At 61.8% G+C, this 55,843-nt stretch carries 52 protein-coding genes and 1 tRNA gene (1 of these 53 running past the window's edge); 38 read left to right on the top strand and 15 right to left on the bottom strand.

What is annotated here, in order from left to right:
- Nucleotides 1-131: 131 nt before the first annotated feature.
- From BLX42_RS10465 to BLX42_RS10455, 3 genes are all read right to left on the bottom strand, one after another.
- The gene (locus BLX42_RS10465) at nt 132-1,214 is read right to left on the bottom strand and encodes a site-specific integrase (RefSeq protein ID WP_256671959.1); all 1,083 of its coding nucleotides are present in this window, start codon (nt 1,212-1,214) and stop codon (nt 132-134) included.
- Nucleotides 1,215-1,319: 105 nt separating this feature from the next.
- A tRNA-Arg gene (locus tag BLX42_RS10460) sits at nt 1,320-1,396 on the bottom strand.
- The gene (locus BLX42_RS10455) at nt 1,387-1,749 is read right to left on the bottom strand and encodes a hypothetical protein (protein ID WP_069974020.1); all 363 of its coding nucleotides are present in this window, start codon (nt 1,747-1,749) and stop codon (nt 1,387-1,389) included. The genes BLX42_RS10460 and BLX42_RS10455 overlap by 10 nt, the downstream gene beginning before the upstream one ends.
- A gap of 126 nt (nt 1,750-1,875) precedes the next feature.
- Here BLX42_RS10455 and BLX42_RS10450 point away from each other — a divergent pair, with 126 nt between their 5' ends.
- Entirely contained in the window at nt 1,876-2,346 is a 471-nt protein-coding gene (locus BLX42_RS10450; protein WP_119688092.1) for an Lrp/AsnC family transcriptional regulator, read from the top strand.
- A gap of 95 nt (nt 2,347-2,441) precedes the next feature.
- Here BLX42_RS10450 and BLX42_RS10445 read toward each other — a convergent pair whose 3' ends face one another.
- Entirely contained in the window at nt 2,442-3,818 is a 1,377-nt protein-coding gene (locus BLX42_RS10445; RefSeq protein WP_161871739.1) for an inorganic triphosphatase, read from the bottom strand.
- A 114-nt stretch (nt 3,819-3,932) separates the two neighbouring features.
- Between BLX42_RS10445 and argE the strand changes: the two genes are divergently transcribed.
- Together argE and argA are read left to right on the top strand one after the other, a co-directional pair.
- Nucleotides 3,933-5,075 (top strand): acetylornithine deacetylase, encoded by a 1,143-nt coding sequence (gene argE, locus BLX42_RS10440; RefSeq protein WP_161871738.1) that lies wholly within the window; start codon nt 3,933-3,935, stop codon nt 5,073-5,075.
- A 125-nt stretch (nt 5,076-5,200) separates the two neighbouring features.
- On the top strand, nt 5,201-6,499 hold the full coding sequence (gene argA / locus BLX42_RS10435) for an amino-acid N-acetyltransferase (protein ID WP_012312225.1): 1,299 nt from the start codon (nt 5,201-5,203) through the stop codon (nt 6,497-6,499).
- A gap of 62 nt (nt 6,500-6,561) precedes the next feature.
- On the opposite strand, the gene BLX42_RS10430 is transcribed toward argA, so the two are convergent.
- Entirely contained in the window at nt 6,562-7,938 is a 1,377-nt protein-coding gene (locus BLX42_RS10430; RefSeq protein ID WP_012312226.1) for a glutamine synthetase family protein, read from the bottom strand.
- A 272-nt stretch (nt 7,939-8,210) separates the two neighbouring features.
- On the bottom strand, nt 8,211-8,471 hold the full coding sequence (locus BLX42_RS10425) for a hypothetical protein (protein ID WP_046786976.1): 261 nt from the start codon (nt 8,469-8,471) through the stop codon (nt 8,211-8,213).
- Nucleotides 8,472-8,512: 41 nt separating this feature from the next.
- Here BLX42_RS10425 and BLX42_RS10420 point away from each other — a divergent pair, with 41 nt between their 5' ends.
- The 18 genes from BLX42_RS10420 to BLX42_RS10335 all read left to right on the top strand — a co-directional run bounded on the left by BLX42_RS10420 (nt 8,513) and on the right by BLX42_RS10335 (nt 29,261).
- A complete protein-coding gene (locus tag BLX42_RS10420) occupies nt 8,513-9,871 on the top strand; it encodes a glutamine synthetase family protein (RefSeq protein ID WP_012312227.1) in 1,359 nt (452 codons plus the stop codon).
- A 49-nt stretch (nt 9,872-9,920) separates the two neighbouring features.
- Nucleotides 9,921-11,282 (top strand): aspartate aminotransferase family protein, encoded by a 1,362-nt coding sequence (locus tag BLX42_RS10415; RefSeq protein WP_161871737.1) that lies wholly within the window; start codon nt 9,921-9,923, stop codon nt 11,280-11,282.
- A gap of 170 nt (nt 11,283-11,452) precedes the next feature.
- A complete protein-coding gene (locus BLX42_RS10410; protein WP_046786978.1) occupies nt 11,453-12,550 on the top strand; it encodes a polyamine ABC transporter substrate-binding protein in 1,098 nt (365 codons plus the stop codon).
- Between the two features lie 160 nt (nt 12,551-12,710).
- Nucleotides 12,711-13,805 (top strand): polyamine ABC transporter substrate-binding protein, encoded by a 1,095-nt coding sequence (locus BLX42_RS10405; protein ID WP_119689111.1) that lies wholly within the window; start codon nt 12,711-12,713, stop codon nt 13,803-13,805.
- Between the two features lie 60 nt (nt 13,806-13,865).
- On the top strand, nt 13,866-15,008 hold the full coding sequence (potA, locus tag BLX42_RS10400) for a polyamine ABC transporter ATP-binding protein (protein ID WP_012312231.1): 1,143 nt from the start codon (nt 13,866-13,868) through the stop codon (nt 15,006-15,008).
- Nucleotides 15,009-15,043: 35 nt separating this feature from the next.
- Nucleotides 15,044-15,925: an ABC transporter permease subunit gene (locus BLX42_RS10395; RefSeq protein WP_172655290.1), complete on the top strand. Its 882-nt coding sequence runs from the start codon at nt 15,044-15,046 to the stop codon at nt 15,923-15,925.
- A complete protein-coding gene (locus tag BLX42_RS10390) occupies nt 15,922-16,815 on the top strand; it encodes an ABC transporter permease subunit (RefSeq protein WP_046786979.1) in 894 nt (297 codons plus the stop codon). Before BLX42_RS10395 ends, BLX42_RS10390 begins: the two co-directional genes overlap by 4 nt.
- Nucleotides 16,816-17,022: 207 nt before the next feature.
- Nucleotides 17,023-18,111 (top strand): efflux RND transporter periplasmic adaptor subunit, encoded by a 1,089-nt coding sequence (locus BLX42_RS10385; RefSeq protein ID WP_161871736.1) that lies wholly within the window; start codon nt 17,023-17,025, stop codon nt 18,109-18,111.
- Complete coding sequence (locus BLX42_RS10380; protein ID WP_161871735.1) at nt 18,108-19,175, top strand: efflux RND transporter periplasmic adaptor subunit; 1,068 nt, start codon at nt 18,108-18,110, stop codon at nt 19,173-19,175. The genes BLX42_RS10385 and BLX42_RS10380 overlap by 4 nt, the downstream gene beginning before the upstream one ends.
- The gene (locus BLX42_RS10375; protein ID WP_161871734.1) at nt 19,172-22,228 is read left to right on the top strand and encodes an efflux RND transporter permease subunit; all 3,057 of its coding nucleotides are present in this window, start codon (nt 19,172-19,174) and stop codon (nt 22,226-22,228) included. Before BLX42_RS10380 ends, BLX42_RS10375 begins: the two co-directional genes overlap by 4 nt.
- Before the next feature lie 185 nt (nt 22,229-22,413).
- Nucleotides 22,414-22,596: a sulfur starvation response protein OscA gene (gene oscA / locus BLX42_RS10370; RefSeq protein ID WP_046786983.1), complete on the top strand. Its 183-nt coding sequence runs from the start codon at nt 22,414-22,416 to the stop codon at nt 22,594-22,596.
- A 48-nt stretch (nt 22,597-22,644) separates the two neighbouring features.
- The gene (locus BLX42_RS10365) at nt 22,645-23,652 is read left to right on the top strand and encodes a sulfate ABC transporter substrate-binding protein (RefSeq protein ID WP_161871733.1); all 1,008 of its coding nucleotides are present in this window, start codon (nt 22,645-22,647) and stop codon (nt 23,650-23,652) included.
- A 171-nt stretch (nt 23,653-23,823) separates the two neighbouring features.
- A complete protein-coding gene (gene cysT, locus BLX42_RS10360; RefSeq protein WP_161871732.1) occupies nt 23,824-24,642 on the top strand; it encodes a sulfate ABC transporter permease subunit CysT in 819 nt (272 codons plus the stop codon).
- 11 nt (nt 24,643-24,653) lie between these two features.
- Nucleotides 24,654-25,526, top strand: coding sequence for a sulfate ABC transporter permease subunit CysW (gene cysW / locus BLX42_RS10355; RefSeq protein ID WP_046786986.1), 873 nt, complete (start codon nt 24,654-24,656; stop codon nt 25,524-25,526).
- 3 nt (nt 25,527-25,529) lie between these two features.
- A complete protein-coding gene (locus BLX42_RS10350) occupies nt 25,530-26,519 on the top strand; it encodes a sulfate/molybdate ABC transporter ATP-binding protein (RefSeq protein WP_012312241.1) in 990 nt (329 codons plus the stop codon).
- 304 nt (nt 26,520-26,823) lie between these two features.
- A complete protein-coding gene (locus BLX42_RS10345) occupies nt 26,824-27,405 on the top strand; it encodes an alpha/beta hydrolase (protein ID WP_161871731.1) in 582 nt (193 codons plus the stop codon).
- 63 nt (nt 27,406-27,468) lie between these two features.
- Nucleotides 27,469-28,299, top strand: a complete 831-nt coding sequence (locus tag BLX42_RS10340) for a sigma 54-interacting transcriptional regulator (protein WP_161871730.1) — start codon at nt 27,469-27,471, stop codon at nt 28,297-28,299.
- 176 nt (nt 28,300-28,475) lie between these two features.
- The gene (locus BLX42_RS10335) at nt 28,476-29,261 is read left to right on the top strand and encodes a MetQ/NlpA family ABC transporter substrate-binding protein (protein WP_046786990.1); all 786 of its coding nucleotides are present in this window, start codon (nt 28,476-28,478) and stop codon (nt 29,259-29,261) included.
- A 239-nt stretch (nt 29,262-29,500) separates the two neighbouring features.
- Here BLX42_RS10335 and BLX42_RS10330 read toward each other — a convergent pair whose 3' ends face one another.
- A complete protein-coding gene (locus BLX42_RS10330) occupies nt 29,501-31,864 on the bottom strand; it encodes a penicillin acylase family protein (protein ID WP_161871729.1) in 2,364 nt (787 codons plus the stop codon).
- 86 nt (nt 31,865-31,950) lie between these two features.
- Between BLX42_RS10330 and BLX42_RS10325 the strand changes: the two genes are divergently transcribed.
- The gene (locus BLX42_RS10325) at nt 31,951-32,517 is read left to right on the top strand and encodes a sugar O-acetyltransferase (protein WP_115273336.1); all 567 of its coding nucleotides are present in this window, start codon (nt 31,951-31,953) and stop codon (nt 32,515-32,517) included.
- Here BLX42_RS10325 and BLX42_RS10320 read toward each other — a convergent pair.
- Nucleotides 32,496-33,065: a DUF6436 domain-containing protein gene (locus tag BLX42_RS10320; RefSeq protein WP_161871728.1), complete on the bottom strand. Its 570-nt coding sequence runs from the start codon at nt 33,063-33,065 to the stop codon at nt 32,496-32,498. The two genes, BLX42_RS10325 and BLX42_RS10320, sit on opposite strands and share 22 nt — an antisense overlap.
- A 120-nt stretch (nt 33,066-33,185) precedes the next feature.
- Here BLX42_RS10320 and BLX42_RS10315 point away from each other — a divergent pair, with 120 nt between their 5' ends.
- A complete protein-coding gene (locus BLX42_RS10315) occupies nt 33,186-34,112 on the top strand; it encodes an alpha/beta hydrolase (protein WP_046786994.1) in 927 nt (308 codons plus the stop codon).
- On the opposite strand, the gene BLX42_RS10310 is transcribed toward BLX42_RS10315, so the two are convergent.
- A complete protein-coding gene (locus BLX42_RS10310; protein WP_046786995.1) occupies nt 34,113-34,865 on the bottom strand; it encodes a DUF2059 domain-containing protein in 753 nt (250 codons plus the stop codon).
- A gap of 113 nt (nt 34,866-34,978) precedes the next feature.
- Here BLX42_RS10310 and BLX42_RS10305 point away from each other — a divergent pair, with 113 nt between their 5' ends.
- Together BLX42_RS10305 and BLX42_RS10300 are read left to right on the top strand one after the other, a co-directional pair.
- Nucleotides 34,979-35,611, top strand: a complete 633-nt coding sequence (locus tag BLX42_RS10305) for a 2OG-Fe(II) oxygenase (RefSeq protein ID WP_046787080.1) — start codon at nt 34,979-34,981, stop codon at nt 35,609-35,611.
- Nucleotides 35,598-36,101 carry a DUF523 domain-containing protein gene (locus BLX42_RS10300; RefSeq protein WP_046786996.1) on the top strand — a complete coding sequence of 168 codons (504 nt, stop codon included), beginning with the start codon at nt 35,598-35,600 and terminating at the stop codon, nt 36,099-36,101. Before BLX42_RS10305 ends, BLX42_RS10300 begins: the two co-directional genes overlap by 14 nt.
- A 59-nt stretch (nt 36,102-36,160) precedes the next feature.
- On the opposite strand, the gene BLX42_RS10295 is transcribed toward BLX42_RS10300, so the two are convergent.
- Nucleotides 36,161-36,649, bottom strand: a complete 489-nt coding sequence (locus BLX42_RS10295; protein WP_046786997.1) for an ABC transporter substrate-binding protein — start codon at nt 36,647-36,649, stop codon at nt 36,161-36,163.
- 197 nt (nt 36,650-36,846) lie between these two features.
- On the opposite strand from BLX42_RS10295, the gene BLX42_RS10290 reads away from it, so the two are divergent.
- Nucleotides 36,847-37,323 (top strand): DUF4399 domain-containing protein, encoded by a 477-nt coding sequence (locus BLX42_RS10290; RefSeq protein WP_046786998.1) that lies wholly within the window; start codon nt 36,847-36,849, stop codon nt 37,321-37,323.
- Between the two features lie 127 nt (nt 37,324-37,450).
- Here the strand turns inward: BLX42_RS10290 and serA are convergent, their stop codons facing one another.
- A complete protein-coding gene (gene serA / locus BLX42_RS10285) occupies nt 37,451-38,680 on the bottom strand; it encodes a phosphoglycerate dehydrogenase (protein WP_039602651.1) in 1,230 nt (409 codons plus the stop codon).
- A gap of 171 nt (nt 38,681-38,851) precedes the next feature.
- Between serA and BLX42_RS10280 the strand changes: the two genes are divergently transcribed.
- The 4 genes from BLX42_RS10280 to BLX42_RS10265 all read left to right on the top strand — a co-directional run bounded on the left by BLX42_RS10280 (nt 38,852) and on the right by BLX42_RS10265 (nt 42,967).
- A complete protein-coding gene (locus tag BLX42_RS10280) occupies nt 38,852-40,249 on the top strand; it encodes an FAD-binding oxidoreductase (RefSeq protein WP_161871727.1) in 1,398 nt (465 codons plus the stop codon).
- Nucleotides 40,250-40,273: 24 nt separating this feature from the next.
- Nucleotides 40,274-40,939: a fumarylacetoacetate hydrolase family protein gene (locus BLX42_RS10275; protein ID WP_012312259.1), complete on the top strand. Its 666-nt coding sequence runs from the start codon at nt 40,274-40,276 to the stop codon at nt 40,937-40,939.
- A gap of 106 nt (nt 40,940-41,045) precedes the next feature.
- On the top strand, nt 41,046-41,966 hold the full coding sequence (locus BLX42_RS10270) for an SdiA-regulated domain-containing protein (protein WP_161871726.1): 921 nt from the start codon (nt 41,046-41,048) through the stop codon (nt 41,964-41,966).
- An 89-nt stretch (nt 41,967-42,055) separates the two neighbouring features.
- Nucleotides 42,056-42,967, top strand: a complete 912-nt coding sequence (locus BLX42_RS10265; RefSeq protein WP_161871725.1) for an SdiA-regulated domain-containing protein — start codon at nt 42,056-42,058, stop codon at nt 42,965-42,967.
- Between the two features lie 93 nt (nt 42,968-43,060).
- On the opposite strand, the gene rpiA is transcribed toward BLX42_RS10265, so the two are convergent.
- On the bottom strand, nt 43,061-43,735 hold the full coding sequence (gene rpiA / locus BLX42_RS10260; protein ID WP_012312262.1) for a ribose-5-phosphate isomerase RpiA: 675 nt from the start codon (nt 43,733-43,735) through the stop codon (nt 43,061-43,063).
- Nucleotides 43,736-43,869: 134 nt separating this feature from the next.
- Between rpiA and ilvA the strand changes: the two genes are divergently transcribed.
- Nucleotides 43,870-45,384 carry a threonine ammonia-lyase, biosynthetic gene (ilvA, locus tag BLX42_RS10255; RefSeq protein ID WP_161871724.1) on the top strand — a complete coding sequence of 505 codons (1,515 nt, stop codon included), beginning with the start codon at nt 43,870-43,872 and terminating at the stop codon, nt 45,382-45,384.
- A 38-nt stretch (nt 45,385-45,422) separates the two neighbouring features.
- Nucleotides 45,423-45,848: a DUF2269 family protein gene (locus BLX42_RS10250; RefSeq protein WP_161871723.1), complete on the top strand. Its 426-nt coding sequence runs from the start codon at nt 45,423-45,425 to the stop codon at nt 45,846-45,848.
- Between the two features lie 34 nt (nt 45,849-45,882).
- Here the strand turns inward: BLX42_RS10250 and BLX42_RS10245 are convergent, their stop codons facing one another.
- Nucleotides 45,883-46,539, bottom strand: a complete 657-nt coding sequence (locus BLX42_RS10245; RefSeq protein WP_161871722.1) for an HAD family phosphatase — start codon at nt 46,537-46,539, stop codon at nt 45,883-45,885.
- Between the two features lie 141 nt (nt 46,540-46,680).
- Between BLX42_RS10245 and BLX42_RS10240 the strand changes: the two genes are divergently transcribed.
- Together BLX42_RS10240 and ptsP are read left to right on the top strand one after the other, a co-directional pair.
- Nucleotides 46,681-47,160 (top strand): RNA pyrophosphohydrolase, encoded by a 480-nt coding sequence (locus tag BLX42_RS10240; protein WP_003249017.1) that lies wholly within the window; start codon nt 46,681-46,683, stop codon nt 47,158-47,160.
- Between the two features lie 22 nt (nt 47,161-47,182).
- A complete protein-coding gene (gene ptsP / locus BLX42_RS10235) occupies nt 47,183-49,462 on the top strand; it encodes a phosphoenolpyruvate--protein phosphotransferase (RefSeq protein WP_046787005.1) in 2,280 nt (759 codons plus the stop codon).
- A 110-nt stretch (nt 49,463-49,572) separates the two neighbouring features.
- On the opposite strand, the gene BLX42_RS10230 is transcribed toward ptsP, so the two are convergent.
- Complete coding sequence (locus BLX42_RS10230) at nt 49,573-50,319, bottom strand: NRDE family protein (protein WP_161871721.1); 747 nt, start codon at nt 50,317-50,319, stop codon at nt 49,573-49,575.
- Between the two features lie 129 nt (nt 50,320-50,448).
- Here BLX42_RS10230 and BLX42_RS10225 point away from each other — a divergent pair, with 129 nt between their 5' ends.
- The 3 genes from BLX42_RS10225 to BLX42_RS10215 are packed head-to-tail and all read left to right on the top strand — an operon-like array spanning nt 50,449 to nt 53,078.
- The gene (locus tag BLX42_RS10225; RefSeq protein WP_046787007.1) at nt 50,449-51,231 is read left to right on the top strand and encodes a sulfite exporter TauE/SafE family protein; all 783 of its coding nucleotides are present in this window, start codon (nt 50,449-50,451) and stop codon (nt 51,229-51,231) included.
- A gap of 16 nt (nt 51,232-51,247) precedes the next feature.
- Nucleotides 51,248-52,057: a prolipoprotein diacylglyceryl transferase gene (gene lgt / locus BLX42_RS10220; protein WP_046787008.1), complete on the top strand. Its 810-nt coding sequence runs from the start codon at nt 51,248-51,250 to the stop codon at nt 52,055-52,057.
- Between the two features lie 49 nt (nt 52,058-52,106).
- Nucleotides 52,107-53,078, top strand: coding sequence for a thymidylate synthase (locus BLX42_RS10215; RefSeq protein WP_161871720.1), 972 nt, complete (start codon nt 52,107-52,109; stop codon nt 53,076-53,078).
- A gap of 41 nt (nt 53,079-53,119) precedes the next feature.
- Here BLX42_RS10215 and cadR read toward each other — a convergent pair whose 3' ends face one another.
- The gene (gene cadR / locus BLX42_RS10210) at nt 53,120-53,563 is read right to left on the bottom strand and encodes a cadmium resistance transcriptional regulator CadR (protein WP_046787010.1); all 444 of its coding nucleotides are present in this window, start codon (nt 53,561-53,563) and stop codon (nt 53,120-53,122) included.
- Nucleotides 53,564-53,645: 82 nt separating this feature from the next.
- Between cadR and BLX42_RS10205 the strand changes: the two genes are divergently transcribed.
- A protein-coding gene (locus BLX42_RS10205; RefSeq protein ID WP_161871719.1) for a heavy metal translocating P-type ATPase crosses the window boundary here: on the top strand, nt 53,646-55,843 show its 5' portion. It continues 61 nt past the right edge of the window; 2,198 of the gene's 2,259 nt are visible here — the first part of the coding sequence; the start codon lies at nt 53,646-53,648; its stop codon lies beyond the right edge, outside the window.

Below are 55,843 nucleotides of genomic sequence, written 5' to 3'. Positions count from 1 at the left end.
CAATTTGGACAATGGTACAACCACTTCGGGCTGGCCTGCTTTGGGTGGGCAGTCATCGGTTGCTACGGGCGGCTGATCGAGGCCTCGCAACTACACGCAGAGCGCCCGCTACCTCTTCTGCTCCACCTAAATCATGCCAGCTTGGCAGCCAATTCCTCCGCAGTGATGTTGTAGTACCGCTTCAGCATGTTCACCTCACGGTGCCCAGTCACGCTGGCTAACTCGATGAGGTTTGGCAGTTTGGTGGCAAGCCGACAAGTAGCCTCGTGCCGAAGGTCATGAAAACGCAGGCCCAGCAGGAAATCCTCTTGGGGCACCACGCCAGCTTGATCGCAGTCTGCCAAGTACTTTGCCCGCGCACGCTCCAGACCTCTTACGAACGCCTTTTTGAGAGCATCAGCGGTGGTGGGGAAGACCCGACCGCACAGGGAGCGCGGTAGTCCTCTCAACAGTTGGATGGCGTTGGGTGAGAGCGGGATCGTTCTGGGCAGTCCGTTCTTCGTCGCAGGCAAATGCGCTGTCCGGCGGTCCAGATTCACATGCTTCCAGCGCAGCTCGAAGATCTCGCCACGGCGCATGGCCGTTTCAATCGCCAGTTGGACGATGGGCCGTATCCAAGGATTGTGAGAGGCATCAGCATAGGTACCGTCCGAACGGCGTTCGCACAGCTCCAACGCGCCGAGGATGTATTGCTCTTCAACCGGGTCGAGCCGCCGTGAGCGTTCGTCGTTATAGCTGGGACGGCTGACCATCCGCACTGGGTTCTCCGCAAGATGAATACCCCACTCGCGGCGAGCGACCTCGATCACGCATTGGAACAAAGCTAGCTCGCGCTTCACCGTGTTCCCCTTGCGGATCTTCAAGCGCTCATCTCGATAGCGAGCAAAGTCGGAGGAGGTGAGGGTCGCGACGATGCGCGTCGCCAGCGGGTGACGCTTGAGCGCTTCGAGTCGTTTGATTTCCGAGTACGCACCTTTGTGCTTCGGGGCGACCTCGGAGATATAGCGATCGATGAGTTGATGAAAGGCGGTACGTTCAGCCTCGACCCGAGAGACGAAGATGCCCCGGTCGATTTCGCTTTCGATCATACGTGCCCAGGCTTGGGCGTCGGCTTTGGTTTCGAAGGTTTTGCGCTGGGCTGGATAGCCCTTACGGCGAATTTGCGCTTCCCACTGATACTCGCCGCGATTCCTGATTGTTGCCATTTCGACCATCCCCACCACACTTGAGTGTGGCAAATTTGTGGCAAAAACGACTTTCAGGACTAGGACAGGTTTCTGTCAGAAGCGCTAACCCCTTGTGACACAAGGGAAAGAAGATGGCGCACTCGGCGGGATTCGAACCCACGACCCCTGCCTTCGGAGGGCAGTACTCTATCCAGCTGAGCTACGAGTGCAACGCGCACGCATGATACCCATCTGATTCGATTGCGTCCATCGCCTTGATCTTTGTCCATTTTTCCTGATCCAGGCGCACTTGCGCGACGCACACCAGATTGCGCAATTTTTGCGCAATCACCTCGGCCCGATGCCTGCTCAGCCCGCCGATACCTATTTCGATGTCCAGCAAGTCATCTTGCTGGCTGACTTGCACGCTGTGCGGCGTCAGAAACTGCAGGGCGAACAGGTTGAGTACCCGGCACAGGGTATCCGGCTCGGCTTCGGCTTGCAGGCGATAGCACACGTTGCTGTGGCTACTGCTGGCGGCCCAGGCATCGGTTCGGGGCAGGGGGCGTTCAAATGGGTTCATGCTGGTCTCCGCAAAGGTGGGAGAAATTCTGGCAGGTTGATGCCGGCTTTTTTTCGCTATTATTTGATGAATTAGCCATTCAGGCGAATTGTTTGATTCGAAAAATATAAGCTTGGGGGATTTTTAATGCAAAGCGATCTTGATGCGTATGACCGGCGGATTCTCGAGCTTCTTCAGGAGGATGCGTCACTGTCCAGCGCGCAGATTGCCGAGCGCGTAGGGTTGTCGCAGTCGCCGTGCTGGCGCCGTATTCAGCGGCTCAAGGACGAGGGGGTCATTCGGGGGCAGGTCACCCTGCTTGATCGCAAGAAGGTCGGCCTGAACACGCAGATCTTTGCCGAGGTGAAACTGAACGCCCATGGTCGCTCCAACTTCACCGAGTTCACCGAGGCGATCCGGGGCTTTCCAGAGGTGCTGGAGTGTTATGTGCTGATGGGGTCAGTAGACTTCCTGTTGCGTATCGTCACGCAGGATATCGAGGCTTACGAGCGGTTCTTCTTCGAAAAGCTGTCGAACGTACCGGGAATTCAGGAAGTGAATTCCATTGTGGCGCTGTCGGAGATCAAGTCCACCACCAGCCTTCCGCTGATGCGCTGAGGCTGTCGCCGGCAAGCCGGCCCCTACACGTCAACCACGGCTCTCGGGGGCCGTGGCGATCGTGGGGCTTGCCGGCGATGATGCACAAGGGAATGTCAGGCCTTGAGCAGATGTTTCCAGCCACGGCTCTGATCAATCGCACGGGCCTGTTCCACGCGGGCCTCCAGCAGCTCGCCAGGCTCTTCGGCCAGTGGCAGTTCAGCCAGCTCATGCAGCTTTTTCAGGTCGCCATACAGGCGGTCCATCTGCGGCACCTCGAGTACCTGGCGCGCATGGTGCAGCCAGGCCAGCAACTGTTCGATGCGCGGCAGTTGTTCTGCCAGGTCTTCCGGGCGTTGAGTGTAAAGCGGTAGCTTCAGCGCACGGCCTTCTTCGCCCAGCAGGTGTGCCACCCAGCTGGCCAGTTGCGCCTTGCCCTGGCGTTCGCCACGGCCCTTGCGCTCTGCGGTCCAGGCGCGGGCCAGCAGCCAACGTGATGTTTCCAGGGAGAATTGGCCCCAGCGCACGTCCTCGAGCTCTTCGAGGAACTGCTCTGGCGCGGCGCGACGGATGTCTTCGTCGTCATTGCCGGCCTGTACCAGCGGGCGCCAGTCTTCCAGCAGCGCGTCCAGGCTGGCGCGCAGGTCACGCGTGCTGGCACGCGGCGCGGCCTGGCCAAGGCTTGCGACCAGTGCACGCAGTTCTGCCAGGCACTGCACCCAGTCCTGCAGCAGGCGCCAGTGGCCATTGTGGCGGTATTGCTCGGCCAGGCGCTGGCTGCTGCCCAGCAGTTGCCAGGCGAGGGCAGCGAAGGCATCGTCGACCGGCATTTCGGCGTCCAGTTCGGTGCTTGGCAGGCCCAGCTCATAGCTGTCCGGCTCCAGCAGGCGGTAGCCGCGCTCGGCCTTGCTGATGTCGCACGGCATCAGGGGCAGGCTGGCGGCCAGCTCGGCGGCCAGCTCCAGCAACGCCTCGGGGGCACCTTCGCGCAGTTCCAGCTCCAGCTCGCAGATCTCTTCCTTGCGCTTGCCGGCAATCACGAAGCCCTGGTCCAGCGCTGCCTCGATCACTACTTTGCTCTTGCCGCGGCCCCAGGCGATCTCAGCGAATTCGCGGGTGAAGTCGGTGGTGAACAGCGGTTTGATGGATTTTTTGTCAAGTTCGGCCAGTTGCTCAGGCCAGCAGGTGGCGTCGAGCTTTTTCAGGTCGAGTTTGACTTTGTCCAGGTGCCACTCGTATTCGTTGCGTTCGGACAGGCCGGCGACGCTTTGGCCACGGCACTTCAAGGTCTGGATGATCACCTCGCCGTCGCGGCGCAGGCGCAGCGCCACTCGGGCAGCAGAAAGGTCGCGCTCAGGGGTGTCGAAGTACTGGTTGAGCAGCTCGCGGGTCTGCCAGCCGGACTTGTTGCGCTTTTTCAGCAGAGGGTGCTCGCGCAGTGCGGCCAGGGTGTCGCGGCTGGCGCGAAGCTTGAGTTCGGTTTCTTTGTGCATCGCAGGCTCGAAGAGGGGCGTGATTGCCGTGCAGTCTACAGCAGTGTGCCGGCAACGGTTTATTCCTTACGGCGGATGGCCCTATGATGGGCAATGCTTCCGAGGAGTTCGCGCATGCCGTTGCCCACGCTGAAAGACCAGTTTGCCGCTTTGATCGCCGCGCCCTCGGTCAGCTGCACCCAACCTGCCCTGGACCAGTCCAACCGCCAGGTCATCGACCTGCTGGCAGGCTGGTTGGGCGACCTGGGGTTCAGTTGCGACATCCAGCAGGTCAGCCCAGGCAAGTTCAACCTGTTGGCCAGCCGTGGCACTGGCCCGGGCGGGCTTGTGCTGGCTGGCCACAGCGACACCGTGCCGTATGACGAGCAGTTGTGGACGAGCGACCCGCTCAAGCTGACCGAGGTCGATGGCCGCTGGGTGGGCCTGGGCAGCTGCGACATGAAAGGCTTTTTCGCCTTGATCATCGAAGCGGTGATTCCGTTGCTGGAGCATGACTTCAAGCAGCCGCTGCTGATCCTCGCCACCTGCGACGAAGAAAGCTCGATGTCCGGTGCCCGCGCCCTGGCCGAAGCGGGTCAGCCGCTTGGCCGTGCGGCGGTCATCGGTGAGCCGACCGGCTTGCGTCCGGTCCGCATGCACAAGGGTATCCTCATGGACCGCATCGACATTCTCGGGCGTAGCGGCCATTCCTCTGACCCAAGCCTTGGCCACAGCGCGCTGGAAGCCATGCACGCGGTGATGGGTGAGCTGATGGGCCTGCGCCGGCAATGGCAGGACAACTACCGCAACCCGCAATTCACCGTGCCCACGCCGACCATGAACTTTGGCTGCATCCACGGTGGCGACAACCCCAACCGTATCTGCGGCCAGTGTGCCCTGGAGTTCGACCTGCGCCCACTGCCAGGCATGGATGTAGAGCAGTTGCGTGCAGCCATCCGTGAGAAGCTTCGGCCGGTGGCCGAGCGCCATGAGGTGCGTATCGACTACGCGCCGCTGTTCCCCGAGGTGCCACCGTTCGAACAGGCGGCCGATGCCGAACTGGTGCAGGTGGCCGAGCGCTTGACCGGCCATCGCGCCGAAGCGGTGGCGTTCGGTACCGAAGCGCCTTATCTTCAGCAACTGGGTTGCCAGACCATCGTTCTTGGCCCTGGCGACATTGCCTGTGCCCACCAGCCGGGCGAATACCTGGAAATGTCACGAATCGAACCTACCGTGCGTCTATTGCGTGACCTGATCCGGCACTATTGCCTGAATTAAACGTCCATCCTGCTGATTCGTCTTTGCCTAGAGGAGACCGCGCGTGACCGCAAGCCTGTTCCGACGATGATCCTGAACGCCGTGTGATCCAACGTTCTCCGTCCACTTTATCCACAGGCCCTGTCATGCCCGATTACGTCAACTGGCTGCGTCATGCCTCCCCGTACATCAATGCCCATCGCGACTGCACCTTTGTGGTCATGCTCCCCGGCGATGGGGTGGAACACCCGAATTTCGGCAATATCGTCCATGACCTGGTGTTGCTGCACAGCCTGGGCGTGCGCCTGGTGCTGGTGCATGGTTCGCGCCCGCAGATCGAGAGCCGGCTGGCCGCCCGTGGCCTGACCCCGCACTATCACCACGGCTTGCGCATCACCGATGCCGCAACCCTGGACTGCGTGATCGACGCCGTGGGTGCCTTGCGCCTGGCCATCGAAGCGCGCCTGTCGATGGACATCGCCGCCTCGCCGATGCAGGGCTCACGCCTGCGCGTGGCCTGCGGCAACCTGGTGACTGCCCGCCCTATCGGCGTGCTCGAAGGGGTGGACTACCACCACACCGGTGAAGTACGGCGCATCGACCGCAAAGGCATCAGCCGCCTGCTTGACGAGCGCTCGATTGTGCTGCTTTCGCCGCTGGGCTATTCGCCGACCGGTGAGATCTTCAACCTGGCCTGCGAAGACGTGGCCACCCGCGCCGCCATCGAATTGGGTGCCGACAAGCTGTTGCTGTTCGGCGCCGAACCCGGGCTGCTGGATGAGAGCGGCAAGCTGGTGCGTGAGTTGCGCCCGCAGCAGGTTGCACCACACCTGGCGCGGCTGGGCAGTGATTACCAAGGCGAGTTGCTCGATGCCGCCGCCGAGGCCTGCAAGGGCGGCGTGGCGCGTAGCCACATCGTCAGCTATGCCGAGGACGGCGCACTGCTCACCGAGCTGTTCACCCGCGGCGGTGGCGGCACGCTGGTGTCGCAGGAGCAGTTCGAAGTGGTGCGCGAGGCGACCATCGAGGATGTGGGTGGTTTGCTGGAGCTGATCAGCCCGCTGGAAGAGCAGGGCATTCTGGTGCGACGCTCACGTGAAGTGCTGGAGCGTGAGATCGAGCAGTTCAGCGTGGTCGAGCGCGAGGGCATGATCATCGCGTGCGCGGCCCTGTATCCGATTGCCGATTCCCAGGCTGGTGAGCTGGCGTGCCTGGCAGTGAACCCGGAGTACCGCCATGGCGGGCGCGGTGATGAGCTGCTGGAGCGGATCGAAAGCCGGGCGCGGGCGTTGGGGTTGAATACCCTGTTCGTGCTTACCACCCGGACCGCGCACTGGTTCCGCGAGCGTGGCTTTGCCCCCAGTGGGGTAGAGCGGCTGCCGTCGGCGCGAGCATCGCTGTACAACTACCAGCGCAATTCGAAGATTTTCGAAAAGTCTCTGTAGCCAGGGAATCGAGTGCCCTGCCAACCCATGAAAAACGCCGCCCCAGAGGGCGGCGTTTTCATTTACACGGTATGCAGATACCAGTTGTACTCGAGGTCGGAGATCGAATGCTCGAACTCCTCCAGCTCGCTCTCCTTGCACGCGACGAAGATGTCGATGTACTTCGGATCGATGTACTTGTTCAGGATCTCGCTGTCGTCCAGCTCGCGCAGGGCATCGCGCAGGTTGTTCGGCAGGCTCTGCTCCAGCTGCTCGTACGAGTTGCCTTCGATCGGCTCACCCGGCTCAACCTTGTTGGTCAGGCCATGGTGCACACCAGCCAGTACGGCGGCCATCATCAGGTACGGGTTGGCGTCGGCGCCGGCCACGCGGTGTTCCAGGCGTACGGCGTCGGGCGAACCGGTAGGCACGCGCAGGGCCACGGTACGGTTGTCCAGGCCCCAGCTCGGCGCGTTCGGCACGTAGAACTGGGCGCCAAAGCGACGGTACGAGTTGACGTTCGGGCAAAGGAACGCCATCGACGCAGGCAGGGTCTCGAGCACACCGCCGACAGCATGACGTAGCGCGGCGTTCTGCTCGGGATCCTCGCTGGTGAAGATGTTGTTGCCATCCTTGTCCAGCACGGAAATGTGTACATGCAGGCCGTTGCCTGCCTGGCCCGGGTAGGGCTTGGCCATGAACGTGGTGTCCATTTCATGGTCGTAGGCGATGTTCTTGATCAGGCGCTTGAGCAGCACTGCATAATCACAGGCCTTGAGCGGGTCGGGGACGTGGTGCAGGTTGACTTCGAACTGTGCCGGGGCGCTTTCCTTGACGATGGCGTCGGCCGGAATGCCTTGTTCCTTGGCGCCTTCGAGGATGTCCTGCAGGCAATCGGCGTATTCGTCGAGGTCGTCGATCAGGTATACCTGGGTCGACTGCGGGCGCTTGCCCGAGATCGGCGAGCGTGGTGGCTGCGGGCGGCCGTTCACGTTCTCCTGGTCGATCAGGTAGAACTCCAGTTCGAACGCGGCGCAGATGGTCAGGCCCAGGTCGTCGAACTTGCTCACCACCTGACGCAACACTTCACGAGGGTCGGCGAAGAACGGCTCGCCTTCAAGCTCGTGCATGGTCATCAGCAACTGGGCGGTCGGGCGTTTCTGCCACGGCTCGTTGCAGAGCGTGTCCGGGATCGGATAGCAGATGCGGTCAGCATCGCCGATGTCCAGGCCAAGCCCGGTGCTTTCGACGGTGGACCCGTTGATATCGAGGGCGAAGAGGGAGGCCGGCAGGTTGATGCCTTTCTCGTAAACCTTGTGGAGGCTGGTGCGCTCTATGCGCTTACCGCGCACCACACCATTCATATCTGCAATCAGAAGGTCAACGTAGAGAACCTCAGGATGTTCCTTAAGGAACGCGTTCGCTTCGTTAAGCTGAACGGCACGCGGGGGTACCGACATGATGCAACACCTTTGTTGTTAAAAATATCAATCAAGGGGGGCTTGCAGGACCAGTCAATCGAAAAGCCTTACTGATGTCAAGCCAACCCCATGATGCCCTGAAATGGCACATCGACGGCAGATTTGCTGCATATCGGGGCGTGCCATTATCCGCTATTTCCCTGACAAAGGGCTATCTCCGACAAGCCGTGTTTTATTTTTTACGGAGGTGTTGTGTAAAAAAATGAACAAGGCTAAGCTCGGTCTCAACCCAAAACACAATAATACGAGGGTCACATGGTCCGCTTGTCGCGACCTGAAAGCGCTGCCTGTGCAGTGCGCTCGGGTATCCCTGCCGTTCCGGCACGCATCAATTGCGCGGTGGTCGCACTGGCCGCAATAATTGACGCTTTGCGCTTCTGGACTACCCCTCGTAGCGCCGTTTCGCTTCCTTTCTTGTATTCCTGCCCTTCGAACTCATTACGGACACGCTTGTTTCCAGTGTATCCACTGTGCTCCTGCGTGGGGGTTTTTGCTTTAGCAACCCACTCCATCCAGAATCAATGCGCGGACCACATTACCTCCTGAGGTATCTATGAGTAACAACCTCGACCAGCTCACCGATTGGTTGAAAGAGCACAAGATCACCGAAGTCGAATGCCTGATCAGTGACCTGACCGGCATCACCCGCGGCAAGATCTCGCCGACCAACAAGTTCATCGCCGAGAAAGGCATGCGCCTGCCCGAGAGCGTGTTGCTGCAGACCGTGACCGGCGATTACGTCGATGACGACATCTATTACGAACTGCTCGACCCGGCCGACATCGACATGATCTGCCGGCCCGATGAAAACGCGGTCTTCCTCGTGCCGTGGGCCATCGAGCCTACCGCCCAGGTCATTCACGACACCTACGACAAGAAGGGCAACCCGGTCGAGCTGTCGCCGCGCAACGTACTGAAGAAAGTCCTGCAGCTTTACGCCGACAAGGGCTGGCAACCGATCGTCGCGCCAGAGATGGAGTTCTACCTGACCAAGCGCAGCGAGGATCCGGACTTCCCGCTGCAGCCGCCGGTAGGTCGTTCTGGCCGCCCGGAAACCGGCCGCCAGTCGTTCTCCATCGAAGCTGCCAACGAATTCGACCCGCTGTTCGAGGACGTCTACGACTGGTGCGAGCTGCAGCAACTGGACCTCGACACCCTGATTCACGAAGACGGCACGGCGCAGATGGAGATCAACTTCCGTCACGGCAACGCCCTGCACCTGGCCGACCAGATCCTGGTGTTCAAGCGCACCATGCGCGAAGCGGCGCTCAAGCACAATGTGGCCGCCACCTTCATGGCCAAGCCCATGACCGGCGAGCCGGGCAGCGCCATGCACCTGCACCAGAGCGTGGTCGATTCGGTCACCGGCAAGAACATCTTCAGCAATGAAGACGGCAGCATGAGCGAGCTGTTCCTGCACCACATCGGTGGCCTGCAGAAGTTCATCCCCGAGGCGCTGCCGCTGTTTGCCCCGAACGTCAACTCGTTCCGCCGCTTCCTGCCAGACACTTCGGCCCCGGTAAACGTCGAGTGGGGCGAGGAAAACCGCACCGTCGGCCTGCGCGTACCGGATGCCGGCCCACAGAACCGTCGCGTCGAGAACCGCCTGCCAGGCGCCGATGCCAACCCTTACCTGGCCATCGCTGCGAGCTTGCTGTGCGGCTACATCGGTATGGTCGAAGGTATTGCCGCCAGCGCGCCGGTGCAGGGGCGCGGCTACGAGCGGCGCAACCTGCGCCTGCCGCTGACCATCGAGGACGCCTTGGAACGCATGGAAGTCAGCCGCGCGCTGACCCAGTACCTGGGCAAAAAATTCATCACCGGCTACGTTGCCACCAAGCGCGCCGAGCATGAGAACTTCAAGCGCGTCATCAGCTCTTGGGAGCGTGAGTTCCTGCTGTTTGCTGTGTGATCAACCCCTGAGGCCGCCCGCCGGCGGCCTGTGGACCCTGGAGAAGCACATGAGCGTCAAAAACCCGCAAACCCGTGACTGGCAAACCCTGAGCGGCGAGCACCACCTTGCACCCTTCAGCGACTACAAGCAGCTGAAGGAAAAGGGGCCGCGCATCATTACCAAGGCGCAGGGTGTGCATTTGTGGGACAGCGAGGGGCACAAGATCCTCGACGGCATGGCCGGCCTGTGGTGCGTCGCGGTGGGTTATGGCCGTGAAGAGCTGGTACAGGCTGCCGAAAAGCAGATGCGCGAACTGCCGTACTACAACCTGTTCTTCCAGACGGCCCACCCGCCTGCGCTGGAGCTGGCCAAGGCCATCACCGACGTGGCGCCCGAGGGCATGACCCATGTGTTCTTCACAGGCTCCGGCTCCGAAGGCAATGACACCGTGCTGCGCATGGTCCGCCACTACTGGGCGCTCAAGGGCAAGCCGCAGAAGCAGACCATCATCGGCCGCATCAACGGCTACCACGGTTCGACCGTCGCCGGTGCAAGCCTGGGCGGCATGAGCGGCATGCACGAACAGGGCGGCCTGCCGATCCCGGGCATCGTGCATATCCCGCAACCGTACTGGTTCGGTGAAGGCGGCGACATGAGCCCGGACGACTTCGGGGTGTGGGCGGCCGAGCAACTGGAAAATAAGATTCTGGAAGTGGGCGAGGACAACGTCGCAGCTTTCATCGCCGAGCCGATCCAGGGTGCCGGCGGCGTGATTATCCCGCCAGAAACCTACTGGCCGAAGGTCAAGGAGATCCTCGCCAGGTACGACATCCTGTTCGTCGCTGACGAAGTGATCTGCGGTTTTGGCCGTACCGGCGAGTGGTTCGGCTCAGACTACTACGACCTCAAGCCCGACCTGATGACCATCGCCAAAGGCCTTACTTCCGGTTACATCCCCATGGGCGGTGTGATCGTGCGTGACAAGGTGGCCAAGGTGCTCAGCGAAGGCGGAGACTTCAACCACGGTTTCACCTATTCCGGCCACCCGGTGGCCGCTGCGGTAGGCCTGGAAAACCTGCGCATCCTGCGCGACGAGAAGATCGTCGAGAAGGTCCGTACGCAAGTGGCACCCTACTTGCAGAAACGTCTGCGTGAGCTGCAGGACCACCCGCTGGTGGGCGAGGTACGCGGCCTGGGCCTGCTCGGCGCGATCGAGCTGGTCAAGGACAAGGCCACCCGTAGCCGTTACGAAGGCAAGGGTGTGGGCATGGTCTGCCGCAATTTCTGCTTCGACAACGGCCTGATCATGCGCGCGGTGGGTGACACCATGATCATCGCTCCACCCTTGGTGATCAGCCATGCAGAGGTGGACGAGCTGGTGGAAAAGGCGCGCAAGTGCCTGGACCTGACCCTCGAAGCGATCCGTTGAGCGCCTGCTAGGCTAGCGATGTGACATTAAGTCGTTACAAGGGGATGGTTTCCTTGAAACAGCGCCTTGTAACTTGCCAGACTAGCGGCTGTTTCAGTCGCCCGGCGCTCTGCACGGTAGGTTCTGGCTGCTGAACAGATGGCTAAATAAAAAATTCTGGAGCATGACGCATGAAGAAAATGGGCAAGACGTTGCTGGCCGCCGCCCTGATGGGTGCCATGGCCACCGCTGTACAGGCTGAAGACAAGGTGCTGAACGTCTACAACTGGTCGGACTACATCGCTCCGGACACCATCGCGAAGTTCGAAAAACAGACAGGCATCAAGGTCAAGTACGACGTCTTCGACAGCAACGAAACCCTGGAAGCCAAGCTGCTGGCGGGCAAGTCCGGCTATGACGTGGTCGTGCCGTCCAACAACTTCCTGGCCAAGCAGATCAAGGCGGGGGTCTACGAAGAGCTCGACCGCTCCAAGCTGCCGAACTGGAAGAACCTCGACGAAGACCTGCTCAAGGCCGTCGGTGACGCCAGCGACAAAGGCAACAAGCACGCCTTCCCTTACATGTGGGGCTCGATCGGCATCGGCTACAACCCGGAGAAGGTCAAGGCCGCGCTGGGCGTCGACAAGATCGATTCGTGGGACGTCGTGTTCAAGCCTGAGAACATCGAGAAACTCAAGAGCTGTGGCGTGAGCTTCCTCGACGCCCCGACCGAAATGCTGCCAGCCGCGCTGCACTATTTGGGCCTGCCTAGCGACAGCACCAAGAAAGAAGACCTGAAGAAGGCCGAGGACCTGTTCCTGAAGATTCGTCCTTCGATCACCTACTTCCACTCGTCCAAATACATCGGCGACATGGCCAACGGCAACATCTGCGTGGCCGTCGGGTACTCGGGTGACCTGGAGCAATCCAAAGCCCGCGCACACGAAGCCGGCGACAAGGTCAAGGTCGACTACATCATCCCGAAAGAAGGCGCTGGCACCTTCTACGACATGGTCGCCATCCCCAAGGATGCCGAGCACAAGGACGCCGCCTACAAGTTCATGGACTTCCTGATGCAGCCGGAAATCATGGCCGAGATCACCAACGCCGTACGTTTCCCGAACGGTAACGCTGCTGCGACCCCGTTGGTGGACAAGGACATCACCAGCGACCCGAGCATCTATCCACCTGCCGACGTGAAAAAGCACCTGTACGCGATCGCCGCGCCAGAAGCTGCTGCCCAGCGTCTGATCACCCGCAGCTGGACCAGGATCAAGTCGGGCAAGTAAGCCCGATGCAAGACCTCTGGGCCGGGGTTTTCCGGCCCAGAGCCGGTGAATGGCAATTGATGATTGCGGCATCGTGGCTGCGAGGGTAAGTTGCGCGCCGGTTTTGCGTGCGCGGCAGCGCTGCGCCGTTACCAAGGCACTGATTGTGAGGACCACCCACTTGTCTATTTCTGTATTACGCAAAGCCTTCATGGCTGGAGCGGGCCTGACGCTGGCATGCAGCGTCCAAGCGGCGCCTACGGTGCACTTCTACAACTGGTCCGACTACATTGGCCCGACCACGCTCGAAGACTTCGAGAAAGCCACGGGTATCAAACCTGTGCAGGACGTGTTCGACTCCAACGAAACCCTGGAAGGCAAGCTGCTGGCCGGCAACACCGGTTATGACGTGGTAGTGCCGTCCAACCATTTCCTCGGCAAGCAGATCAAGGCGGGCGCGTTCCAGAAGCTCGACAAGAACCTGCTGCCCAATTATTCCAACCTGGACCCGGCGTTGATGAAGCGCCTGGAAAAGAACGACCCAGGCAACCAGTACGCCGTGCCTTACCTGTGGGGCACCAATGGCATCGGCTACAACGTCGACAAGGTCAAGGCGGCACTGGGCGTGGACACCATCGATTCCTGGGCCGTGCTGTTCGAGCCCGAGAACATGAAGAAGCTCTCCCAATGCGGCGTGGCGTTCCTGGATTCGGCGGATGAAATGCTGCCGGCGGTGCTCAACTACATGGGGCTGGACCCCAACAGCACCAACCCCAAGGACTACGAGAAGGCCGAGCAGAAGCTGCTGGCGGTACGCCCGTACGTAACCTACTTCCACTCGTCCAAGTACATCACGGACCTGGCCAACGGCGACATCTGCGTCGCGGCAGGTTTTTCCGGCGATGTGTTCCAGGCCAAGGCCCGCGCTGAAGAAGCGAAGAAGGGCGTGAACCTGGCCTACGCGATTCCCAAGGAAGGCGGCAACCTCTGGTTCGACGTGCTGGCAGTCCCCAAGGATGCCAGGAACGTCAAAGAGGCTCACGCCTTCATCAACTATTTGCTGAAACCTGAGGTTATCGCCCAGGTCAGTGATTACGTCGGTTACGCCAACCCGAACCCCAAGGCTGGCGACCTGATGGACCAGGCCGTGAGGACTGACGCCGCGGTTTACCCACCGCAGGAAGTGCTGGACAAGATGTTCGTCAACAGTGAGTTGCCACCGAAGGTGCAACGTTTGATGACCCGCAGCTGGACCAAGGTCAAGTCGGGCAAGTAACAATCCAGGCCCGCCGCCAAAGCAGGGGCGGGCACACAAATCTTGTTGGGAGTTTCACTCATGGCAGTTGCCTCCGGTGCCTATAAGAAAGCCCTCGAGGGTGGCCAGCAACCCAAGCAGGTGTTGGTCAAGATCGACCGGGTCACAAAAAAATTCGACGAAACGGTAGCGGTGGACGATGTGTCGCTGGAGATCCGCAAGGGCGAAATTTTCGCCCTGCTCGGTGGCTCCGGTTCGGGCAAGTCGACCTTGCTGCGTATGCTGGCCGGTTTCGAGCGCCCGACTGAAGGGCGTATTTTCCTCGATGGCGTAGACATCACCGACATGCCGCCCTACGAGCGGCCGATCAACATGATGTTCCAGTCCTACGCGCTGTTCCCGCACATGACCGTGGCGCAGAACATCGCCTTCGGCTTGCAGCAGGACCGGATGCCCAAGGCCGAGATCGACGCCCGCGTGGCCGAGATGCTCAAGCTGGTGCACATGACCCAGTACGCCAAGCGCAAGCCGCACCAGCTCTCCGGTGGTCAGCGTCAGCGTGTGGCCTTGGCCCGTTCGCTGGCCAAGCGCCCCAAGCTGTTGCTGCTCGATGAGCCAATGGGCGCGCTGGACAAGAAGCTGCGTTCGCAGATGCAGCTGGAACTGGTCGAGATCATCGAGCGCGTGGGCGTGACCTGCGTGATGGTGACCCACGATCAGGAAGAGGCCATGACCATGGCCCAGCGCATTGCCATCATGCACTTGGGCTGGATTGCCCAGATCGGTTCGCCTGTGGATATCTATGAGACGCCCACCAGCCGCCTGGTGTGCGAGTTCATCGGTAACGTCAACCTGTTCGAGGCCGAAGTGATCGACGATGCCGAAGGCCATGCGCTGATCGCCTCGCCGGAACTCGAGCGCAAGATCTACGTTGGCCACGGTGTGTCCACTTCGGTTGAAGACAAGCACATCACCTACGCCCTGCGCCCGGAAAAAATGCTGGTGACTACCGAGCAGCCGGATTTCGAGCACAACTGGTCGCGCGGCAAGGTCCATGACATCGCCTACCTGGGCGGCCACTCGGTGTTCTACGTCGAGCTGCCCAGCGGCAAGGTGGTCCAGTCTTTCGTCGCCAACGCCGAGCGCCAGGGCACCCGCCCGACCTGGGGCGATGAAGTGTACGTCTGGTGGGAAGACGACAGCGGCGTGGTACTGCGGTCATGAAACTGCGCAAGCTCAAGCGAGCCTTCCAGCGCCTTATCCCCGAGGGGCGGCACCTGGTGATCGGCGTGCCGTTCATCTGGCTGTTCCTGTTCTTCATGCTGCCGTTCTTCATCGTGCTGAAGATCAGCTTTGCCGAAGCCGACGTGGCGATCCCGCCGTATACCGAGATCTACAGCTACGTCGAAGACAAGGTGCAGCTGGTAATCAACCTGGCCAACTATGGCCTGTTGACTGAGGATGAGCTGTACATCTCGGCCTATCTGGGCTCGCTGAAGATGGCCTTCATCAGCACCGTGCTGTGTTTGCTGATCGGCTACCCGATGGCCTATTCGATTGCCAACGCACGCAAGGAAACCCAGACCGTGCTGTTGCTGCTGATCATGATGCCGACCTGGACCGCGATCCTGATCCGCGTCTATGCCTGGATGGGCATCCTCAGCAACAACGGCCTGCTCAACGGGTTCCTGATGTGGACCGGGCTGATCGACCAGCCGTTGCAGATCCTCAACACCAACCTGGCGGTGTACATCGGCGTGGTCTATTCGTACCTGCCGTTCATGATCCTGCCGCTGTTCGCCAACCTGGTAAAGCACGACCAGAGCCTGCTTGAAGCCGCATCGGACCTGGGTTCGAGCACCTTCAACAGCTTCTGGAAGATCACCGTGCCGCTGTCGAAAAACGGCATTATCGCCGGCTGCATGCTGGTGTTCATCCCGGTGGTGGGCGAGTTCGTCATTCCGGAACTGCTGGGCGGCCCGGAAACCCTGATGATCGGTAAGGTGCTGTGGCAAGAGTTCTTCAACAACCGTGACTGGCCGGTGGCCTCTGCCCTGGCGGTGGTGATGCTGGCGATCCTGATCGTACCGATCCTGCTGTTCAACCGTAGCCAGGCCAAAGAGATGGAGGGCAGGGCATGAAGCGCTTCAGTTTCTCCAAGCTGATGCTGGTGCTCGGCTTGCTGTTCATCTACCTGCCGATGCTGATCCTGGTGATCTATTCGTTCAACGCCTCCAAGCTGGTAACGGTGTGGGGCGGCTGGTCGATCAAGTGGTACGTCGGCCTGCTCGACAACACCCAGCTCATGGGGTCGGTGATGCGCTCGCTGGAGATCGCCTGCTACACGGCGGTGGCGGCGGTGGCTTTGGGTACCCTGGCAGCCTTCGTGCTGACCCGGGTCACCCGCTTCAAGGGCCGCACGCTGTTCGGTGGCCTGGTCACTGCACCGCTGGTGATGCCTGAAGTGATCACCGGTCTGTCGCTGTTGCTGCTGTTCGTGGCCATGGCGCAGACGATCGGCTGGCCGCAGGAACGGGGCGTGGTCACCATCTGGATCGCCCACACCACGTTCTGCGCGGCTTATGTGGCGGTAGTGGTGTCGGCGCGCCTGCGCGAGCTGGACCTGTCGATCGAAGAAGCGGCCATGGACCTGGGTGCCAAGCCGTGGAAGGTGTTCTTCCTGATCACCATCCCGATGATTGCGCCGTCGCTGGCGGCGGGCGGCATGATGTCGTTCGCCCTGTCGCTGGATGACCTGGTACTGGCCAGCTTCGTGTCCGGGCCTGGTTCGACCACCTTGCCGATGGAAGTGTTCTCCGCTGTGCGCCTGGGCGTGAAGCCGGAGATCAACGCCGTGGCCAGCCTGATCCTGCTGTCGGTGTCATTGGTGACCTTCATGGTCTGGTACTTCAGCCGCCGCGCCGAAGAGCATCGCCGCAAGGCGATCCAGCAGGCGATCGAGGAGGGTGCTGCGGCCAGCGTGTCGCAGCCGCAGGTCAAACGCACGACGGCAGCCGCAGCGTCGGCCTGAGCGCGGTAGTCGCGGGCAAGCCCGCTTCCACAGGTAGGTTGCACGCCGCGAGGGCTGCATCGATCCAGTGGAAGCGGGCTTGCTTGTTTCAGGGCCCGCATTGTCGCCATGACCGCCCAACTGACTTTGATCAGTGTTTTTTCTGAACCCTGATCTACGCTAACAGTCGCATCCCACGAATCATTTGCGCGCAAGCCAGGAGCCTGCATGAGGGTGACGCGTTCACTGTTGGTCGTAGGCTTGGGGCTGCTTGGCCTGCTCACAGGTTGCAGCAAGGAAGAGGCTCCCGAGGTTTTGCCACGGGTCGGTGTATTGCAAGTCCAACCCACTGACTTCGCCGCCAGGGTCACCCTGACCGGTGATGTGCAGGCGCGTGTGCAGACTGATCTCTCGTTTCGCGTGGGTGGCAAGATCATCTCGCGCAGCGTTGACGTGGGCGACCACGTGAAGGCCAATCAGGTGCTGGCCCGGCTGGACCCCAAAGACCTGCAGAACGATGTCGATTCGGCCAAGGCCGAGGTGTTCGCTGCTCAGGCGCGCGTCACCCAGACCAGCGCGGCCTTCGTCCGCCAGCAAAAACTGTTGCCCAAGGGCTACACCAGCCAGAGCGAATACGACTCGGCCGAAGCATCGCTGCGCAGCAACCAGAGCGCGCTCAAGGCAGCCCAGGCGCAACTGGCCAATGCCCAAGAGCAACTGGGCTACACCGCATTGGTGTCGGAGGCTGATGGGGTGATCACCGAGCGCCAGGCCGAGGTCGGTCAAGTGGTCCAGGCAACCATGCCGATCTTCAGCCTGGCGCGCGATGGCGACCGCGATGCGGTGTTCAATGTCTACGAGTCCCTGCTGGTGGCGCCGCCGAGCGATGCCGGGGTGATGGTCAGCCTGCTCGACGACCCCAAGGTCCAGGCCCAAGGCTTTGTCCGTGAAATCACCCCGACCGTATCGGCCCAGAGCGGCACGGTGCAGGTCAAGGTGGCCCTGCGCAATGTGCCAGCGGCCATGCGCCTGGGTTCGCCTGTTACTGCCACGGCCAACGCGCAAGGGCGGCCGAGCATCGAGTTGCCTTGGGCGGCACTGACCAAGGCCTTGCATGAGCCTGCGGTGTGGGTGGTGGGTGAAGGCGACAAGGTTGAGCTGCGCAAAGTCCAGGTAACCCGCTATCTCACCGGCAAGGTGGTCATCGCCCAAGGCATAAAAGGCGGTGAGACGGTAGTCGTCAGCGGTGGCCAGTTGTTGCATCCCGGTATGCAGGTCGAGAAGGTCGATGCCAAGGACGGAGGCGCCGCACCATGAACAAGGTACTGTTGATGTGTGCGGCAGGCTTGCTGTTGACGGCCTGTGGCAGTGAGGAAGAACAACCCGAAGCCGTGCGCCCGGTGCTGTCAACCGTGGTCGAAGCCCAGGCGCAGTCGCAGCTTGGCCGCTTCGCCGGTACCATCCAGGCGCGCTATGAAAGCACGCTGGGTTTCCGGGTGGCCGGGCGCATTGCCCGGCGCTGGCTGGATGTCGGGGCCCAGGTGAAGCCGGGTGACACGCTCGCCACCCTTGATCCCACCGACCAGCAGAACCAGCTGCGCGCTGCCGAGGGCGACCTGGCCAGGGTCCAGGCGCAATGGATCAACGCCCAGGCCAATGCCCGCCGGCAACAACAGCTGTATGACCGGGGCGTCGGCGCCCTGGCCCAGCTGGACATCGCCCAGACCGACCTGAAAACCACCGGCGCGAGCCTGGAGCAAGCGCGTTCGGCGGTCAGTCAGGCGCGTGACCAGCTCGATTACAGCACCTTGCGCAGCGACCATGCGGCGGTGATCACGGCCTGGCAGGCAGAGGCCGGGCAGACGGTCACCGCCGGTCAGGCGGTGGTCACGCTGGCGCGACCTGACATCAAGGAAGCGGTGATCGACCTGCCCATCGGCATCGCCGAACAGCTGACCAAGGACCTGACGTTCACGGTTGCCTCGCAACTGGACAACAGCATCAATACCACCGCCATACTGCGTGAACTGGAGCCCCAGGCCGATGCCGCCACGCGCACCCGGCGTGCCCGCCTGACCCTTGCCAGTACCCCCGATGCCTTCCACCTGGGTACCGCGATCAGTGTCACCCTGACCTCGGCAATCACCCCGCGCAGCGAATTGCCGCTGAGCGCGCTGCTCGAGCGCGATGGCAAGACCCAGGTATGGGTCATCGATCCGGAGCAAAAAACCGTCGCTACCCGTGACGTTGCCCTGCTGGACCGCACCGGCGACAGTATCGTGCTGGCGTCTGGAGTGCAGCCTGGGGAGCGGGTGGTCACTGCCGGTGTCAACAGCCTCAAGCCTGGCCAGAAGGTCACCTTCGACGAGGAAGCGCAATGAAAGGAAGCTTCAACCTGTCCGAATGGGCGTTGCGCCATCAGTCTTTCGTCTGGTACCTGATGTTCGTCGGCCTGCTGATGGGGATTTTTTCCTACTTCAACCTTGGCCGCGAAGAAGACCCTTCGTTCACCATCAAAACCATGGTGATCCAGACCCGCTGGCCTGGGGCGACCCAGGACGAAACCCTGTACCAGGTCACCGACCGCATCGAGAAAAAACTCGAGGAGCTGGACTCCCTCGACTACACCAAGAGCTACACCCGCCCGGGTGAGTCCACCGTCTACGTCTACCTGCGAGACACCACCAAAGCTGCTGACATCCCGCAAATCTGGTACCAGGTGCGCAAGAAGATCCAGGATATTCGCGGCGAGTTCCCACAGGGTATCCAGGGGCCAGGGTTCAATGACGAGTTCGGCGATGTGTTCGGCTCGATCTACGCGTTCACCGCAGATGGGCTGACCCTGCGCCAGCTGCGCGATTACGTGGAGCAGGCCCGCGCCGAGGTGCGCGAAGTCCCCAATATCGGCAAGATCGAGCTGGTCGGCACCCAGGATGAGGTGCTCTACCTGAAGTTTTCCACGCGCAAGCTGGCCGCCCTGGGCATCGACCAGCGTCAGGTCATGCAAGCCCTGCAGCAACAGAACGCGGTAACTCCGGCCGGGGTGATCGAAGCAGGCCCAGAGCGGATCTCGGTGCGCACCACCGGGCAATTCGCGTCAGAGAAAGACCTGCAGACCGTCAACCTGCGCATCAATGACCGTTTCTTCCGTCTGGCCGATATCGCCGATATCGAGCGCGGCTATGTCGACCCGCCGTCACCGATGTTCCGTTATAACGGCCAGACCGCCATTGGCCTGGCCATTGGCATGAAGGCTGGCGGTAACATCCAGGTGTTCGGCGCCGCCCTCAAGAAGAAGATGGACAGCATCGTCAACGACCTGCCGGTTGGCGTAGGCGTTCACACCGTGTCCGACCAGGCGGTGGTGGTCAAAGAGGCGGTAGGGGGCTTTACCAGCGCGCTGTTCGAGGCCGTGGTGATCGTGCTGGCAGTGAGTTTCGTCAGCCTTGGCGTGCGTGCAGGGCTGGTGGTGGCCTGCTCGATCCCGCTGGTGCTGGCCATGGTCTTCGTGTTCATGGAGTACAGCGGCATCACCATGCAGAGGATCTCACTCGGTGCGCTGATCATCGCGCTGGGCCTGCTGGTGGATGATGCGATGATTACCGTCGAGGTCATGGTCACACGCCTTGAGATGGGCGAGAGCAAGGAACAGGCTGCGACTTTTGCCTATACCTCGACCGCGTTCCCTATGCTTACTGGCACCCTTGTGACCGTAGCCGGCTTCGTACCGATCGGCCTCAATGCTAGCTCCGCCGGTGAGTACACCTACACCCTGTTCGCGGTGATTGCCGTGGCACTGATCGTGTCCTGGGTGGTTGCGGTGTTCTTTGCGCCGGTGCTCGGTGTACATATTCTCAAGAGCGACAAGCTCAAGGGCCATGAGGCGGAGCCCGGCCGCGTGGGGCGGGCGTTCGAAGGTGGTTTGCTGTGGTGCATGCGGCACCGCTGGCTGACCATCATCGGCACCATCCTGCTGTTCGCCCTGTCGCTGTTCAGCATGCGCTTTGTGCAAAACCAGTTTTTCCCGTCTTCGGACCGTCCGGAAATCCTCGTCGACCTCAACCTGCCGCAGAACGCCTCGATCGAGGAGACGCGCAAGGTGGTCGACCGCCTGGAGGCGAAGATCAAGGACGACCCGGACATGGTGCGTTGGAGCACCTACATCGGCCAGGGCGCCATCCGTTTCTACCTGCCGCTGGACCAGCAACTGCAGAACCCGTACTACGCCCAGCTGGTCATCGTCAGCAAAGGCTTCGAGGAACGTGCGGGCATGATGGCGCGCCTGCAGAAGCTGTTGCACGAAGAGTTCGTCGGCATCGGCACCAATGTGCAGTCGCTGGAAATGGGCCCGCCGGTAGGGCGGCCGATCCAGTATCGGGTCAGCGGCAAGGACATCGACCAGGTGCGAAAGCATGCGATCGACCTGGCCACGATGCTCAATACCAATGAACACATCGGCGAGATGATCTACGACTGGAACGAGCCGGGTAAGGTGCTGCGCATAGAGATCGCCCAGGACAAGGCGCGCCAGCTCGGGCTGTCGTCCGAGGACGTGGCCAATGTGATGAACAGCATCGTCAGCGGCGCGCCGGTCACCGAGGTCAACGACAACATCTACCTGGTGGACGTGATCGCCCGTGCCGTGGACAGTGAGAGGGGCTCACCAGACACCTTGCAGAACCTGCAGATCGTCACGCCCAGTGGCACCTCGATACCCTTGCTGGCATTCGCCACGGTGCGCTACGAGCTGGAGCAGCCGCTGGTATGGCGCCGCGACCGTAAACCTACCATCACCATCAAGGCATCGGTCAACGGCGAGATCCAGCCTACCGACCTGGTCGCGCAGCTCAAGCCGAAGATCGATGAGTTCGCCAGCCAGTTGCCAGTCGGTTACGAGGTAGCCACAGGTGGTACGGTGGAAGAGAGCGGCAAGGCACAAGGGCCGATCGCCAAGGTCATCCCGCTGATGCTGTTCCTCATGGCGACGTTCCTGATGATCCAGCTGCACAGTGTGCAGAAGCTGTTCCTGGTGGTCAGCGTGGCGCCGCTGGGGTTGATCGGCGTGGTCGTGGCACTGGTGCCGACGGGCACGCCCATGGGCTTTGTGGCGATTCTCGGGATTCTCGCGCTGGCCGGCATCATCATTCGTAACTCGGTCATTCTGGTGACCCAGATCGATGAGTTCGAGGCCCAGGGCTACTCACCCTGGGATGCGGTGCTGGAAGCCACAAACCACCGCCGCAGGCCAATCTTGCTGACTGCCGCGGCGGCCAGTCTGGGCATGATCCCGATTGCCCGTGAGGTGTTCTGGGGGCCGATGGCCTACGCCATGATTGGCGGCATCATCAGTGCAACGCTGCTGACGCTGCTGTTCCTGCCGGCGCTCTATGTGGCCTGGTACAAGATCCGCGAGCCTCAGAAGCAATCCAGTTAGTCCTGCAGAAAGCTGGGGCCGCAGTGCGGCCCTTTAGCGATCTCGGCGAATAATAATTCTGGTTATATAAAAATTCTTAAACAGTATTTTTAAGAATATCTGTGCCTCTCTACTATTGCTCTCAAGCCAGGCGCATACCCCCTTCAAAAACCTCTGCCCGGCACCTCACTCACAGGAGAGCGAGCATGAGTGCATCTGTGCGCAGCATTGACGGTCAGGACGAAGCCACCATTGTGCGTGAGATCCAGAGCGCTCTGCGCGATCTGCGTTTCGGTGCGGTGGAGATTACCGTGCACAACGGTCAGGTCGTGCAGATCGAGCGTAAAGAGAAGTTCCGCCTGCAACAGCCCGGCAACAAGCCCGGCTGATACCGCACTTCACTCAAAACTAGAAAAATGCCAATCGGGAGCTTCACCATGTCCATCCGCCGTTATGCGCTCGCCGCCTTGGCCAGTGCCGTTTTTGCCGGTTCCGCCATCGCCAAGGACTACGAACTGCTGAACGTGTCCTACGACCCGACCCGTGAGCTGTATCAGCAATACAATGCTGAATTCATCAAGCACTGGCAGCAGTCTCACCCGGACGACAAGGTGAAGATCCAGCAGTCCCATGGCGGCTCGGGCAAACAGGGCCGCGCGGTAATCGACGGCTTGCGCGCCGACGTGGTGACCCTGGCCCTGGCGGGTGACATCGACGAGATCGCCAAGCTGGGCAAGACCTTGCCGCAGGACTGGCAGAAGCGCCTGCCGGACGCCAGCACCCCGTACACCTCGACCATCGTGTTTCTGGTGCGCAAGGGCAACCCGAAAGGTATCAAGGACTGGGGTGACCTGATCAAGAAGGACGTTGCGGTCATTACCCCCAACCCTAAAACCTCCGGTGGCGCGCGCTGGAACTTCCTCGCCGCCTGGGCCTACGGCCTGCAGCAAGGTGGCAACGAAGCCAAAGCCAAGGAATACGTGCAGGAGCTGTTCAAGCATGTGCCGGTTCTGGATACCGGTGCCCGTGGCTCGACCATCACGTTCGTCAACAACGGCCAGGGTGATGTTCTGCTGGCCTGGGAAAACGAAGCTTTCCTGGCGCTGAAGGAGGACGGCGGTGGCGACAAATTCGAGATCGTCGTGCCTTCGCTGTCGATCCTGGCCGAACCGCCTGTGGCGGTGGTCGACAAGAACGTGCAGAAGAAGGGTAATGAACAGATCGCCGAGGAGTACCTCAAGCACCTGTACAGCCCGGCTGGCCAGAGAATCGCTGCCGAAAACTTTTACCGCCCACGTGACGCGAAGGTCGCTGCCGAGTTCGGCAAGCAATTTCCGAAGCTGGATCTGGTGACTATCGACAAGGACTTCGGTGGCTGGAAGACAGCACAGCCCAAATTCTTCAATGATGGCGGGGTGTTCGACCAGATCTATCAGGCGCAGTAAACAGCCATGGAGAAGCGGGGCCGCCTTGCGGCCCTTTCGCGACACAAGGCCGCTCCTACAGGTAGAGCGTGGCCTTGTGTCGCGTAAGGGCTGCGCAGCAGCCCCAGGATTCACAAGCCTGCACCCGCCTGGCACATCCGCCGGGCTTGGTGCGTTAAACCAGGGATCTTTATGTCACGTCGCATTTCCCCTGTCATACCCGGCTTCGGGCTGACACTGGGCTACACCTTGGTGTATCTCAGCCTGATCGTGCTGATACCGCTGGCCGCCATGTTCGTGCATGCCGCGCAGCTTACCTGGGAGCAGTTCTGGAACATCATCAGTGCGCCGCGTGTGATTGCCGCGCTCAAGCTGAGTTTCGGCACCGCCCTGTTCGCCGCCATCATCAACGGTGTTATCGGTACCCTGCTGGCTTGGGTGCTGGTGCGTTATACCTTCCCTGGGCGCAAGATCATCGATGCGATGATCGACCTGCCGTTCGCTCTACCCACTGCCGTTGCGGGTATTGCTCTGACTGCGCTTTATGCCCCCGCAGGCTGGGTCGGTCAGTTCGCCACCGACCTGGGCTTCAAGATCGCCTACACCCCTCTGGGCATCACCCTGGCGCTGACCTTCGTCACCCTGCCGTTCGTGGTGCGTACCGTGCAACCGGTGCTGGCGGACATACCGCGGGAAGTCGAAGAGGCTGCTGCCTGCCTGGGCGCGAAACCACTGCAGGTGTTCCGGCACGTGCTGGCACCGGCCCTGCTGCCCGCCTGGCTCACAGGGTTTGCCCTGGCCTTTGCCCGTGGCGTGGGCGAGTACGGTTCGGTGATCTTCATTGCCGGCAATATGCCGATGAAGACCGAGATCCTGCCGCTGCTGATCATGGTCAAGCTCGACCAATACGACTACACCGGCGCGACTGCCATCGGCGTGCTGATGCTGGTGGTTTCCTTCATCCTGCTGCTGCTGATCAACCTGCTGCAGCGCCGCATCGAAACCCCTTGAAGGAGGCCGGCATGTCCAGTTCATCCCTGAGCACTAACGCCGCCGCCAATGCCGCACGTCGCGGCAGCGCCACGTCGCGGCGCATCCTGATCGGCCTTGGCTGGCTGGTGTTCGCACTGTTTCTGCTGCTGCCGCTGGTGATCGTGGTATCGCAGGCGCTGAAGAACGGTTTCGGTACCTTCTTCGAGGCGATCTTCGAGCCTGATGCCTTGTCGGCGCTGAAGCTGACGCTGCTCGCCGTCGTCATCTCGGTGCCGCTGAACCTGGTATTCGGCGTCAGCGCCGCCTGGTGCGTGAGCAAGTACACCTTCCGTGGCAAGAGCATCCTGGTCACCCTGATCGACCTGCCGTTCTCGGTATCGCCGGTGATCGCCGGCCTTGTCTACGTATTGATGTTCGGCGCCCAAGGCTTTTTCGGGCCTTGGCTGCAGGACCACGATATCCAGATCGTCTTCGCTTTGCCGGGCATCGTGCTGGCGACCATCTTCGTCACCGTGCCCTTCGTTGCCCGTGAGCTGATCCCGCTGATGCAGGAGCAGGGTACCCAGGAAGAAGAGGCTGCGCGCCTGCTCGGTGCCAACGGCTGGCAGATGTTCTGGCACGTGACCCTGCCGAACATCAAGTGGGGCCTGATCTACGGTGTGGTGCTGTGTACTGCGCGGGCCATGGGCGAGTTCGGTGCGGTATCGGTGGTCTCGGGCCATATCCGTGGCGTCACCAATACTTTGCCGCTGCACGTGGAGATCCTCTACAACGAGTACAACCACGTCGCGGCCTTCAGTGTGGCCAGCCTGTTGCTGATCCTGGCGCTCTTCATCCTGCTGCTCAAGCAGTGGAGCGAGAACCGTATTAACCGCCTGCGCCATAGCGCAGCGGAGGAATAAGTCATGTCGATCGAAGTTCGTAACGTCAGCAAGCGCTTCAACAGCTTCCAGGCCCTGGACAACATCAACCTGGATATCCACAGCGGTGAGCTGGTGGCCCTGCTCGGCCCTTCTGGCTGCGGCAAGACCACCCTGCTGCGCATCATCGCCGGCCTGGAAACACCGGATGACGGCAACATCGTGTTCCACGGCGAAGACGTCTCCGGCCACGATGTACGCGATCGCAACGTTGGTTTCGTGTTCCAGCACTACGCGCTGTTCCGCCACATGAGCGTGTTCGACAACGTTGCCTTCGGCCTGCGCATGAAGCCCAAGGGCGAGCGCCCGAGCGAGAGCAAGATTGCCGAGAAGGTTCATGAGCTGCTGAACATGGTGCAGCTGGACTGGCTGGCGGACCGCTACCCTGAGCAGCTCTCCGGTGGCCAGCGCCAGCGTATCGCCCTGGCCCGCGCTTTGGCGGTGGAGCCCAAGGTGCTGCTGCTCGATGAGCCGTTCGGTGCCCTCGATGCCAAGGTGCGCAAGGAATTGCGCCGCTGGCTGGCGCGTTTGCACGAGGACATCAACCTGACTTCGGTGTTCGTCACCCACGACCAGGAAGAGGCCATGGAAGTGGCCGATCGCATCGTGGTGATGAACAAGGGGGTGATCGAGCAGATCGGCTCCCCGGGGGAAGTGTATGAGAAGCCGGCCAACGACTTCGTGTACCACTTCCTCGGCGACTCCAACCGGCTGGCGTTGAGCGAGGGTCATCATGTGCTGTTCCGCCCGCACGAGGTGTCGCTGTCGCGCCATGAAACAGAAGGGCACCATGCCGCCGAGGTACGTGATATCCGCCCATTGGGCGCGACTACCCGGGTGACCTTGAAGGTGGAAGGGCAGAGCGAGCTGATCGAGGCCGAGGTGGTCAAGGATCACGACAGCCTGACCGGGCTGGCGCGAGGTGAGACGCTGTTCTTCAGGCCAAAGGTCTGGCAGAAGGTGGCGGATATCTGAGTTGCTTTAGCGGGTGAAAAACCCGGACAAGGTCCTGATGCCTGTCAGTTAAGCGATTCGGGGCCGCTTTGCGGCCCATCGCCGGCAAGCCAGCTCCCACTGGTACAGCGCAGACTCAAGAACTGCGCTGTACCAGTGGGAGCTGGCTTGCCGGCGATGGGCTGCGGAGCAGCCCCAATAATGCTAAACGACTGGCAGGCTAGTTTTGATTTTTGGTTATTAGTAAATATCTTCTTATTCCTTTAAGAATATAAACCCTTCCCTATACTTGCCTCCAAGCACGCAAATTCACAGGAGGCATCCCATGCACAATGAGTCCATTCGCTACCTGATTGTGCCGGGTTGGCAAGGATCGCCAGACAATCATTGGCAGAGTCACTGGCAGCGCACCTTGCCCAACAGTGCGCGGGTAGAGCAGCACGACTGGCTCACCCCGCAGCGCCAGGACTGGGTGCAGGCGTTGGAGCAGGCAATCGCTGCTGAACGCTCGCCGGTGATTCTCATTGCCCACAGCCTGGGCTGCATCACGGTCGCCCATTGGGCTGCCCAGGCCAACCCGGCCTTGCTGCGGCGCGTACGCGGCGCGCTGTTGGTTGCCCCGGCAGATGTCGAGCGGCCGACCTGCTCGCCCGCCCTGCGCAACTTTGCGCCGATGCCGCTGCAGGCCCTGCCATTTCCCAGCCAGGTGGTCAGCTCCGACAACGACCCTGCCGTGAGCGTGCCGCGCGCGCTGTACCTGGCTCAGGCTTGGGGCGCAGAAGCGGGGTTGCTGACCAATGCAGGGCATATCAACGTCAAATCCGGGCATGAACGCTGGGAGCAGGGGTTTGCCTTCCTGTATCGCCTGCAAAGCCGTGTCGAACAGCGCGCGCTGCGTCGCGCCTGATCGCCACCACTGTTTATCGTTTGCCTGACGCCCGGCCCGCAGAGGTTTGGGCGGGAGTTAGTCATGACTTTTCAAAACCCGTTTGGCCAGCCGCTGCTGACGTTCCCTGAGCTGGACAAGAGCCCACTTAGCATTCGTGCCAAGGCGCTGGTGTTCATCGACCCACGCTCGCAGCAGTTGCGCCAGGTGCTGGACCGCCTGGCACCGCAAGCCTTGCCGGTGCTGATCCGCGGTGAGACCGGTACCGGCAAGGAGTTGCTGGCTCGGCAAATCCACCGGGCCAGTGACCGTGGTGGGCTGTTCGTCTCGGTAAACTGCGCGGCCATCAGCCATACCTACGCCGATGCTGAGCTGTTCGGCTACAGCGCCGGCACCCATGGAGGTACCGCCAGCAGCCGGGCGGGCTGGTTCGGATCGGCCAATGGCGGCACGTTGTACCTGGATGAAATCGCCGACTTGCCGTTGGCGATTCAGGGCAAGCTGCTGGCCGCGCTGGAAACCCGTGAAGTCATCCGCGTCGGCGCGCAGCTGCCGCAACCGGTGGACGTACGCCTGGTGGCTGCGACGAGCATTGACCTGGCCCGGGTGGTCAAAGCTGGCAGGTTCAATGAACGCTTGTACCAGTACTTGCGTGAGGGCTCGCTGGAGCTGCCTCCGTTGCGTGAGCGCTGCGGCGATATCCTGCCGTTGGCTGAGTATTTCGTAGGTATCTACTGCGCACGCCTGCAGCGCCCTGTGCCGTTAATCAGTGAAGCGGCCCAGCAACTGCTCCAAGCCCACGCGTGGCCCGGCAATACCCGCGAACTGGAAAACATCATCCACTTCGCCCTGCTGGTGAATGATAGTGAAGAGATTCAGCCAGAGGACCTCGACCTGCCGAACACCCCGCGCTAGACGTTGCTCATAAACAAAGTGGGTAATGGCAATTTGCTTTTGGAATAAGCAGCTAATTAAAAGGTATTGTTGCGGAATAAAAAATCTCGGTATCTTGCGCCTTACGCCCGCTGATGAAACGGTTGGGCACCTGACTTTGCCATCACCGATGGCCCAGAAACAAAACAAGGACCACCATGAAGAAGACCCTGCTGACCACTGCCCTGGCCGCTGCCCTGTCGTTCTCCGGCCTGGCTGCCGCCGCCGAGAAACTGGTGGTTGCCGCGACCCCTGTGCCCCACGCCGAAATTCTGGAGCTGATCAAGCCGACCTTGGCCAAGGAAGGCGTGGACCTGCAGATCAAGGTCTTCACTGACTACGTACAGCCCAACGTACAGGTAGACCAGAAGCGCCTGGACGCCAACTACTTCCAGACCCTGCCTTACCTGAAGAGCTTCAACGAAGGTAAAGGCACCCATCTGGAAACCGTGATCGGCGTGCATGTCGAACCGTTCGGTGGCTACTCGAAGAAGATCAAGAACCTGTCCGAACTGAAGGATGGCGCCACCGTTGCCATTCCTAACGAAGGCAGCAACAGTGGCCGTGCCCTGATCCTGCTGCAGAAGGCTGGCCTGATCACCCTGAAAGACCCAAAAAACGCCCTGGCCACTCCGAAAGACATTGCCGAGAACCCGAAGAACCTGAAGTTCAAGGAGCTTGAGTCGGCCATGCTGGCGCGTGTGCTGGACCAGGTCGACCTGGACATGATCAACACCAACTACGCGCTGGAAGCTGGCCTGAACCCGGCCAAGGATGCGTTGGTGATCGAGGGTAGCGACTCGCCGTACGTGAACTTCCTGGTGGCCCGCCCGGACAACAAGAACAGCGAGGCTATGCAGAAGCTGGCCAAGGCCCTGACCAGCCCTGAGGTCAAGGAATTCATCGCCAAGAAGTACAGCGGTGCGGTGCTGCCGGCGTTCTGATTCGCCTGCTTAACCCTGGCATGAAAAACGCCGACGCATTCGCGTCGGCGTTTTTTTTTGGGGGGGCACAACGCTCAGCGTTGGCTACCCAATGCCCGGCTCAATGCCAGCAGCCACAGCAGTTGTTCGTTGGAGTCAGTCGGGCAGGGGCTTTTCATCGTTATCGTCCTTGTAGTGTGATGGCCGTGCGGATCGCAGTCTGAAGCTGTTGGAGAAGCCGACCCGAAGAAAAGTTTCCATCACTCTGTGGGTACCAGACGCAAGGTAGTGTGGGCCGGTATCACCCCCATTTGGGCGCGCTGATACTGCCCCTCGATATAGCCTTCAGCCTGATCCGAATAGTGCCGATCGAACGGCACACCACTCTGCCCGACCGGGTTGCTGGTCAACGCCTGCCCAGCGTCGGCGAAGTCGATCAATCGCCGTGTCGAAGGTCCATACGTCACCGGCCACGGCGCAGGCCCGATTTTCGCCGACAGGTTGTTGGGCACCTCATGGGTACCCGGCGCGGCAAACGGGCCGACGTTGAACAGCAGGTTCAACGGCTTTTTAACACCCAGTGGATGGTTGTGCGTCAGGGTATGCGCCTTGCCCCATTGCCAGCTGGCCGGGTCTTTGCCAAAGGTTGCGCGCAGGTGCCCGAGGGTTTGCTGCCAGGCGATGCGCACGATGGCGGTGCGGTCGGTACGTTGGTTGGCGCCGCGCGTGTTCCACCACGGTGATTGCGCGTCCGCCGCCAAGCGGGGCAGGGCAGAGTCGATGGTGCGGGTACTGATGAGCACCGGGAACCAGGTATCGCCCAGCTCGTCATGCAGCGCGGCATGTGCCAACTGGTAGAGAAACTGGTTGAACAGTGTGGCGCTGGTCGAGTCCAGCGGGTGATCTCCGCGCCAGGCGGCCAGTTGCTCTACCAGCTCCTTTTCCTCATCGCCCTGGGCGATCTCGCGCAGGGTCGCAAGCAGGGGCGCCAGGGTACGTGGGCCATAGTCGTTGGCGGTGTCCAGTTGCAGCGCCTGGCTGTTCTCGGTATCCCATTTCATTTGCGGGTTTGCCAGGTGGCGGTCCAGCTGGCGGCCCCGGTCCGGCAAGTTGTAGTAGCCCGGTATTGGTACCGCCGCTGGCGGCTGGTAGTTCGCTGAAACGATGTAACCGCTGGCCGGGTTTTCCTGCTGTGGGTTGACGCTGAAAGGATAGAAACCCAGCTTGTCGGCCTGGTGGCTCGCGCCATCGAGGATGAACGACGGGTTGACGCCATCCGGGCGGATCGGCAGTTGCGCCGCAGCCCACCAACCGATATCGCCACCTGCACTGGCCCAGACGAAGTTGAGCCCCGGCGCCTGAACCTTGGCCGCCGCCTCGCGCATCTTGGCAAGGGAGTCGGCACGGTTGAGCTGATAGAAGCCTTCGAGGATCGGATTCTCGGTTTCCAGGAAGGCCCACCACATCGCGATTGGCGTCGTGCCGGCGGTCGCGCCCAGCACGTCGTTGACGATCGGCCCGTGGGGTGAGCGGCGCAGGCTGATGCTGACCGGCCGCTCGCCTTTGACGGCGATTTTCTGCTCAGTCTTTTCCAGTGTTCGCCACTGGCCCTCGACCATGACCTGATCGCTGTTGGCCGGGTTGGTCTTTTCCGCAATCAGGTCGACATCGTCGTTCTGGAACATGGTCAGGCTCCAGCCGAAGTCGCGATTGTGACCGAGCAGCGCGAACGGGTTCAGCGCCTGGAAGTAGCCGTACAGGTTGAACCCTGGCGCCGACAGCTCGGCCTCGTACCAGACGGCCGGCACCGCGAAGCTGATGTGCGGGTCGCCGGCCAGCAGCGGCTTGCCGCTGCGGGTACGGCCGCCGGCCACTGCCCAGGCATTGCTGCCTTCGAATTGGGGAATGCCGGCATCGCCAAGGGCTTGGTGGCTGAGGCGGGCGAGGGTTTCAAGGCCCTGCCAGTCCTGCGCCGCCAGCGGGGTCCCCAGCGCGCCGTCAGGTTGCCAGTCGAGGTCGAAAATCTTCAGGTACTGCGGCCCGAGCTGGTCGCGGATGTAGGTCAAGGCAGGCTCGGTGCGGAACGCGGCGGCAAAACTGTAGGCCAGGTAGCCGGCAATGCTCAGGGTGTCTTCAGCGGTGAACGGCCTGGGCGTTATGCCTATAAGGTCAAACTCCATGGGTTTGGGGTGGCTCGCCTGCCAGGCGTTGATGCCATCGAGGTAGGCTTGCAAGGCCTTCCATGCGGGGGATTGGTGGTCCAGGCGCTGAACCATCAGCGCCGCCTGATCACGGATGCGCAGGCTGCGGAACAGGGTATCGGTGGGCAGCAGCTTGTCGCCCAGCACCTCGGCCAGTTCACCGCGGGCCAGGCGGCGCATGATTTCCATCTGGAACAATCGGTCCTGGGCATGCACGTAGCCGAGGGCGCGGTACAAGTCTGCTTCGTTCTGCGCCTGCAGGTGCGGCACGCCGCGGGTGTCATAGCGCACACTGACCGGGGCCTGCAGGCCGGCTACCGCTACCTCGCCGTCACGCTGCGGCAGTTTGCCGTGCACGTACCAGTAACCGGCACCGGCGGCCACGGCCACTACCACGGCCAAAAGGGTCAGGCTGCGCTTCATTGAAGCTCCTTGTGCATTCGAGCGGGAATTGTGGTCCGATCTTCGGCGGATTCGCGCAAAGAGCATAGCCCTCGACAGGAGTTTCCATGTCCCTCAGCGAAAAACAGAAAATGCTCAGCGGCCAGCCCTACCACGCCGGCTGCCCCGAACTACAGGCTGAGCAAATCGCCAGCAAGCACTGGATGCAGCGCTACAACACCAGCTTCGAGTTGCTTAACGAAGCCCGCAACGGCCTGCTTGCCGAGCACTTCGGCCATGTGGGCGAAGGCACGGTCATCCGCCCGCCGTTCTATTGCGACTACGGCTACAACATCAGTGTCGGCCGCAATACCTTCATGAATTTCAACTGCGTGATCCTGGACGTGCTGCCGGTACGTATCGGCGATGATTGCCAGGTTGGCCCGGCGGTGCAGATCTACACCGCCGATCACCCGCTCGACCCTGAACTGCGGCGTACCGGGCTGGAGAGCGGACGGCCGGTGACCATCGGCAACAATGTGTGGATCGGTGGTGCGGCAATCATCCTGCCCGGGGTGACCATTGGCGATAACGCAGTGGTTGGTGCGGGCAGTGTGGTGACCCGCGATGTGCCGGCAGGCGCGGTGGTGGTCGGTAACCCGGCGCGCGTGCGTCAGCCGGCCCAAGGGCAATAGCAGCCGACGGCCAGCGTGTTCGATGCGGTGACGTGGCGGCCATCGAGCAGGGCCTTGAGGATCGGCTCGATGAAGCTGTTGCTGGCGTTGCACACCGCACCTTCGCTGTAGGGGCCGAAGTACGCGAGGTTGCCTTGGCGGTCCCAGATCGCTACGGCCGGAGAGGCGGGCAGGTTTTCGCTGCCCGGCAGGTGGGTGATGGGCTGCAGGCGGGTGAGGCTTGCCGGCAGCTGGCCATGGCTGCCCGGCTTTTGCACGACGTGGAAGGCCACGCCCTTGTCTGCGAAATGGCTGACCAGGTCACCCAGGTGCTGCTGGTTGCCGACATTGCACGGGCAGGTCGGGTCCCAGAAGTGCACTACGCGCACAGGACCGGGGCCGGCGAGCTCTGCGGGCAGGCGCAGCTGGCTACCGTCGAACAGCGTGGTCTGGCTTTCGAACGGGCGCAGGTAGCGGGACTGAAAGCTGTCGTATGCCCACCAGAGCACGGCGGCGCATGACAGTAGCGCAATGGCTGAAAGTATCGGCTTGATCGTTCGAGTTTTCATGGCCCATCCGCAGCCCTTGGAGGAGCGGTCTTGTTGATTGAAAAAGTGGCCAAGCTTGCCACGGCGCAGCCAAGAGCTGAATATCCCGGATCAATACTCGCTTCGCTGTGGATGTACCCGATGCCTGCCGCTTTTCACCCCGACCGCCTGCGCGCCAGCCTCGCGCCCCTTGGCAAACGCCAACCCTTGTCCGTTCAGGCGCAGGATTATCAGCGTTTCTACGGCCTGAACCTGCCGGCGCAGAGCTGGCTGGGCGGTTTTCAGGCAGCGGGTTTCGAACTGGTGGGGCAGGTCTGGCTACCATCGCAGCCCGTGGCGACAGTGTTTGTGCTGCATGGCTATTACGACCACATGGGCCTCTACCGCCACGTGATCGAATGGGCACTGAAACAGGGTTATGCAGTGATCAGCTGCGACCTGCCTGGCCATGGCCTGTCCAGTGGCGAGCGCGCCAGCATCACTGATTTCGCACTCTATCAGCAGGTGCTCGATGCCCTGTTCGAGCAGGCGCGCGGCCTTGCTTTGCCGCACCCGTGGCACCTGTGCGGGCAAAGCACTGGCGGTGCCATCGCCGTCGATCATCTGTTGCATCAGGGGGTACAGAGCCCGGTTGATGGCCAAGTGATCCTGCTTGCGCCGCTCGTGCGCCCGCGCGCCTGGCTGTGGTCGAAACTCAGTTATCGGGTGTTGCGTCACTTCGTCAATGGCATTGAGCGGCGTTTCAGCGAAAACAGCAACGACCCGACGTTCTTGCCGTTTCTGGAGGCCGACCCGCTGCAGCCTCGGCGCCTGCCGACAGCCTGGGTCGGCGCGCTGATGGCCTGGGTCAAGCGGATCGAGGCCGCGCCGTGCAGCCCGCGGCGGCCGTTGATCGTGCAGGGGCAGGCCGATGGCACAGTGGACTGGCCCTACAACCTCGAAGTGCTCAAGGCCAAGTTTGCCGAGCCACAAATCCTGCTGCTGCCCGAAGCCCGTCACCACCTGGCCAACGAACTGCCGGGCATCCGCCAGCGCTATTTCGACTTCATCGACCAGCGCTTGGGCTGATCACTTGAGGTTCGCGCCGCTCTGGCCGACTGCCAGGCCGGCGCGCACAGCTGCCACGGCGGCCTGGTAGTACGCTTTGCCTTGGGGGGACTCGGCGAAGGTGGCGAACTCTTCCAGCTCGGCGTCGGACAGGTCGCGGTAGACGTAAAGCAACGTATTGTTGAGGTCTTCGCCAATCTGGTTCATCAGCCGCTGGCGCTGGCCATCGAGCAGGCCTTGGGCCTGGCCACCGCCGAACAGGCCGGGGATCATCGAGCTAAGGCTGTCGGCCGCCACACCGGCTATCGCCAGGCTAACCTCGGCACCGGCTTCGCGGGCCGGAAGGGCCTGAGCCAGGTGCCCGATGATCAGCAGACGGTTATCGCTGGCCTGAATTTTCGGCAAGCCCTTGGCGTGCTTGGCCAACTGGTCCTTGCGCGTGGCCAGCAGTTCGGCGGCGACGATCTTGCGCCCCAGCGGTGACTGGAAAAAGGCCAGCGCCGGCGCAGGGTCGGGCAGGGCGCTGCGCAATTGCGCCTGGGCACGGCGGTCCATGGCCTCGGCCTGGAAGCGCTGGTTGCTGTTACTGACCAGCGCCTGGTAAACCGCAGGCGGCAGGCTGTTGCGATAGCGCTGCTGGGCAGCGCTCACGGCATCATTGAAATGGGCGCGCTGGTCGGGCCAGCCGGCGGCCTTGTACAGCTGATCGAGGCTGTCTGCCCAGACCGGCATGGTGCAGATCATCAGCAGAATCAGGGAAAACAGACGGCGCATTCAGGACTCCTGTCGGCAGATGGCTATTGTCCTTGGCTCGGCGCCGGTTTGTCGAGATAGCGGAGTGTTTCTCGGCCAAGTGGCGCTGTGCGAGTGCAGGGCTAATGGATATGATGCGCGCCATGCATATCTCCCCTGAACACCCGATGCTTGCGGCCGTCGTTGACGATCTGGCCACCCATGGCTGGTCGCAGCAGGCCCTTTTCCTGCCGGCTGAGCTGGTGCGTGCGCTTGCGGCCGAGTGTCGGCGCCGTGATGCCGAAGGCCAGCTCAACCCTGCCGGGGTGGGGCGCGGTGTGGCCCAGGAGGTGCGCGAGGCGATCCGTGGGGACCAGATCCAGTGGATCGACCCGGGGCAGGCCGAGGCTTGCGACAAATACCTGGAAGCCATGGACCAGCTGCGCCTGGCCATCAACCAGGGCCTGTTCCTGGGCCTTGAAGACTTCGAGTGTCACTTCGCCCTGTACCCGGCAGGTGCGTTCTACCGTCGCCACCTGGACCGTTTTCGCGACGACGACCGGCGCATGGTCTCGGCTGTGCTCTACCTCAACGAAGACTGGCAGCCGCAGGATGGTGGCCAGTTGCGCATGTTCCTGGCTGACGCTGTCGAGCATGACGTGCAGCCCGTGGCCGGCTGCCTGGTGGTGTTTCTGTCGGGTGAAGTACCTCACGAAGTCTTGCCAGCGGGGCGTGAGCGGCTTTCGTTGACGGGTTGGTTCCGGCGCCGTGGCAATGACCCGTTCTGACCCGCCCAAGGTACTGGTCAGCGCCTGCCTGCTGGGGCAGCCGGTGCGTTATGACGGGCGGGCCAGCGGCCATCCTGATCTGTTGCAGCGCTGGCAGGCTGAAGGGCGTGTGGTGCCGTTGTGCCCGGAGGTGGCCGGTGGCCTGCCCACACCGCGCCCGCCCGCGGAGATCCCGGGCGGGCAGGGTGGCGATGTGCTCGATGGGGCAGCGCAGGTGCTGACGGTGAAGGGCGAGGACGTAAGCGCGGCATTTCTTGCCGGTGCGCACCAGGCGCTGGCACTGGTGCGTCGGCATGGCATCCGGGTCGCGGTGCTCAAGGCGGGCAGCCCTTCGTGTGGCAACCGCTTGACCTACGATGGCACGTTCGCAGGGGTGAAGGTGCCGGGGCAAGGGGTTACCACTGCACTGCTGCAGCGGGAGGGGGTACTGGTGTTCAGTGAGCTGGAGCTGGAAGAGGCCCAGCGAGCGCTGGCTGGGCTGTCAGCGTAGTCTGGTGCTGGCCTTTCGCGGGGTTACCCGCGTAAAGGCTGGTGCAGGCAATAAATGACTCACTGCCCGGTAGCCGTCTCCGGCACACCCTTGAACCACTTCTGCTCAAGCTCCGCTGTACGGCCGCTGTCCTTGAGGCGCTGCAGCGCGTTGTTCACCGCGCTCTCGAACGCCGGGTTGTCTTTCTGGAACGGGATGACCAGTTTCCTCTCGCCAAAAGGCTGGCTCAGATCAAACGGCGTATCGGCCTTGGGAGCATTGTCCGATGGGGTCAGGGTGATGTCGTATTTGCCACTTTCAACACCCGGCAGTATCTCGGCCACAGGCGTTTCAATGAACTCGACACGCAGGTCCAGTTGTTTGGCCAGCTCTTGACCGAATTCGATTTCAAAGCCCGTCAGATGCTCGTTTTCCTTGAAGGCATACGGCGAGTTGTCGGCCTGTACGGCAATGCGCAGTTCGCCCCGGTCGGCGATTTCGTCTATCAGCTCGGCTTGAGCCAATGGCGTGATCAGTACTGCCAGCAGTACACCCATGGTCGAACGCATCTAATGCCCCTTTTCTTTGGCAAATGAATAACTGTCGCCACGACTTTCTTCCTCGTCGTGGTCGAGCGCAGCCTATGACCTTGAAGCCTTGGCGATGTTTAACCCTAACTGAATTTTTTCTCTTTGTGGGCTATGGTGAGCTTCCGCTGCCGTTCGTTTGCAGGTGGCGGCCAATGAGTGAATCACAGGAGAAGTGAATGAACAGCCTATTTTCGCGTGCTGCCGTAGCCGGTCTGCTGATGGGGGCCTCGGTACTGGCCAGCGCTGCGGATGCGCTGAAGAGCCAGGAGCCGCCCAAGGATGCCAAGGTCTTCATCGTTTCCCCCGCCGATGGCGCAACGGTCGACAAGACCTTTACCGTCAAGTTTGGCATCGAAGGCATGGGGCTCAAGCCTGCGGGTGACCAGACCCCGCACACGGGCCACCACCACCTGCTGGTGGATGTGGACAAGGAGCCTGCAGCCGATCAGCCACTGCCGACCAGCCTGATGCCGGAAGGCGGCGCGGCGTTGCCAGCCGGCCCGCAGGTGCTGCACTTCGGCAAGGCCCAGACCGAAACCACTCTTACCCTGACGCCGGGCAAGCATACCCTGCAGCTGGTACTGGGTGACCAGTATCACGTGCCGTTCAAGCCAAGCGTTGAGTCGAAGAAGATCACGGTTGAAGTGAAGTAAGCCGAGCCATCACGCAGCCCTTAAGCTGGCAAGTCGATCCCCACTGGCATCGTTGGGTGAGCTGGCTTGTTGGCGAAACAAAAAAGGGAGGCCACCAAGGCCTCCCTTTTTCATACCGCAATCAAGCTCAGAACAGTACGCGCGAGCGGATGGTGCCCTTGACGTGCTGCAGCTTCTCTTGCGCAAGGTCCGAGTACTCGGCGTCAACGTCGATTACCACGTAACCCACTTTCTCGTTGGTCTGCAGGAACTGACCGGAGATGTTGATACCGTTCTCGGCAAAGACTTTGTTGATCTCGCTGAGCACGCCCGGAATGTTTTCGTGGATGTGCAGCAGGCGGTGCTTGCCCGGGTGTGCCGGCAGGGCGACTTCAGGGAAGTTGACCGACGATACCGAGGTGCCGTTGTCGCTGTACTTGACCAGTTTCTCGGCCACTTCCAGGCCGATGTTGGCCTGGGCCTCGGCGGTGGAGCCGCCGATGTGCGGGGTCAGGATCACGTTGTCCAGGCCGCGCAGCGGGCTTTCGAACTCTTCGTCGTTGGAGCGTGGCTCGACCGGGAACACGTCGATGGCGGCGCCGATCAGGTGCTTGTCCTTGATGGCTGCGGCCAGGTGGTCCAGTTCTACCACGGTGCCACGGGCGGCGTTGATCAGGATCGAGCCCTTCTTCATCGCGCGGATTTCTTTCTCACCGATCATCCACTGAGTGGATGGCAGCTCAGGCACGTGCAGCGAGACGATGTCGGCCAGGCCCAGCAGTTCGTGCAGGCTGGTGACTTGTACGGCGTTGCCCAGCGGCAGCTTGGTCAGCGGGTCGTAGAAGTAGACCTGCATGCCCAGGCTCTCGGCCAGTACCGACAGCTGGGTACCGATCGAGCCATAGCCGACGATGCCCAGCTTCTTGCCGCGGATTTCGAACGAGTTGGCCGCGCTCTTGATCCAGCCGCCACGGTGGCAGGAGGCGTTTTTCTCGGGGATGCCGCGCAACAGCAGGATGGCTTCGGCCAGTACCAGTTCCGCCACCGAACGGGTGTTGGAGTATGGCGCGTTGAACACGGCAATGCCGCGCTCGCGTGCAGCGTCCAGGTCGACCTGGTTGGTGCCGATGCAGAAGCAACCGACGGCGACCAGTTTCTTGGCACAGTCGAAGATCTCTTCGGTCAGCTGGGTACGCGAACGGATGCCGATGAAGTGGGCATCAGCGATCTTTTCCTTGAGTTCTGCTTCCGGCAGCGAGCCAGTGAGGTACTCGATGTTGGTGTACCCGGCGGCCTTGAGGGTATCCACCGCGTTCTGGTGCACACCTTCAAGAAGAAGGAACCTGATCTTGCTCTTGTCGAGAGAAGTCTTGCTCATCTGCGTAAACCTGTATCCCGGAGAAAAAATGGCGAGAAGTGATGCTAGGCGCAGCGCGGGCCTTAGCACGAACAGCGGGGGCGCTATGCTAGCATACGCGACACAATCTGAGCTTATCCCGACAGGTGAAGAGTACTCAGGGTGACTATGAATAAGTCGAGAGTTCCGGCGATGACGCACCCCGCGGTAATTGATGAACTGATGACCTTGGTAGACCCTGGCAAGGTCCTGACCGATGCCGCTTCCCTGGAAACGTACGGCAAGGATTGGACCAAGCATTTTCCGCCCTCGCCCACTGCCATCGTGTTCCCCAAAAGCGTGGAACAGGTTCGGGCCATCGTTGGCTGGGCCAATCGCCATCAGGTGGCGCTGGTGCCTTCCGGCGGTCGGACCGGGCTCTCCGCCGGTGCCGTGGCAGCCAATGGTGAAGTGGTAGTCGCCTTCGACTACATGAACCAGATTCTCGATTTCAATGCCTTCGACCGCACGGTGGTCTGCCAGCCAGGGGTCATCACTCGCCAGCTGCAGGCATTCGCCGAAGAACAGGGGCTTTATTACCCGGTGGATTTCGCCTCGAGTGGCTCCAGCCAGGTCGGCGGCAACATCGGCACAAACGCAGGCGGCATCAAGGTCATTCGCTACGGCATGACCCGTAACTGGGTTGCCGGCCTGAAAGTTGTCACTGGCAAGGGCGAGCTGCTCGAGCTGAACAAGGACCTCATCAAGAACGCCACCGGCTATGACCTGCGCCAGTTGTTCATCGGCGCCGAAGGTACCCTGGGCTTCGTGGTCGAGGCCACCATGCGCCTGGACCGCGCCCCGCGCAACCTCACCGCGATGGTGCTGGGCACGCCGGACTTCGATTCGATCATGCCGGTGTTGCATGCCTTCCAGGGCAAGCTTGACCTCACGGCATTCGAGTTCTTTTCCGACAAGGGCCTGGCCAAGATCATGGCACGTGGCGATGTGCCTGCGCCGTTCGCCACCGACTGCCCGTTCTATGCCCTGCTGGAGTTCGAGGCCAGTACCGAGGAGGTGGCCAACGATGCGCTGGCCATCTTCGAGCACTGCGTCGAGCAAGGCTGGGTACTGGACGGGGTGATGAGCCAGAGCGAAGCTCAGTTGAGAAACCTCTGGAAGCTGCGCGAGTACCTGTCCGAAACCATCTCCCACTGGACGCCGTACAAGAACGATATCTCTGTCACGGTTTCCAAGGTGCCGGCGTTCCTGCGCGACATCGATGCCATCGTCAGCGAGCACTATCCCGACTATGAGGTGGTCTGGTACGGGCACATCGGCGACGGCAACCTGCACCTGAACATCCTCAAGCCCGAGTCCATGAGCAAAGACGATTTCTTCGCTTCATGCACCAAGGTCAACAAGTGGGTGTTCGAGATCGTCCAGCGCTATAACGGCTCGATCTCCGCCGAGCACGGTGTGGGCATGACCAAGCGCGATTACCTTGGCTATAGCCGCTCACCACAGGAAATCGCCTGCATGAAGGCGATAAAGGCCGTCTTCGACCCTAACGGCATCATGAATCCGGGTAAGATCTTCGCTCCTGAATAAAAGCAGTAATCAAAGGAGTCGGCCATGAGTTACCAGCACCAGTACGTAGACGGCACCCGTATCCACTTCCCGCTGGGCAAGGTGGTGTGCGTTGGCCGCAACTATGCCGAGCACGCCAAGGAACTGGGCAATCCCATTCCGACCGAGCCGTTGCTGTTCATCAAGCCGGGCAGTTGCGTGGTGCCGCTGGAGGGTGGTTTCAAGATTCCTACCGACCGTGGTTCGGTGCATTACGAAGCCGAAATCGCGGTGTTGCTGGGCAAGCCGCTGTCGGCACATCCATCTGAAGAGGAAGTGCTGGATGCCATCTCCGGCTTTGCCCCGGCGCTGGACCTGACCCTGCGTGACGTGCAGGCCAAGCTCAAGGAAAAGGGCATGCCGTGGGAGACCTGCAAGAGCTTCGACGGTGCCTGCGTACTGCCGCCTTTCGTCGCTGCCGGCACGTTCGAAGACCTGGCCGACATCCCGGTGCGCCTGACCATCAATGGTGACGTTCGCCAGGACGGAAACAGCGCGATGATGCTCAACCCGATCGTGCCGATCATCCAGCACATGGCCTCGCACTTTTCGCTGCTGCCGGGGGATGTGATCCTGACCGGTACCCCGGCTGGCGTCGGCCCCTTCGAAGTGGGTGATGAGCTGGTGCTGGAGTTGCCGGGCGTGAGCCGCTTCGAAAGCCGGGTACTCTGAGCAGAGACTGTGTCGCCCGCGAAGCGGGCGACGCGATTTACCGTTTTTTTCACAACCTATCTGGATAATGCGCGAATCTCCGCCTATTTACCCAGGAATACTCTGTATGGCCCTGTCTTCCAGCGCTCCCGTATCCACCAAGCGTCGCTTCTACCTGCGCTGGCCGTTCGGCCTGGCTGTGGCTGCGGTGATCGGCTATGGCGTGGCCGTGGCGATGCACTGGGATGACCGTGGCCGACTGTGGGTCCAGGAAGGCTTCGAGAGCAGCGCCGAGCGCAGCGAAAGCGTCTGGTTGCCGGACTATAAGGTCGATATCGATGCCAAGCCTATGCCGGGCATGGAAGATGATGAAGCCTCGGACGTAGCGTTCAATCCGCATACCCGCACGTTGTTTGTGGTCATGGGCAAGAACCCGTTCCTGGTCGAGCTGAGCCTGGATGGTGATGTTTTGAGGCAGATCCCCTTGCAGGGGTGGAACAACCCCGAAGGGGTTGCCGTGCTGGAAGATGGCCGCTTGGCCATTACCGATGAACGTCTGCACGACCTGACCGTGGTCAAGGTGGGCGCACAAACCAAGTCGCTGAACCATGCAGATTTTCAGAGCCACGACCTGGGCGAGTCGGTGAAAAGCAACAAGGGCTTCGAAGCCGTGGCATGGGACCCGATGCGCCAGCGTCTGGTGATCGGCGAGGAGCGGCCGCCAAAGCTGTATACCTGGAGCACCGATGGGCGCAGCCCGCTCAAAGGTGACAAGCAGCCGCTGGCCAGCAACGAACTTGACCTGCGCAACCTCTCAGGCTTGGGTGTCGACCCGCGTACGGGCCATCTGTTGGTGCTGTCGGCGGACTCCAACATGCTGCTGGAGCTCGACGAGCAAGGTCAGCAGGTGAGTTTCATGACCTTGCTGGGCGGTTTCAACGGCCTCAAGGACACCATTCCGCGTGCTGAAGGGGTGGCGATGGACGACCAGGGCAACCTGTACATGGTCAGTGAGCCGGCGCTGTTCTATCGATTCAAGAAAAACTGACGGCCATTTCAGATTTTTCGCATGCTGGCATTAAGCTTTACTTCAGTTGTTCGTGGTTAGATTCGTCATCCTCAAACCGAGTCTGCCCTATGCGTCGCTATGTTCGTCTGCCCCTGGTCCTGGCTGTCATTGGCCTGCTCGCCGTGCTCTTACTGGGCGTGGCGGAGCAGCAGTTCCGTTTGCTCGAGCGTGGCTGGTTCAACTTCAAGACCTGGTGGCAGCCCGCTGAGCAAAGCATGGGCCTGGATCGCTATCGGGTAGTGATCGAGGCGCAGCCTATAGACGGGCTGGACGATGATGTTTCGGCACTGACTTACGACCCCGACCGCAAGACCCTGTTCACGGTGACCAACAAGCGGTCCGAACTGATCGAGTTGTCCCTCGACGGTCGTATCCTGCGGCGGGTGCCGTTGACCGGTTTCGGCGACCCCGAGGCGGTCGAATACGTAGGGCCCAACAGTTACGTGATCACCGATGAGCGCCAGCAACGGCTGATTCGCGTGCGCCTTGAGGACGACACGATGTTCCTGGATGCCCACGATGCCGAGCAGTTGAGCCTTGGTATCGGCCTGAACGGCAACAAGGGGTTCGAGGGGCTGGCCTACGACTCGGCGGGCAAACGCCTGTTCGTGGCCAAGGAGCGAGACCCGATGGTGATCTACGAAATTCACGGGTTTCCCCATGGAAACCCGGAGCAGCCCTATGCAGTGCATGTGGTGCAGGACCGCAAGCGCGATGCGCGGCTGTTCGTGAGGGATCTTTCCAGCCTGCAGTTCGACGAGCGCAGCGGGCATCTGCTGGCACTGTCGGATGAATCACGCCTGGTGCTGGAGCTGGATGTGAAAGGTAAACCGTTGAGCACGCTGTCGCTGCGCAAGGGGTACCAGGGGCTGAAGCAGACGGTGCCGCAGGCGGAGGGGATTGCCATGGATGAAGCGGGGACCATTTATCTGGTCAGTGAGCCGAACCTGTTCTATGTGTTCAAACAGCCCACGGATTGACTGGGCTTTTGAGCGTAATTGCCGGCAGGCCGCCTCCCACGCGGTCACCACTGCTGTGGATTGCCTGGGGGAGCCAGCTTGCCGGCAATGGCATCACTCGGCTTTCAGGCTCTTCACGCCTTCCGGGGTGCCCAGCAACAGCAGGTCTGCCGGCCGTGCGGCAAACAGGCCATTGGTCACCACGCCGACGATCGCATTGATCTGCGCCTCCAGCTCTACGGGGTTGGTGATCTGCAGGTTGTACACATCCAGGATCACGTTGCCGTTATCGGTGACCACACCCTCACGGTACACCGGGTCGCCACCCAGCTTGACCAGTTGGCGCGCCACGTGGCTGCGGGCCATCGGGATCACCTCGACCGGCAGCGGGAAGGCGCCTAGCACCGGCACCAGCTTGCTGGCATCGGCGATGCAGATGAAGGTCTTGGCCACGGCCGCGACGATTTTTTCGCGCGTCAGTGCCGCGCCACCGCCTTTGATCAGGTTCAGGTGTGCGTCGCTCTCGTCGGCGCCGTCGACGTAGAACTCCAGCTCGCTGACGCTGTTCAGCTCATAGACCGGGATGCCATGGCCCTTCAGACGCTGTGCCGTGGCCTCGGAGCTGGCGACCGCGCCGTCGAACGCCGTCTTGTGCTGGGCCAGGGCGTCAATGAAAAAGTTGGCAGTCGAACCGGTGCCGACGCCGACGACGCTCTTTTCATCCAGCTTGGGCAGAATGAAGTCGACAGCGGCCTGGGCGACGGCCTGTTTGAGTTGGTCCTGGGTCATGCGGGCTCCGGAAAGGGGCAGGGCGGTAATGAAAGGAGGCTAGTATAACGGCTCGGGCGGCTTTGCTGTGGTCGCCCGACGTAGCGCTGGGGTAGACTCGCAGCCCTTGTCCCGCGGCCAGTGATGCTTTCCCGATGCTCGAACAGTACGTCAAGAAGATCCTCACCTCGCGCGTCTACGACGTCGCTGTCGAAACCCCGCTGCACAGCGCCGGGCAACTGAGCAAGCGCCTGGGCAACCAGATTCTGCTCAAGCGTGAAGACCTGCAGCCGGTGTTCTCCTTCAAGATCCGTGGGGCGTACAACAAGCTGGCGCAACTGAGCCCGGAAGAACTGGCCCGCGGCGTGGTCACCGCCTCGGCCGGCAACCATGCACAGGGGCTGGCCCTGGCAGCCCGCGAGCTGGGCATCAAGGCCACCATCGTGATGCCCAAGACCACCCCGGAGATCAAGATTGAAGGCGTACGCTCGCGTGGCGGCAAGGTGGTATTGCATGGCGACTCGTTCCCCGAGGCGCTGGCCTACTCGCTGAAACTGGTCGATGAGAAGGGCTTCGTCTATATCCACCCTTATGACGACCCGCACACCATTGCCGGGCAAGGCACCGTGGCCATGGAAATCCTGCGCCAGCACCCAGGCCGGCTGGATGCGATCTTCGTGCCGGTGGGCGGCGGTGGGCTGATCGCCGGCATCGCCGCCTACGTGAAATACCTGCGCCCGGAAATCAAGGTGATTGGCGTCGAACCGGATGACTCCAATTGCCTGCAGGCAGCCATGGCCGCTGGCGAGCGCGTGGTGCTGCCGCAGGTTGGGCTGTTCGCCGATGGCGTGGCCGTGGCCCAGATCGGTCAGCATACCTTCGACATCTGCCGCTTGCATGTGGATGAGGTGATCACCGTCAGCACTGACGAGATCTGTGCAGCAATCAAGGATATTTACGACGATACCCGCTCGATCACCGAACCTGCAGGCGCTTTGGGTGTCGCTGGGATCAAGAGGTATGTCGAGCTCAACGGCGTCACCGGGCAAACGCTGGTAGCTATCGACTCGGGCGCCAACGTCAACTTCGACCGCCTGCGTCACGTCGCCGAGCGTGCCGAGCTGGGCGAGAAGCGCGAAGCGATCATCGCCGTGACCATCCCCGAGCGGCCGGGCAGCTTCAAGGCGTTCTGCGAGGCCATCGGCAAGCGCCAGATCACCGAATTCAACTACCGCAAGCACACATCCGACGAAGCCCATATCTTCGTTGGCGTGCAGACCCATCCGGAGAACGACCCACGCGCAGCGTTGGTGCAGCAACTGACCGAGCAGGGTTTCCCTGTTACCGACCTGACTGACAACGAGCTGGCCAAGATGCACATCCGCCACATGGTGGGTGGCCATTCGGCCGGTGCACGCGACGAGATCGTGCTGCGCTTCGAGTTCCCTGAGCGGCCGGGGGCGCTGTTCAACTTCCTCAACAAGCTGGGCGGGCGCTGGAACATCTCGATGTTCCACTACCGCAACCACGGCGCCGCCGACGGGCGTGTGGTGGCGGGGTTGCAGGTGCCGGAGGACGAACGCCACCTGGTGCCGGCGGCGCTGGCCAAGATTGGGTATCCGTACTGGGATGAGACCGACAATCCCGCTTACCGGCTCTTCCTGGGTTGAGCGACTAAGCTTGGCTAACCCCCCAAGGATGTGAAGACATGGAACACCTGACCACCCTCAAGGCCTTGCATCTCGTTGCCACCGCCCTGTTATTGCTGGGCGCACTGGGTTTGGCGATCTGGACCGTGCGCGCCCGGCGCCAAGGCGACGCCCAGGCTTATGGCAAGCTGCTGCGTCGGCCTTTGGTGTTCGTCTGGCTGGTGATGGGCGTGAGCCTGCTGAGCATGCCGTTCACCGGTTGGTGGCTGGTTCACCTGGTGGGTTGGCCGCTGGGGCAGACCTGGGTGCTGGCGTCCAGCGTCATCTATACCCTCGGTGCGTTCGCCGCGTGGTGGCTGCTGGTGCGTCTGAACCGGCTGCGCAAGGCTGAGGCGGTGGGTATGCGGTTTACCCTGGCCCTGGCGGTCTTCAGCGGTGTCTGCTTCCTGTCCATCGCCGGGTTGATGGGCGCCAAGCCGGTCTGAAGCTGGCCGGGCCGCTCTGCAGCCCCAAAAAGGCTCAGTCCCTAAGCGAAATCACCGGCCACCCGCGCCGCTCAGCCTCAGCCTGCAGGTTAGGGTCCGGGTCCACCGCGACAGCATGTGACACCCGCTGCAACAGCGGCAAGTCATTCATCGAATCGCTATAGAAGTAGCTGTCTTGCAGGTCGAACCCGTTCTCCAGCATCCAGCGTTCCAGCCTCGTCACCTTGCCTTCACGGAAGCACGGTATATCGGTACTGCGCCCGGTATAGCGGCCATCGCGTGTTTCGCATTCGGTCGCCAATAGCGTGCGAACGCCCAGACGGCGGGCAATCGGCGCGGTTACGAAACGGTTGGTGGCGGTGATGATCACCAGTTGGTCGCCTGCCTCAAGGTGTTGCTGCAGCAGGGCCAGGGCCTTGGGCAGGATGATCGGCTCGATGCAGTCGCGCATGAATTCGCGGTGCCATTGGTCGAGCTGGGCGGGTTCGGTGGCTGCGAGGATTTCCATGGAAAAGGCCAGGTAGGCCTGCAGGTCGAGGGTGCCGTTCAGGTAATCCTGGTAGAAGGCATCGTTGCGTTGTTTGTACGCGATCGGGTCAAGAATCCCCCGTTCGCACAGGTAATCATCCCACGCGTGGTCACTGTCGCCACCGAGGAGGGTATTGTCCAGGTCGAATAAAGCCAGGCGCATTGCGGTTACTCGCGTCAGCCATAGGGAAGGCCCGCAGAATACGGAGTTTTCACCTCGCTGCACATAAGCGTGGCGGGCGCGTTGCTGCGCTCGCAGGCTTTGTGGAACAATGCGGTGACATGCGTTTGCGAGGTTGCTGCCGTGATCGACCCGGATGGTTTTCGCCCAAATGTCGGGATCATTCTCACGAATGATGCCGGGCAGGTGCTATGGGCTCGGCGGATCAACCAGGATGCCTGGCAATTCCCTCAGGGTGGTATCAACCCTGACGAGACGCCGGAAGATGCCCTGTACCGCGAGCTGAACGAAGAAGTTGGCCTTGAACGCGATGATGTGGAAATTCTTGCCTGCACCCGCGGCTGGTTGCGTTATCGTTTACCCCAGCGTCTGGTACGTACCCACAGCCAACCGCTGTGTATCGGCCAGAAGCAGAAATGGTTTTTGCTGCGCCTGGTGAGCAATGAGCAACGGGTGCGGATGGACCTGACCGGCAAGCCTGAATTCGATGGCTGGCGCTGGGTCAGCTATTGGTACCCGCTGGGCCAGGTGGTGACCTTCAAGCGTGAAGTGTATCGCCGCGCCCTGAAAGAGCTAGCACCGCGTCTTTTGACGCGCGACTGACGACGGAGTTCGACCCCGAGCCATGCTCAATACGCTGCGCAAGATCGTCCAGGAAGTGAACTCCGCCAAAGATCTCAAGACGGCGTTGGGGATCATTGTCTTGCGCGTCAAGGAGGCCATGGGCAGCCAGGTCTGCTCGGTCTACCTGCTCGACCCGGAAACCAACCGCTTCGTGCTGATGGCCAGCGAAGGCCTCAACAAGCGATCCATCGGCAAGGTCAGCATGGCCCCCAACGAAGGCCTGGTTGGTCTGGTCGGTACCCGGGAAGAGCCGCTGAACCTGGAAAACGCCGCTGATCACCCACGTTACCGCTACTTCGCTGAAACGGGCGAGGAGCGTTTCGCGTCCTTCCTGGGTGCACCGATCATCCACCACCGTCGTGTGGTCGGCGTGCTGGTCATTCAGCAGAAAGAACGCCGCCAGTTCGACGAGGGTGAAGAAGCTTTCCTGGTCACCATGAGCGCTCAACTCGCCGGGGTTATCGCTCACGCCGAGGCCACCGGCTCGATTCGTGGCCTGGGCCGCCAGGGCAAGGGCATCCAGGAAGCGCGCTTCGTCGGCGTACCAGGCTCGCCGGGTGCTGCCGTCGGCCGAGCCGTGGTCATGTTGCCGCCTGCCGACCTTGAGGTGGTGCCGGACAAGACGGTCGAAGACATCGACGCTGAACTCAAACTGTTCCACAACGCCCTCGAGGGCGTGCGCGCCGACATGCGCAAGCTTTCGGCCAAACTGGCCACCCAGTTGCGCCCGGAAGAACGCGCGCTGTTCGACGTGTACCTGATGATGCTTGAGGACGCAGCCCTCGGCGGTGAGGTGACTGACGTCATCAAGACCGGCCAGTGGGCCCAGGGCGCCCTGCGCCAGGTGGTCGGCGAGCACGTCAGCCGGTTCGAACTGATGGACGACGACTACCTGCGCGAACGCGCCTCGGACGTGAAAGACCTCGGTCGCCGTCTGCTGGCCTACCTCCAGCAAGCCCGTTCGCAATCGCTGGTGTATGCCGACAACACCATCCTGGTCAGCGAGGAGCTGACCCCGGCGATGTTGGGTGAGGTGCCGGAAGGCAAGCTGGTGGGCCTGGTCTCGGTGCTGGGCTCGGGCAACTCCCACGTCGCCATCCTGGCCCGTGCCATGGGTATCCCGACGGTGATGGGCCTGGTCGACCTGCCGTATTCCAAGGTCGATGGTATCGAGCTGATCGTCGATGGCTACAAGGGCGAGGTGTTCACCAACCCCAGCGACGTGCTGCGCAAGCAATACAGCGAGGTGGTCGAAGAAGAGCGTCAGCTGGCCCAGGGCCTGGATGCGTTGCGCGAACTGCCTTGCATCACCCCGGACGGTCATCGCATGCCGCTGTGGGTCAACACCGGCCTGCTTGCCGACGTGGCCCGTGCCCAGCAGCGGGGCGCAGAAGGGGTGGGCCTGTACCGCACAGAAGTGCCGTTCATGATCAACCAGCGCTTCCCCAGCGAAAAAGAGCAGTTGGCCATCTATCGCGAGCAGTTGGCGGCGTTTCACCCGCTGCCGGTGACCATGCGTACCCTCGACATCGGCGGGGACAAGGCGCTGTCCTACTTCCCGATCAAGGAAGAAAACCCGTTCCTGGGGTGGCGTGGCATCCGCGTGACCCTCGACCACCCGGAAATCTTCCTGGTCCAGACCCGCGCCATGCTCAAAGCCAGCGAAGGCCTGAACAACCTGCGCATTCTGCTGCCGATGATCTCCGGCATTCACGAACTGGAAGAGGCCCTGCACCTGATTCACCGCGCCTGGGGCGAGGTGCGTGACGAAGGCACGGACGTGCCGATGCCACCGGTTGGCGTGATGGTCGAGATCCCGGCCGCGGTTTACCAGACCAAGGAGCTGGCGCGTCAGGTGGATTTCCTTTCGGTAGGCTCCAACGACCTGACCCAGTACCTGCTGGCAGTAGACCGCAACAACCCGCGGGTTGCCGACCTTTACGACTACCTGCACCCGGCAGTGCTGCAAGCCTTGAACACCGTGGTGCGTGATGCCCATGGCGAGGGCAAGCCAGTCAGTATCTGCGGCGAGATGGCCGGTGATCCGGCAGCAGCGGTCCTGTTGATGGCCATGGGCTTCGACAGCTTGTCGATGAACGCCACCAACCTGCCGAAGGTGAAGTGGATGCTGCGCCAGATAAACATGAGCAAGGCCAAGGAGCTGCTGGCCGATGCCCTGAGCCATGACAACCCGCAGGTTATCCACAGCTCGTTGCAATTGGCGCTGAAGAACCTGGGGCTGGCGCGGATGATCGGGCCAGAGGCCAACAAGACCCTGTGAATTCTGGGGCCGCTTTGCGGCCCTTTCGCGACACAAGGCCGCTCAGGCGACGCGACCCTGGTAGGAGCGGCCTTGTGTCGCGAAAGGGCTGCAAAGCAGCCCCATGGCCCTCAAATCCAAAGTTCAACCTCCCCCAAGTGCCCCCCAAAAGGCCCGAAACTGCGCTCGATAAGCCGTCTTTTACCCTGATCATCCACGATCAGCACCGTACTGGCCCGCGTCCCATAATTCTGGCTGGCAATGAACACACTCGACAGCAGCTTCTCGGTCGCCACGCCCACGCCAGTTTCCGGCAGCTCTGCCTCAGGCGCCGTCTCACCATCGGCCAGCAACGCCATCAAACGCTGCGGGTCCGCTGAACCCAGTAACCGTTCCAGCCCGTCGCGCGCCTTGACCAGCTTGGGCCACGGCGTATCCAGCCCGGCATTGGAAAGCCCATACACCCCAGCCGCCAGCAAGCGCGGCGCCGCGTCTCGAGCGTGCAGATACCCCAGGCGCACACCATCGCCCACCAGCAGGTTGAACCCCGAATACTGCTTGCTGCGGCTGGCGACCTGGTCCAGATAGGCCTCGACCCCAAGCTCACCCTGCAGGTATGCCGCCACCAGCTCGCCGCGTGAGCGGGGGCCCAACGGCTGCCCTGGGTCGCGAATATTGGTCAGCGCGGCGAACCGCCCCTGCGGCCCCACGCCCAGCCAGGTACCACCGGCCTCCAGGTCACGCCCTGCATGCACGCCGGGCGCATCTTCCCAGGCTGCCAGCGCCTGCGTGGGCCGGGCATAGAACTCGTCGCGGTTGGCCGCCACGATCAGCGGCAGGGCATGCCCTGGCCGCCAGGCGAATACGATCAGGCACATAGGTTGGGCCTCTGGGTTTTTTGCCACTCTACCCACTGCGGCGGCGCCGATCCATCCTGTCACAGAGTTCACTAGAGCCCCGAGCCCGGCTTCCGTTACCATGCCGGATTGTTTTTTCGGGGACGACGAATGGAGTTCGCACTCTATCTGCTTCTGGGCGCCTGTGCCGGCGTGCTGGCCGGGCTGTTCGGCGTGGGCGGCGGCATCATCATCGTGCCGGTGCTGGTGTTCAGCTTCACCCTGCAGGGCTTCGACGCTTCGGTGCTCACTCACCTGGCAGTCGGTACCTCGCTGGCAACCATCGTCTTCACATCGATCAATGCCGTGCGCGAGCACCATCGTCGGGGCGCGGTGCAGTGGCCGATCTTCGCCTGGATGACCGTGGGTATCCTGCTGGGCGCCGGGGTGGGCGCGAAGACGGCTTCGCTTATCCAGGGCCCGCTGTTGCAGAAGATCATCGGCGTATTCGCGCTGATCATTGCCGCGCAGATGGCACTGGACCTCAAGCCCAAGGCCAGCCGCGGCATTCCCGGCAAGCCCGCACTGATCGGCGCCGGTGGCGTGATCGGTTGGGCCTCGGCGATCTTCGGCATCGGCGGTGGTTCGTTGACCGTGCCATTCCTGACCTGGCGCAGCCTGCCGATGCAGCAGGCGGTGGCCACGTCTTCGGCCTGCGGCCTGCCGATTGCCGTGGCCAGCGCCCTGAGTTTCATGTGGCTGGGTTGGCACGATGAGCATCTGCCAGCCCATAGCGTGGGCTTCGTGTACCTGCCAGCGCTGGTCGGCATTGCCGTGACCAGCATGTTTTTCGCCCGCTTCGGCGCGCGGCTGGCGCACAAGTTGTCGCCCCGCCTGCTCAAGCGCTTGTTCGCCGCGCTGCTGTTTTGCGTAGGCCTGAGCTTTTTGATTTGAAACCAGAGGAATATCCATGCTGCCTTACCCGCAGATAGACCCCGTGGCCGTTGCGCTCGGGCCGCTGAAAATCCATTGGTACGGCCTGATGTACCTGATCGGCATTGGTGGCGCGTGGCTGCTCGCCTCGCGCCGGCTCAACCGTTTCGACCCCACCTGGTCGCGTGAAAAGCTCTCTGACCTGGTGTTCTGGTTGTCGATGGGGGTGATCGTCGGCGGGCGCTTGGGTTATGTGCTGTTCTACGACCTGCACGCCTACCTGGCCAACCCGACGTTGATCTTCGAGGTATGGAAGGGTGGCATGTCGTTCCACGGCGGCTTCATCGGCGTGATGCTGGCGGCCTTGTGGTTCGGCAAGCGCAACAACAAGTCATTCTTCGAACTGATGGACTTCGTCGCACCGCTGGTGCCGATTGGCCTGGGGGCAGGGCGTATCGGCAACTTCATCAACGCCGAACTGTGGGGCAAGCCGACCGACGTGCCGTGGGCGATGATCTTCCCGCCGTTCAGCGACCCGGCCCAACTGCCGCGCCACCCATCGCAGCTGTACCAGTTCGCCCTGGAAGGCGTGGCGTTGTTCGCGATCCTTTGGCTGTTCTCGCGCAAGCCGCGCCCGACCATGGCGGTTTCCGGGATGTTCGCCCTGTTCTACGGCATCTTCCGCTTCATCGTCGAATTCGTCCGCGTGCCGGATGCCCAGCTGGGCTACATTGCCTGGGGCTGGCTGACCATGGGTCAGATACTCTGCATCCCGATGATTCTGGCCGGCCTCGGATTGATCTGGTGGGCTTATAATCGCAAACCCACGGCGAAACCCGCCATCTGATTCCCAACGGCAGGGGCGATCCCCCTGCCGTTCTTGCTACAGGTAAGCCATGAAACAGTATCTGGACCTGGTCCGTGACGTCATCGAAAACGGCACTCTGCAGGAAAACCGCACGGGCATCCGCACCATCAGCCTGCCGGGCGCCATGCTGCGCTTCGATCTGCAAAAGGGCTTTCCGGCCATCACCACGCGCAAGCTGGCATTCAAGTCTGCCATCGGCGAGATGGTCGGCTTCCTGCGTGGCGTGAAGAACGCGGGTGAATTCCGCGAACTGGGCTGCAAGGTGTGGGATCAGAACGCCAACGAGAACGCCCAGTGGCTGGCCAACCCGTTCCGCCAGGGCCATGACGACCTCGGCGAAATTTACGGTGTGCAGTGGCGCCAGTGGCCGGGCTACAAGCGCATCCCGCTGAGCAACCCGGCAGCGATCGAAATGGCCGAACAAGCGGGCTTTCGCAGGATTGCCCAGGACGAGGAAGATGGCCAGGCGTTCGTCGTGCTGTACAAGGCCATCGACCAAGTGCGTCAGTGCCTGGACACCATAGCCAACGACCCAGGCAGCCGGCGCATCCTGTTCCATGGCTGGAACTGCGCGCAGCTGGACGAAATGGCGCTGCCGCCGTGCCACCTGCTGTACCAGTTCCACCCCAATGTCCAGACCAGGGAAATCTCCCTGACGCTCTACATCCGCTCCAATGACTTGGGCCTGGGCACACCGTTCAACCTCACCGAAGGTGCGGCGCTGCTGTCGCTGTTCGGCCGCCTGACGGGCTATACGCCGCGCTGGTTCACGTACTTCATTGGCGATGCCCATGTGTACGAAAACCATCTGGACATGCTTAACGAGCAACTCAAGCGCGAGCCGCTGGAAGCACCGAAGCTGGTGATCAGCGACCGCGTGCCTGCGTTCGCCGAGACGGGCAAGTACGAGCCGGAGTGGCTGGAGAAGATCGAACCGAGCGATTTCAGCCTGGAAGGCTATGAGCACCATGCACCGATGACGGCGCCGATGGCGGTCTGATTCACGCAAATGCCCAGGGCTGCGCAGCAGCCCCAGCGGCTTCAATGCCCGTGGCTACGCCCCACGTGCGAAGGCTCGGTATCCGGCACGGATACGGCTCCGTTCACCTCCAAACGCTGCAAGATCGCGCATTCCTCTCCCTGTGCACTGCACCGTCTGCGTAACTCCACCAGTTGCTCCTGCAATGCCACCAGGCCATCGATCCGTGCCTGCACGTGTTCGATATGTTCGTCTATCAACGCATTGACGGTGCCACATGAGCCCGCCGGGCTATCGCGCAGGCGCAAAAGGCTGCGTATTTCGTCCAGGGTCATGTCCAGGGTGCGGCAGTTGCGGATAAAGGTCAGCCGCTCGACATGGGCCTGGGTGTACAGCCGGTAATTACCGTCGGTACGCGCTGGCTCTGGCAGTAGCTGCTCACGCTCGTAATAACGAATGGTCTCCACCGCACAGTCGGTGGCTTTGGCCAGTTCTCCGATTTTCATGGCGATTCTCCATCAGGTGGCTTGACCCTATAGTGGCTACAGGGTGTTCACTTGGCAACAGGTGCTCACTAAGGATGACCCCATGAACCAGCCTGTCAGCCACGAACACGAACACGTGCATGACCATGACCACGTCAACGCCGGTAAAAGCCATTGCCACGACGCACATGCGCACAGTTGCTGCGGGTCCAGTGCGGCGCCTGCGTTTGTGCAATTGAGCGAAAAGGCCAGTGACCAGGCCCGGCTCAGCCGTTTTCGCATACAAGCCATGGACTGCCCGACAGAACAGACCTTGATCCAGGACAAGCTCGGCAAGCTGGCCGGCATCGAGCAGCTGGAGTTCAACCTGATCAACCGCGTGCTGGGCGTGCGCCATACCTTGGATGGCACTGCTGAGATCGAGCGGGCCATCGAAAGCCTGGGCATGAAGGCAGAACCGCTGGCTGTAGAGGATGAGGGTGGCGTGATCGCACCCGCGCCAGCCAAGACTCGCTGGTGGCCATTGGCATTGTCCGGCATCGCGGCGATCGCCGCCGAAATCATCCATTTCAGCGCGCTGGCGCCCGAGTGGGTGGTAGCCGCGTTGGCGCTGGCAGCGATCCTTGGCTGTGGCCTGGGCACCTACAAGAAGGGCTGGATTGCCCTTAAAAACCGCAACCTGAACATCAACGCGCTGATGAGCATTGCCGTGACCGGTGCCGTGCTGATCGGCCAGTGGCCTGAGGCGGCCATGGTCATGGTGCTGTTCACCATCGCCGAACTGATCGAGGCACGTTCACTTGACCGTGCGCGCCATGCCATCAGTGGCCTGATGCAGCTTACGCCGGACATGGCCACGGTGCAGCAGGCCGATGGCCAATGGCGTGAGGCCGAGGTGCGCCACGTAGCGATCGGTGCGCTCGTGCGGGTACGCCCCGGTGAGCGTATCGGCCTGGACGGTGAAGTGGTCAGTGGGCAATCCAGCGTCGATCAGGCACCGATCACCGGCGAGAGCCTGCCTGTGGACAAGGCCCCTGGCGACAAGCTGTTCGCCGGCACCATCAACCAGGCCGGCGCTCTGGAGTACCGGGTAACTGCAGTGGCAGGGCATTCCACATTGGCCCGTATCATCAAGGCCGTGGAGCAGGCGCAGGGCGCTCGAGCGCCTACCCAGCGTTTCGTCGATACCTTCTCGCGCATCTACACGCCTGTGGTGTTCGCCCTGGCTTTGGCCGTAGCGCTCATCCCGCCGCTGTTCATGGCCGGCGCCTGGTTCGACTGGGTCTACCGCGCCTTGGTGCTGTTGGTGGTGGCCTGCCCATGTGCCCTGGTGATTTCCACCCCGGTGACCATTGTCAGTGGCCTGGCGGCTGCGGCGCGCAAGGGCATCCTGATCAAGGGGGGTGTGTACCTGGAAGGGGGCCGCAAGCTGGACTTCCTGGCCCTGGACAAGACTGGAACTCTCACCCACGGCAAGCCGGTGCAGACCGATACCAAGGTGCTGGACCCATTGTTCGAAGGCCGCGCCCAGGCACTGGCGGCAAGCCTGGCCGAGCGCTCAGACCACCCGGTATCGGCTGCCATCGCCCAGTTGGCCAGGGCGCAGGGGCTGGCCCTGAGTGAGGTCAGCGCGTTCGCTGCCTTGGCGGGGCGCGGTGTGCGTGGTGACATCGATGGCGAAACCTATCACCTGGGCAACCATCGTCTGGTCGAAGAGCTGGGCTTGTGCTCACCGCAGCTCGAAGCACAGTTGGACCAACTCGAGCGCCAAGGCAAGACCGTGGTGCTGTTGCTCGACCGCTCTGGCCCGCTGGCGCTGTTTGCCGTTGCCGACACGGTCAAGGACAGCAGCCGTGAGGCCATCGCCGAGCTGCACGCGCTGGGCATCAAGACTGTCATGCTTACCGGCGACAATCCCCATACCGCCCAGGCCATCGCTGCCCAGGTCGGTATCGACCGCGCCGAAGGCAACCTGCTCCCTGCCGACAAGCTGAGCACGATCGAGCAGCTCTACGCCCAGGGGCACCGGGTTGGCATGGTCGGTGATGGTATCAACGATGCGCCGGCGCTGGCCCGTGCCGAGATCGGTTTCGCCATGGCGGCTGCCGGTACCGACACCGCCATCGAGACCGCCGATGTGGCGCTGATGGATGACGACTTGCGCAAAATCCCGGCCTTCGTCAGGCTGTCGCGGCAAAGTGCGGCGATCCTTAAGCAGAACATCGTGCTGGCGTTGGGCATCAAGGCCATCTTCCTGGCAATCACCTTTGCCGGCATGGCCACGCTGTGGATGGCGGTGTT

The organism is Pseudomonas sp. SG-MS2 (assembly GCF_009933855.1).
GTDB lineage: Bacteria > Pseudomonadota > Gammaproteobacteria > Pseudomonadales > Pseudomonadaceae > Aquipseudomonas > Aquipseudomonas putida_E.
The sequence above is the reverse complement of the archived record's forward strand: the minus strand, read 5'-3'. Positions and strand labels throughout refer to the sequence as shown.

Excerpts from the sequence above, each read along its gene's own strand:
- BLX42_RS10305 (WP_046787080.1), top strand. The coding sequence starts at position 34,979 with ATGCGCGCCATGCATATCTCCCCTGAACACCCGATGCTTGCGGCCGTC.
- argA (WP_012312225.1), top strand. The coding sequence starts at position 5,201 with ATGCCCGATTACGTCAACTGGCTGCGTCATGCCTCCCCGTACATCAAT.
- BLX42_RS10345 (WP_161871731.1), top strand. The coding sequence starts at position 26,824 with ATGCACAATGAGTCCATTCGCTACCTGATTGTGCCGGGTTGGCAAGGA.
- BLX42_RS10300 (WP_046786996.1), top strand. The coding sequence starts at position 35,598 with ATGACCCGTTCTGACCCGCCCAAGGTACTGGTCAGCGCCTGCCTGCTG.
- BLX42_RS10310 (WP_046786995.1), bottom strand. The coding sequence starts at position 34,865 with ATGCGCCGTCTGTTTTCCCTGATTCTGCTGATGATCTGCACCATGCCG.
- BLX42_RS10225 (WP_046787007.1), top strand. The coding sequence starts at position 50,449 with ATGGAGTTCGCACTCTATCTGCTTCTGGGCGCCTGTGCCGGCGTGCTG.
- BLX42_RS10315 (WP_046786994.1), top strand. The coding sequence starts at position 33,186 with ATGCCTGCCGCTTTTCACCCCGACCGCCTGCGCGCCAGCCTCGCGCCC.
- lgt (WP_046787008.1), top strand. The coding sequence starts at position 51,248 with ATGCTGCCTTACCCGCAGATAGACCCCGTGGCCGTTGCGCTCGGGCCG.
- cysT (WP_161871732.1), top strand. The coding sequence starts at position 23,824 with ATGTCACGTCGCATTTCCCCTGTCATACCCGGCTTCGGGCTGACACTG.
- cysW (WP_046786986.1), top strand. The coding sequence starts at position 24,654 with ATGTCCAGTTCATCCCTGAGCACTAACGCCGCCGCCAATGCCGCACGT.
- BLX42_RS10365 (WP_161871733.1), top strand. The coding sequence starts at position 22,645 with ATGTCCATCCGCCGTTATGCGCTCGCCGCCTTGGCCAGTGCCGTTTTT.
- BLX42_RS10290 (WP_046786998.1), top strand. The coding sequence starts at position 36,847 with ATGAACAGCCTATTTTCGCGTGCTGCCGTAGCCGGTCTGCTGATGGGG.
- BLX42_RS10270 (WP_161871726.1), top strand. The coding sequence starts at position 41,046 with ATGGCCCTGTCTTCCAGCGCTCCCGTATCCACCAAGCGTCGCTTCTAC.
- BLX42_RS10230 (WP_161871721.1), bottom strand. The coding sequence starts at position 50,319 with ATGTGCCTGATCGTATTCGCCTGGCGGCCAGGGCATGCCCTGCCGCTG.
- BLX42_RS10455 (WP_069974020.1), bottom strand. The coding sequence starts at position 1,749 with ATGAACCCATTTGAACGCCCCCTGCCCCGAACCGATGCCTGGGCCGCC.
- BLX42_RS10275 (WP_012312259.1), top strand. The coding sequence starts at position 40,274 with ATGAGTTACCAGCACCAGTACGTAGACGGCACCCGTATCCACTTCCCG.
- BLX42_RS10265 (WP_161871725.1), top strand. The coding sequence starts at position 42,056 with ATGCGTCGCTATGTTCGTCTGCCCCTGGTCCTGGCTGTCATTGGCCTG.
- BLX42_RS10430 (WP_012312226.1), bottom strand. The coding sequence starts at position 7,938 with ATGTCGGTACCCCCGCGTGCCGTTCAGCTTAACGAAGCGAACGCGTTC.
- BLX42_RS10350 (WP_012312241.1), top strand. The coding sequence starts at position 25,530 with ATGTCGATCGAAGTTCGTAACGTCAGCAAGCGCTTCAACAGCTTCCAG.
- cadR (WP_046787010.1), bottom strand. The coding sequence starts at position 53,563 with ATGAAAATCGGAGAACTGGCCAAAGCCACCGACTGTGCGGTGGAGACC.
- ptsP (WP_046787005.1), top strand. The coding sequence starts at position 47,183 with ATGCTCAATACGCTGCGCAAGATCGTCCAGGAAGTGAACTCCGCCAAA.
- BLX42_RS10250 (WP_161871723.1), top strand. The coding sequence starts at position 45,423 with ATGGAACACCTGACCACCCTCAAGGCCTTGCATCTCGTTGCCACCGCC.
- BLX42_RS10375 (WP_161871734.1), top strand. The coding sequence starts at position 19,172 with ATGAAAGGAAGCTTCAACCTGTCCGAATGGGCGTTGCGCCATCAGTCT.
- BLX42_RS10335 (WP_046786990.1), top strand. The coding sequence starts at position 28,476 with ATGAAGAAGACCCTGCTGACCACTGCCCTGGCCGCTGCCCTGTCGTTC.
- BLX42_RS10450 (WP_119688092.1), top strand. The coding sequence starts at position 1,876 with ATGCAAAGCGATCTTGATGCGTATGACCGGCGGATTCTCGAGCTTCTT.
- oscA (WP_046786983.1), top strand. The coding sequence starts at position 22,414 with ATGAGTGCATCTGTGCGCAGCATTGACGGTCAGGACGAAGCCACCATT.
- BLX42_RS10410 (WP_046786978.1), top strand. The coding sequence starts at position 11,453 with ATGAAGAAAATGGGCAAGACGTTGCTGGCCGCCGCCCTGATGGGTGCC.
- BLX42_RS10385 (WP_161871736.1), top strand. The coding sequence starts at position 17,023 with ATGAGGGTGACGCGTTCACTGTTGGTCGTAGGCTTGGGGCTGCTTGGC.
- BLX42_RS10425 (WP_046786976.1), bottom strand. The coding sequence starts at position 8,471 with ATGGAGTGGGTTGCTAAAGCAAAAACCCCCACGCAGGAGCACAGTGGA.
- BLX42_RS10280 (WP_161871727.1), top strand. The coding sequence starts at position 38,852 with ATGACGCACCCCGCGGTAATTGATGAACTGATGACCTTGGTAGACCCT.
- serA (WP_039602651.1), bottom strand. The coding sequence starts at position 38,680 with ATGAGCAAGACTTCTCTCGACAAGAGCAAGATCAGGTTCCTTCTTCTT.
- BLX42_RS10465 (WP_256671959.1), bottom strand. The coding sequence starts at position 1,214 with ATGGTCGAAATGGCAACAATCAGGAATCGCGGCGAGTATCAGTGGGAA.
- BLX42_RS10215 (WP_161871720.1), top strand. The coding sequence starts at position 52,107 with ATGAAACAGTATCTGGACCTGGTCCGTGACGTCATCGAAAACGGCACT.
- rpiA (WP_012312262.1), bottom strand. The coding sequence starts at position 43,735 with ATGACCCAGGACCAACTCAAACAGGCCGTCGCCCAGGCCGCTGTCGAC.
- BLX42_RS10415 (WP_161871737.1), top strand. The coding sequence starts at position 9,921 with ATGAGCGTCAAAAACCCGCAAACCCGTGACTGGCAAACCCTGAGCGGC.
- BLX42_RS10295 (WP_046786997.1), bottom strand. The coding sequence starts at position 36,649 with ATGCGTTCGACCATGGGTGTACTGCTGGCAGTACTGATCACGCCATTG.
- BLX42_RS10390 (WP_046786979.1), top strand. The coding sequence starts at position 15,922 with ATGAAGCGCTTCAGTTTCTCCAAGCTGATGCTGGTGCTCGGCTTGCTG.
- BLX42_RS10420 (WP_012312227.1), top strand. The coding sequence starts at position 8,513 with ATGAGTAACAACCTCGACCAGCTCACCGATTGGTTGAAAGAGCACAAG.
- potA (WP_012312231.1), top strand. The coding sequence starts at position 13,866 with ATGGCAGTTGCCTCCGGTGCCTATAAGAAAGCCCTCGAGGGTGGCCAG.
- BLX42_RS10445 (WP_161871739.1), bottom strand. The coding sequence starts at position 3,818 with ATGCACAAAGAAACCGAACTCAAGCTTCGCGCCAGCCGCGACACCCTG.
- BLX42_RS10380 (WP_161871735.1), top strand. The coding sequence starts at position 18,108 with ATGAACAAGGTACTGTTGATGTGTGCGGCAGGCTTGCTGTTGACGGCC.
- BLX42_RS10340 (WP_161871730.1), top strand. The coding sequence starts at position 27,469 with ATGACTTTTCAAAACCCGTTTGGCCAGCCGCTGCTGACGTTCCCTGAG.
- BLX42_RS10245 (WP_161871722.1), bottom strand. The coding sequence starts at position 46,539 with ATGCGCCTGGCTTTATTCGACCTGGACAATACCCTCCTCGGTGGCGAC.
- argE (WP_161871738.1), top strand. The coding sequence starts at position 3,933 with ATGCCGTTGCCCACGCTGAAAGACCAGTTTGCCGCTTTGATCGCCGCG.
- BLX42_RS10320 (WP_161871728.1), bottom strand. The coding sequence starts at position 33,065 with ATGAAAACTCGAACGATCAAGCCGATACTTTCAGCCATTGCGCTACTG.
- BLX42_RS10330 (WP_161871729.1), bottom strand. The coding sequence starts at position 31,864 with ATGAAGCGCAGCCTGACCCTTTTGGCCGTGGTAGTGGCCGTGGCCGCC.
- BLX42_RS10325 (WP_115273336.1), top strand. The coding sequence starts at position 31,951 with ATGTCCCTCAGCGAAAAACAGAAAATGCTCAGCGGCCAGCCCTACCAC.
- ilvA (WP_161871724.1), top strand. The coding sequence starts at position 43,870 with ATGCTCGAACAGTACGTCAAGAAGATCCTCACCTCGCGCGTCTACGAC.